General features: G+C 66.0%; 58 protein-coding genes and 3 pseudogenes (1 of these 61 cut by a window edge). 13 read left to right on the forward strand and 48 right to left on the reverse strand.

The window, feature by feature from the left end:
* Positions 1 to 136, forward strand: a pseudogene (gene glpX / locus GOHSU_RS16795) (fructose-bisphosphatase class II); the annotation flags it as partial.
* A 13-nt stretch (positions 137 to 149) separates the two neighbouring features.
* Here glpX and GOHSU_RS11285 read toward each other — a convergent pair.
* Positions 150 to 839 (reverse strand): ABC transporter ATP-binding protein, encoded by a 690-nt coding sequence (locus tag GOHSU_RS11285; RefSeq protein WP_005941494.1) that lies wholly within the window; start codon positions 837 to 839, stop codon positions 150 to 152.
* An 8-nt stretch (positions 840 to 847) separates the two neighbouring features.
* The gene (locus GOHSU_RS11290) at positions 848 to 1,810 is read right to left on the reverse strand and encodes an FtsX-like permease family protein (RefSeq protein ID WP_245551722.1); all 963 of its coding nucleotides are present in this window, start codon (positions 1,808 to 1,810) and stop codon (positions 848 to 850) included.
* A 236-nt stretch (positions 1,811 to 2,046) separates the two neighbouring features.
* Between GOHSU_RS11290 and GOHSU_RS11295 the strand changes: the two genes are divergently transcribed.
* Positions 2,047 to 2,676 carry a sensor histidine kinase gene (locus GOHSU_RS11295; RefSeq protein ID WP_281169729.1) on the forward strand — a complete coding sequence of 210 codons (630 nt, stop codon included), beginning with the start codon at positions 2,047 to 2,049 and terminating at the stop codon, positions 2,674 to 2,676.
* Positions 2,673 to 3,305: a response regulator gene (locus GOHSU_RS11300; protein WP_005941502.1), complete on the forward strand. Its 633-nt coding sequence runs from the start codon at positions 2,673 to 2,675 to the stop codon at positions 3,303 to 3,305. The genes GOHSU_RS11295 and GOHSU_RS11300 overlap by 4 nt, the downstream gene beginning before the upstream one ends.
* Before the next feature lie 38 nt (positions 3,306 to 3,343).
* On the opposite strand, the pseudogene GOHSU_RS11305 reads toward GOHSU_RS11300, so the two are convergent.
* The 4 genes and pseudogenes from GOHSU_RS11305 to GOHSU_RS17435 form a co-directional block, all read right to left on the reverse strand.
* Positions 3,344 to 4,425: pseudogene (locus GOHSU_RS11305) on the reverse strand (DUF2252 family protein).
* Positions 4,340 to 4,819, reverse strand: coding sequence for a DUF2252 family protein (locus tag GOHSU_RS17400; RefSeq protein WP_369403322.1), 480 nt, complete (start codon positions 4,817 to 4,819; stop codon positions 4,340 to 4,342). Before GOHSU_RS17400 ends, GOHSU_RS11305 begins: the two are co-directional and overlap by 86 nt.
* Positions 4,743 to 5,753 carry an SDR family NAD(P)-dependent oxidoreductase gene (locus tag GOHSU_RS11310; protein ID WP_005941512.1) on the reverse strand — a complete coding sequence of 337 codons (1,011 nt, stop codon included), beginning with the start codon at positions 5,751 to 5,753 and terminating at the stop codon, positions 4,743 to 4,745. Before GOHSU_RS11310 ends, GOHSU_RS17400 begins: the two co-directional genes overlap by 77 nt.
* Positions 5,750 to 6,124 carry a DoxX-related protein gene (locus GOHSU_RS17435; RefSeq protein ID WP_005941515.1) on the reverse strand — a complete coding sequence of 125 codons (375 nt, stop codon included), beginning with the start codon at positions 6,122 to 6,124 and terminating at the stop codon, positions 5,750 to 5,752. Before GOHSU_RS17435 ends, GOHSU_RS11310 begins: the two co-directional genes overlap by 4 nt.
* A gap of 127 nt (positions 6,125 to 6,251) precedes the next feature.
* Here GOHSU_RS17435 and GOHSU_RS11320 point away from each other — a divergent pair, with 127 nt between their 5' ends.
* The gene (locus tag GOHSU_RS11320) at positions 6,252 to 6,815 is read left to right on the forward strand and encodes an SRPBCC family protein (protein WP_005941518.1); all 564 of its coding nucleotides are present in this window, start codon (positions 6,252 to 6,254) and stop codon (positions 6,813 to 6,815) included.
* A gap of 13 nt (positions 6,816 to 6,828) precedes the next feature.
* The gene (locus GOHSU_RS11325) at positions 6,829 to 7,560 is read left to right on the forward strand and encodes a TetR/AcrR family transcriptional regulator (RefSeq protein ID WP_005941522.1); all 732 of its coding nucleotides are present in this window, start codon (positions 6,829 to 6,831) and stop codon (positions 7,558 to 7,560) included.
* Between the two features lie 55 nt (positions 7,561 to 7,615).
* Here GOHSU_RS11325 and GOHSU_RS11330 read toward each other — a convergent pair whose 3' ends face one another.
* From GOHSU_RS11330 to GOHSU_RS11415, 18 genes are all read right to left on the reverse strand, one after another.
* Positions 7,616 to 8,110 carry an SRPBCC family protein gene (locus GOHSU_RS11330; protein WP_245551723.1) on the reverse strand — a complete coding sequence of 165 codons (495 nt, stop codon included), beginning with the start codon at positions 8,108 to 8,110 and terminating at the stop codon, positions 7,616 to 7,618.
* A gap of 31 nt (positions 8,111 to 8,141) precedes the next feature.
* Positions 8,142 to 8,825 (reverse strand): hypothetical protein, encoded by a 684-nt coding sequence (locus tag GOHSU_RS16335; protein ID WP_005941528.1) that lies wholly within the window; start codon positions 8,823 to 8,825, stop codon positions 8,142 to 8,144.
* Positions 8,826 to 8,845: 20 nt separating this feature from the next.
* Complete coding sequence (locus tag GOHSU_RS11340; RefSeq protein WP_245551724.1) at positions 8,846 to 9,676, reverse strand: MlaD family protein; 831 nt, start codon at positions 9,674 to 9,676, stop codon at positions 8,846 to 8,848.
* Between the two features lie 113 nt (positions 9,677 to 9,789).
* Complete coding sequence (locus GOHSU_RS11345; protein WP_245551725.1) at positions 9,790 to 10,782, reverse strand: MlaD family protein; 993 nt, start codon at positions 10,780 to 10,782, stop codon at positions 9,790 to 9,792.
* A gap of 23 nt (positions 10,783 to 10,805) precedes the next feature.
* The gene (locus tag GOHSU_RS11350; protein ID WP_245551726.1) at positions 10,806 to 11,831 is read right to left on the reverse strand and encodes an MlaD family protein; all 1,026 of its coding nucleotides are present in this window, start codon (positions 11,829 to 11,831) and stop codon (positions 10,806 to 10,808) included.
* Between the two features lie 45 nt (positions 11,832 to 11,876).
* On the reverse strand, positions 11,877 to 12,872 hold the full coding sequence (locus GOHSU_RS11355) for an MlaD family protein (protein ID WP_005941538.1): 996 nt from the start codon (positions 12,870 to 12,872) through the stop codon (positions 11,877 to 11,879).
* Complete coding sequence (locus tag GOHSU_RS11360; protein ID WP_005941540.1) at positions 12,869 to 13,882, reverse strand: MlaD family protein; 1,014 nt, start codon at positions 13,880 to 13,882, stop codon at positions 12,869 to 12,871. Before GOHSU_RS11360 ends, GOHSU_RS11355 begins: the two co-directional genes overlap by 4 nt.
* Positions 13,879 to 14,856, reverse strand: coding sequence for an MlaD family protein (locus tag GOHSU_RS11365; protein ID WP_245551727.1), 978 nt, complete (start codon positions 14,854 to 14,856; stop codon positions 13,879 to 13,881). Before GOHSU_RS11365 ends, GOHSU_RS11360 begins: the two co-directional genes overlap by 4 nt.
* Before the next feature lie 55 nt (positions 14,857 to 14,911).
* Entirely contained in the window at positions 14,912 to 15,781 is an 870-nt protein-coding gene (locus GOHSU_RS11370) for an MlaE family ABC transporter permease (protein ID WP_005941545.1), read from the reverse strand.
* 4 nt (positions 15,782 to 15,785) lie between these two features.
* Entirely contained in the window at positions 15,786 to 16,592 is an 807-nt protein-coding gene (locus GOHSU_RS11375; RefSeq protein WP_005941547.1) for an ABC transporter permease, read from the reverse strand.
* 80 nt (positions 16,593 to 16,672) lie between these two features.
* Entirely contained in the window at positions 16,673 to 17,632 is a 960-nt protein-coding gene (locus tag GOHSU_RS11380) for an alpha/beta fold hydrolase (RefSeq protein WP_345917314.1), read from the reverse strand.
* An 82-nt stretch (positions 17,633 to 17,714) separates the two neighbouring features.
* Positions 17,715 to 18,779 carry a ferredoxin--NADP reductase gene (locus GOHSU_RS11385; protein WP_005941553.1) on the reverse strand — a complete coding sequence of 355 codons (1,065 nt, stop codon included), beginning with the start codon at positions 18,777 to 18,779 and terminating at the stop codon, positions 17,715 to 17,717.
* Positions 18,776 to 19,624, reverse strand: coding sequence for an SDR family NAD(P)-dependent oxidoreductase (locus GOHSU_RS11390; protein WP_005941556.1), 849 nt, complete (start codon positions 19,622 to 19,624; stop codon positions 18,776 to 18,778). Before GOHSU_RS11390 ends, GOHSU_RS11385 begins: the two co-directional genes overlap by 4 nt.
* A gap of 35 nt (positions 19,625 to 19,659) precedes the next feature.
* A complete protein-coding gene (locus GOHSU_RS11395) occupies positions 19,660 to 21,207 on the reverse strand; it encodes a flavin-containing monooxygenase (RefSeq protein WP_005941559.1) in 1,548 nt (515 codons plus the stop codon).
* Positions 21,208 to 21,264: 57 nt separating this feature from the next.
* Positions 21,265 to 22,086, reverse strand: coding sequence for an alpha/beta fold hydrolase (locus tag GOHSU_RS11400; protein ID WP_005941563.1), 822 nt, complete (start codon positions 22,084 to 22,086; stop codon positions 21,265 to 21,267).
* 71 nt (positions 22,087 to 22,157) lie between these two features.
* Positions 22,158 to 23,174, reverse strand: a complete 1,017-nt coding sequence (locus GOHSU_RS11405) for an AurF N-oxygenase family protein (RefSeq protein ID WP_005941566.1) — start codon at positions 23,172 to 23,174, stop codon at positions 22,158 to 22,160.
* An 82-nt stretch (positions 23,175 to 23,256) separates the two neighbouring features.
* Positions 23,257 to 24,288: a diiron oxygenase gene (locus GOHSU_RS11410; protein ID WP_245551728.1), complete on the reverse strand. Its 1,032-nt coding sequence runs from the start codon at positions 24,286 to 24,288 to the stop codon at positions 23,257 to 23,259.
* Positions 24,285 to 25,523 carry a saccharopine dehydrogenase family protein gene (locus tag GOHSU_RS11415; RefSeq protein WP_005941572.1) on the reverse strand — a complete coding sequence of 413 codons (1,239 nt, stop codon included), beginning with the start codon at positions 25,521 to 25,523 and terminating at the stop codon, positions 24,285 to 24,287. The genes GOHSU_RS11410 and GOHSU_RS11415 overlap by 4 nt, the downstream gene beginning before the upstream one ends.
* Positions 25,524 to 25,644: 121 nt before the next feature.
* Here GOHSU_RS11415 and GOHSU_RS11420 point away from each other — a divergent pair, with 121 nt between their 5' ends.
* Complete coding sequence (locus GOHSU_RS11420; protein ID WP_005941575.1) at positions 25,645 to 26,022, forward strand: DUF4873 domain-containing protein; 378 nt, start codon at positions 25,645 to 25,647, stop codon at positions 26,020 to 26,022.
* 104 nt (positions 26,023 to 26,126) lie between these two features.
* Here GOHSU_RS11420 and GOHSU_RS11425 read toward each other — a convergent pair whose 3' ends face one another.
* The 3 genes from GOHSU_RS11425 to GOHSU_RS11435 form a co-directional block, all read right to left on the reverse strand.
* On the reverse strand, positions 26,127 to 27,041 hold the full coding sequence (locus GOHSU_RS11425) for an oxidoreductase (RefSeq protein ID WP_005941578.1): 915 nt from the start codon (positions 27,039 to 27,041) through the stop codon (positions 26,127 to 26,129).
* Positions 27,042 to 27,078: 37 nt separating this feature from the next.
* Complete coding sequence (locus tag GOHSU_RS11430; RefSeq protein WP_005941580.1) at positions 27,079 to 28,923, reverse strand: SDR family oxidoreductase; 1,845 nt, start codon at positions 28,921 to 28,923, stop codon at positions 27,079 to 27,081.
* Positions 28,924 to 29,004: 81 nt separating this feature from the next.
* Positions 29,005 to 30,204: an ABC1 kinase family protein gene (locus tag GOHSU_RS11435; protein WP_245551729.1), complete on the reverse strand. Its 1,200-nt coding sequence runs from the start codon at positions 30,202 to 30,204 to the stop codon at positions 29,005 to 29,007.
* A gap of 468 nt (positions 30,205 to 30,672) precedes the next feature.
* On the opposite strand from GOHSU_RS11435, the gene GOHSU_RS11440 reads away from it, so the two are divergent.
* Genes GOHSU_RS11440 through GOHSU_RS11450 form a run of 3 tightly spaced genes read left to right on the forward strand, consistent with a single transcriptional unit; the run spans position 30,673 to position 33,680 of the window.
* A complete protein-coding gene (locus tag GOHSU_RS11440) occupies positions 30,673 to 30,948 on the forward strand; it encodes a hypothetical protein (protein WP_005941586.1) in 276 nt (91 codons plus the stop codon).
* A complete protein-coding gene (locus tag GOHSU_RS11445) occupies positions 30,941 to 32,071 on the forward strand; it encodes a PDR/VanB family oxidoreductase (RefSeq protein ID WP_005941589.1) in 1,131 nt (376 codons plus the stop codon). The genes GOHSU_RS11440 and GOHSU_RS11445 overlap by 8 nt, the downstream gene beginning before the upstream one ends.
* Before the next feature lie 37 nt (positions 32,072 to 32,108).
* Positions 32,109 to 33,680, forward strand: a complete 1,572-nt coding sequence (locus GOHSU_RS11450) for a flavin-containing monooxygenase (protein ID WP_005941594.1) — start codon at positions 32,109 to 32,111, stop codon at positions 33,678 to 33,680.
* A 23-nt stretch (positions 33,681 to 33,703) separates the two neighbouring features.
* On the opposite strand, the gene GOHSU_RS11455 is transcribed toward GOHSU_RS11450, so the two are convergent.
* From GOHSU_RS11455 to GOHSU_RS11475, 5 genes are all read right to left on the reverse strand, one after another.
* Positions 33,704 to 34,030 carry a nuclear transport factor 2 family protein gene (locus GOHSU_RS11455; RefSeq protein ID WP_024332941.1) on the reverse strand — a complete coding sequence of 109 codons (327 nt, stop codon included), beginning with the start codon at positions 34,028 to 34,030 and terminating at the stop codon, positions 33,704 to 33,706.
* Positions 34,031 to 34,190: 160 nt separating this feature from the next.
* A complete protein-coding gene (locus GOHSU_RS11460) occupies positions 34,191 to 34,436 on the reverse strand; it encodes a hypothetical protein (protein WP_245551730.1) in 246 nt (81 codons plus the stop codon).
* 60 nt (positions 34,437 to 34,496) lie between these two features.
* A complete protein-coding gene (locus GOHSU_RS11465; protein ID WP_005941602.1) occupies positions 34,497 to 34,925 on the reverse strand; it encodes an SRPBCC family protein in 429 nt (142 codons plus the stop codon).
* A 110-nt stretch (positions 34,926 to 35,035) separates the two neighbouring features.
* Complete coding sequence (locus GOHSU_RS11470; RefSeq protein ID WP_005941605.1) at positions 35,036 to 38,029, reverse strand: MMPL family transporter; 2,994 nt, start codon at positions 38,027 to 38,029, stop codon at positions 35,036 to 35,038.
* A gap of 3 nt (positions 38,030 to 38,032) precedes the next feature.
* Positions 38,033 to 38,419, reverse strand: coding sequence for a hypothetical protein (locus tag GOHSU_RS11475; RefSeq protein ID WP_155821173.1), 387 nt, complete (start codon positions 38,417 to 38,419; stop codon positions 38,033 to 38,035).
* Positions 38,420 to 38,687: 268 nt separating this feature from the next.
* Here GOHSU_RS11475 and GOHSU_RS11480 point away from each other — a divergent pair, with 268 nt between their 5' ends.
* The 4 genes and pseudogenes from GOHSU_RS11480 to GOHSU_RS11495 all read left to right on the forward strand — a co-directional run bounded on the left by GOHSU_RS11480 (position 38,688) and on the right by GOHSU_RS11495 (position 42,225).
* On the forward strand, positions 38,688 to 40,262 hold the full coding sequence (locus GOHSU_RS11480) for a flavin-containing monooxygenase (RefSeq protein ID WP_005941611.1): 1,575 nt from the start codon (positions 38,688 to 38,690) through the stop codon (positions 40,260 to 40,262).
* A gap of 17 nt (positions 40,263 to 40,279) precedes the next feature.
* Positions 40,280 to 40,852 carry an SRPBCC family protein gene (locus GOHSU_RS11485; protein ID WP_024332942.1) on the forward strand — a complete coding sequence of 191 codons (573 nt, stop codon included), beginning with the start codon at positions 40,280 to 40,282 and terminating at the stop codon, positions 40,850 to 40,852.
* 10 nt (positions 40,853 to 40,862) lie between these two features.
* Positions 40,863 to 41,192 (forward strand): nuclear transport factor 2-like protein, encoded by a 330-nt coding sequence (locus tag GOHSU_RS11490; protein WP_005941617.1) that lies wholly within the window; start codon positions 40,863 to 40,865, stop codon positions 41,190 to 41,192.
* Positions 41,193 to 41,307: 115 nt separating this feature from the next.
* A pseudogene (locus GOHSU_RS11495) lies at positions 41,308 to 42,225 on the forward strand (IS982 family transposase).
* Between the two features lie 17 nt (positions 42,226 to 42,242).
* On the opposite strand, the gene GOHSU_RS11500 reads toward GOHSU_RS11495, so the two are convergent.
* The 16 genes from GOHSU_RS11500 to GOHSU_RS11575 all read right to left on the reverse strand — a co-directional run.
* The gene (locus tag GOHSU_RS11500) at positions 42,243 to 42,881 is read right to left on the reverse strand and encodes a TetR/AcrR family transcriptional regulator (protein WP_005941622.1); all 639 of its coding nucleotides are present in this window, start codon (positions 42,879 to 42,881) and stop codon (positions 42,243 to 42,245) included.
* Positions 42,871 to 43,596: a TetR/AcrR family transcriptional regulator gene (locus GOHSU_RS11505; protein WP_005941625.1), complete on the reverse strand. Its 726-nt coding sequence runs from the start codon at positions 43,594 to 43,596 to the stop codon at positions 42,871 to 42,873. Before GOHSU_RS11505 ends, GOHSU_RS11500 begins: the two co-directional genes overlap by 11 nt.
* Before the next feature lie 73 nt (positions 43,597 to 43,669).
* A complete protein-coding gene (locus GOHSU_RS11510; protein WP_005941627.1) occupies positions 43,670 to 45,256 on the reverse strand; it encodes a flavin-containing monooxygenase in 1,587 nt (528 codons plus the stop codon).
* 16 nt (positions 45,257 to 45,272) lie between these two features.
* A complete protein-coding gene (locus GOHSU_RS11515; protein WP_005941630.1) occupies positions 45,273 to 46,148 on the reverse strand; it encodes an SDR family NAD(P)-dependent oxidoreductase in 876 nt (291 codons plus the stop codon).
* Positions 46,145 to 47,686, reverse strand: coding sequence for a flavin-containing monooxygenase (locus GOHSU_RS11520; RefSeq protein WP_005941632.1), 1,542 nt, complete (start codon positions 47,684 to 47,686; stop codon positions 46,145 to 46,147). The genes GOHSU_RS11515 and GOHSU_RS11520 overlap by 4 nt, the downstream gene beginning before the upstream one ends.
* Positions 47,687 to 47,747: 61 nt before the next feature.
* Positions 47,748 to 48,224 (reverse strand): DoxX-related protein, encoded by a 477-nt coding sequence (locus tag GOHSU_RS17270; protein WP_005941635.1) that lies wholly within the window; start codon positions 48,222 to 48,224, stop codon positions 47,748 to 47,750.
* Between the two features lie 42 nt (positions 48,225 to 48,266).
* Positions 48,267 to 48,980 carry a hypothetical protein gene (locus GOHSU_RS11530; protein WP_155821179.1) on the reverse strand — a complete coding sequence of 238 codons (714 nt, stop codon included), beginning with the start codon at positions 48,978 to 48,980 and terminating at the stop codon, positions 48,267 to 48,269.
* Between the two features lie 124 nt (positions 48,981 to 49,104).
* A complete protein-coding gene (locus tag GOHSU_RS11535; RefSeq protein ID WP_005941641.1) occupies positions 49,105 to 50,058 on the reverse strand; it encodes an MlaD family protein in 954 nt (317 codons plus the stop codon).
* 1 nt (position 50,059) lies between these two features.
* The gene (locus GOHSU_RS11540; RefSeq protein WP_024332946.1) at positions 50,060 to 51,070 is read right to left on the reverse strand and encodes an MlaD family protein; all 1,011 of its coding nucleotides are present in this window, start codon (positions 51,068 to 51,070) and stop codon (positions 50,060 to 50,062) included.
* Positions 51,067 to 52,191: an MlaD family protein gene (locus GOHSU_RS11545; protein ID WP_005941647.1), complete on the reverse strand. Its 1,125-nt coding sequence runs from the start codon at positions 52,189 to 52,191 to the stop codon at positions 51,067 to 51,069. Before GOHSU_RS11545 ends, GOHSU_RS11540 begins: the two co-directional genes overlap by 4 nt.
* A gap of 3 nt (positions 52,192 to 52,194) precedes the next feature.
* The gene (locus tag GOHSU_RS11550) at positions 52,195 to 53,232 is read right to left on the reverse strand and encodes an MlaD family protein (protein ID WP_005941650.1); all 1,038 of its coding nucleotides are present in this window, start codon (positions 53,230 to 53,232) and stop codon (positions 52,195 to 52,197) included.
* Entirely contained in the window at positions 53,229 to 54,233 is a 1,005-nt protein-coding gene (locus GOHSU_RS11555) for an MlaD family protein (RefSeq protein ID WP_005941653.1), read from the reverse strand. Before GOHSU_RS11555 ends, GOHSU_RS11550 begins: the two co-directional genes overlap by 4 nt.
* Entirely contained in the window at positions 54,230 to 55,282 is a 1,053-nt protein-coding gene (locus GOHSU_RS11560; protein ID WP_005941656.1) for an MlaD family protein, read from the reverse strand. The genes GOHSU_RS11555 and GOHSU_RS11560 overlap by 4 nt, the downstream gene beginning before the upstream one ends.
* Positions 55,283 to 55,286: 4 nt before the next feature.
* A complete protein-coding gene (locus GOHSU_RS11565; RefSeq protein WP_005941658.1) occupies positions 55,287 to 56,153 on the reverse strand; it encodes an ABC transporter permease in 867 nt (288 codons plus the stop codon).
* Entirely contained in the window at positions 56,153 to 56,980 is an 828-nt protein-coding gene (locus GOHSU_RS11570) for an MlaE family ABC transporter permease (protein ID WP_005941661.1), read from the reverse strand. The genes GOHSU_RS11565 and GOHSU_RS11570 overlap by 1 nt, the downstream gene beginning before the upstream one ends.
* Positions 56,977 to 57,412 carry the final stretch of an alpha/beta hydrolase fold domain-containing protein gene (locus GOHSU_RS11575; protein ID WP_005941665.1) on the reverse strand. Its footprint extends 542 nt past the window's final position, so the window shows 436 of its 978 coding nt (coding positions 543–978); its start codon lies beyond the right edge, outside the window; its stop codon occupies positions 56,977 to 56,979. The genes GOHSU_RS11570 and GOHSU_RS11575 overlap by 4 nt, the downstream gene beginning before the upstream one ends.

The raw sequence follows: 57,412 nt of genomic DNA on the forward strand, positions 1-57,412 counted from the left end.
CCGCGGCGTCACCTACCGTCCGAACGGCGCGACCACCCGCTCGCTGGTGATGCGCAGCAAGTCCGGCACCGTGCGCAACGTGGAGGCCCGTCACCAGACCGCCAAGCTGCGCGAGTTCGCCCGCATCGACCTCTGAGACGGCCGAACACTCAGACGGCGACGGCGACGTCCGTCAGCCGTCCGTCGAGCATGTGAAGCAGACCGTCCGCGTTGCCCTCGAGCGTCGCGAGATCGTGGGTCACCAGCAGCGCGGCGAGTCCGCGCTCGCGGGCCAGCTGGCAGATCAGCTCGACGATCGCGGTACCGCGTGCGTGGTCGAGCGCCGACGTCGGTTCGTCGATCAGGAGCACGCGGCGCGGTCCCATCAGCGCGCGGGCGATGTTGACCCGCTGACGCATGCCGCCGGACAGCTGCCGCGGCAGTTTGTCGTGGTGGCCGGCCAGACCGACGTCGGCCAGCAGATCGAGCGCCTCACCCCGATGCCGTGCGGGCCGCTCGCCCCGCAGGTGCGCGGTCAGCAGCAACTGCTCGAGAGCGGTGAGGTCGGGCAGGAGGTTGTCGCGCTGAAAGACGAAGCCGATCTGCTCGCGGCGGATCCTGGCACGGTCCTGCTCCGACAGTCCGCCCACCTCGGTGCCGTCGATGGCCACCGTCCCCGAATCGGGCCGGATCAGCGTGCCCGCCACGGCCAGGGCGCTGGACTTGCCGCATCCGGACGGTCCGGTCAGCGCGATCACCTCCCCCGGTGCGACAGTCAGGGACACCTCGGCGAGCGCCTGGACACGGCGATCGTCGCCGTCCGGGTACGTGAGGTCGACGGCGGACATCTGCAGGCTCATCGGGATTCCTATCGGTTGAGAGCGGTCAGCGGATCGACGGTCGTCAGCGGACGCAGGGCCAGCGCTCCGCCGAGCATGCCGAGCAGGGCCATCGCCGCGGCGGGAAGTAACACCCCGACGACGCTGAGCTGGATCGGCACGGTCCCCGACACCGCCCACGCGATGATCACCCCGGTGATCGTTCCCGCGGTCAGTCCGGCGCCGAGCACCACCGCCGCCTGGCCGAGGCCGTCGCGCAGCAGGTATCCCCGGCCGGCGCCCATGGCCCGCACCACGGCGAGCTCCGGGAGGCGGCGTCCGGTCCACACGGCGAAGAAGGCACTCACGACCACGGCGGAGATCAATAGCAGCAGACCCTGGATCAGCAGGAGCGAGCTGTGTTCCGAGGAGTACCCCGGGATCAGGTCCAGCCGAGCGGAGCCGACTGCCGTCGTGACCCCGGCGACCCCCTCGACGTCGCGAGTGAGGACCATCGCGGTCACCTCGTCGCGGTGCGCCACTTGACGCCACAACTCCAGGGGCACCTCCGCGACGGGCGAGTGCGCGAACTCCAGCGTCGGGGAGACTTCGGCGACCCGGGTCGCGACGCCGCCGACCGTCACCTCGTCGCCGACACCCAGACCGAGCGCGCTCGCGGCCTCCGGCCCGATCCGCACGCCGGAGGCGGCCGCCGGATCAGCGCCGTCGCGGCCGAACACCGCGACCGCCGAACTCGTCCCGCCGCGCGCCACGCCGGACATCACGATGCCCAGGGGGCGTGCGCCGGGGTCGACGGCGCGGATCGCCGCGACGGCGTCGGCATCGAGTCTGCTGTCGACCAGGTTCGCTGCGGCCCCGCCCGCGTCGGTCTGCACCGCCAGACCGGTACCGGGCAACGCCTGAATCGCCGAGGTGGACTCCTGCTGCAAGCCGCCGGTGAGCGCGGAGAGCACCACCACCATGAACGACATCAGCGCGATCACGCCCGTCATCAACCCGAATCTTCCCGCCGCGCGGCGGATCTCTCGCCATCCGATGAACACCTCTCCAGCGTGGCCGCTCGCCTCGCTCCGCGGCGACACCGTCGGCGTCGGGGCCGTGATCGGGCCGGTGATCGGCATCGCGACCGCGATCGCGGTGACCGAGGCCGTCCACCGGATCGTCGACGCCGCCGCCGAATCGCGCGGCGCTCTCCCGGGAGCTTGCTCTGCTCGCCGAGCGCGAACGGCTGGGCACGCAGATCCACGACGGGGCGGGCCAGGCCCTCGCCGGGATCGTCATGCTGCTGCAGTCGGCCGCCGATCCGTCGACCGCCCCGGCGCAACGACACGCCCAGACGGCCACCGCTCTGGAGATGGCGTCGGCCGCGCTGACCCAGACTCGCATGTTCCTGCGCGGCCTGGACGGCGGCGAAGTGCCCGACGGGCCGTTGACCGTCGGACTGCAGTCCGCGGTCGCGAAGGCTGCACGCCTGGGCCTGCCGACCGAATTGCACGTCCACGGTGCCCTGGACGGGCTGGACGACGAGGCCGGAGCGCTGCTGCTGCGAGCGGCACAAGAAGCGCTCGCCAACGCCGTCCGGCACGCCGGCGCCACCCGCGCGGTGGTGACCCTCACCGCACTCGGTGACGAGGCCCACCTCGACGTCGTCGACGACGGCGTCGGGTTCTCCCCGGCCCGGGCCGACGGCGGCACCGGATTCGGGCTCCGCGCCCTGGCCACCCGGGCAGAGCGGTGCCGCGGAGCGCTGACCGTGGACTCCGAGCCCGGCGACGGCACCACGATCCACGTGTGCGTACCCTTGAGCGATCCCGCGCTGCCCACCGAAGCGCCGCCGCCACAAGGAGGTTCGGCGTGATCCGAATCATGCTGGTGGACGATCATCCGATCGTCCGCGCCGGACTCCGCGCCGTCCTGGAGCCGGTGGACGACTTCGAGGTCGTCGCCGAAGCATCCGACGCCGGGGAAGCGACCGCGTTCGCGACCGGGCAGCACATCGACGTGGTGCTGATGGATCTGCGCCTGCACGGCGCCGAGCCGGGCGGTCGGGACGGAGTAGCCGCCACCGCCGACCTCCGCGCTCTGGACCCGGCGCCTCAGGTGCTGATCCTCACCACGTACGCCTCCGACGCCGACGTCGTCCGGGCGACCGAGGCCGGCGCCATCGGCTACCTGCTCAAGGACACCGCGCCGGACGTCCTGATCTCCGGAATTCGCAGCGCAGCCGCCGGCCAGACCGTCCTCAGCCCGCCCATCGCCGCCCGGCTGCTGGACCGCATGACCTCACCGGCCCAGGCGCTGACCGCCCGCGAGCTGGACGTGGTGGAGCAGCTCGCGGTCGGCGGATCCAACCGCGAGATCGCCAAGCGCCTCTTCATCTCCGAAGCCACGGTGAAGTCACATCTGGTGCACATCTTCGACAAGCTCGGCGTCACCAGTCGCACCAGAGTGGTGGCGGTCGCGCGCGAACGCGGACTCATCTCATAGCGGCGGCGTGGACGTCATCGACGGGTGGCCGAGACAAGTCACCACCCGGACTCGGCCGCTTCGACCTCTCCGTCGCCGATCGCGGCCACGAGATCCGAATGATCGAGCGAGGTCTGGCGAGCATACGCCTTGGCGAAGTTCACGATTCCTTCACCGAACGCGTCACCTGAGCCGATGTAGGCGGCGATCGCCGACGGCTCACCGCTTCGCGCGTGCGACTTGGCCAATGCGCTACCGCAAGTTGCTGCGAACTCGGCAAGGTAGGGCGCGACCTGTGAACCCTCGGGAATGATCTTCATGTCGCGGAACTGCCGCACGTAGTAGTCATGTTCATCGACACGGACGAATCCGAGAAACACATCGCTGGCCGACTGCATCAATCGTTGGCCGACGACCACACGCTCACCGTGATTCGCGAACTCGCTGGTACCGAGGACCTCTTCGTACACCGAAGCAGTCGCCTGCTTGAGCTGGAAGAACACCGGTACATCGCTGTCCCCGACCATGAGGTGAAGGTAGACCCGCATCCCCACGCTTCCGACTCCCACAACCTGCTGGACGGTGTCGTGACGTGTGAACCGGCCCGCGAGACGGCGCAGGTGCGGTGGGGCGGACGCCAGATAGGTCTCGAATATCTGATCGTATACGCTCGCCGCCTCGATTTCGGACAACGCCAGCGGGCGACGCTTGACGTCGTCGAGTAAGATTCGGCGATTCCCGGCGTCGTCGGTGACGATCAGTTTGCGCGCGGCACCGACCTGTGACCGCTTCTTCGATTGGGCCGCGATCGTCCGCCGGGTCTCGGTGGCGAACGCGGAACTGAGACTGCGGGTCAGTGAATCCGCGTCAATCCGGTCGTACCAGATGTCGAGCTCGCTCATCCCCGCATACCTGTGCATCGCCTCGGCGTAGGCGCCGACCGCAGCGGCAGCCGCCTTCTCGGCGGTCTTCTTCCGAATGCCTTCCGTCTGAGCGAGGACGAAGACCGACGTCGCCAACCGCTTCACATCCCACTCGAACGGCCCGGGCTCGTCTCATCGAAGTCCCGGGCGTCGAAGAGCAACTGCCGCTCGGGCGACGCCCACAGACCGAAGTTGAGGATGTGCGCATCGCCGCACATCTGAACGGTCAGACCGGAATGCGGTGAGGACGCCAAGTCCGGCCATCACCGCTGCCGCGCCACGCAGGTACGCCCACGGGGAGGAGGCCATCCGCGCATACCGCAACGGCAACAAGCCCGCATCGCGGACGGATTCCTGGGCGCGCAGGCGATCCAGAGCCGTCACCGACCGGACCGATGCATCCCAGTCGCCCGCTGCTCTGCGCGGTGCCCGGCGCCTGGCCTGACGGCCGAACTCGGCGTCGACACCGGTCGCCTCATACGCGCGTGTGCGCACCCGAACCTCCGGGGGAACACTGGCTCCCGTAGTCAACGAATCAGACATGCGAATCCTCCTGGACGAGTTCGTGCACCCCGTCATTCTGTACCTCTTCGGCGGCATCCTCCACCTCATCGGCGACAACGCTCTTGGTGATCCCGAGGGCGGCCGACGACTCGGGCACCGCCAGGTAGTCGACGTGGCGCCAGAACGCCGCAGAACCCGGTGTGAGGGCGACTGCGGCCGCCGCTGCTTCGCCGGGCAGAGTAGACACGCGCGGGCGTCCATACCGGATTCCACGCATCACGAGGGAGGCCGCTTGCCCCGGGCTGATCGTTGACATCGAACGGTAGGCACCGGTCGGTTCGATCATCGGAGTGCGAGTCAGCGGCATCTTCACCGAAGTCACCGTGATACCCCGACCGGCCACCTCGCCGGCCAAGACGTCACCGAATGCGTCGAGTGCGGCTTTGCTCGCCGCGTAGGCACCGAACCGCGGCCCCAGCGCCTGTGTCGCGATGCTCGAGACGTTGACGATCCGGCCGCGGCCACGCTCGATCATCTTCGGCAGCACGGCCAACGTGCAGGCAACGGCCCCGTAGTAGTTCACGTCCATCGTGCGATGGTAGTCGTGCATCCGCTCGACCGAATTGACCGTGGAGCGACGGATGGACCGGCCCGCGTTGTTGACGAGAACGTCGATCGGTCCGATCGTCGCCTCCACCTCGTCGATCATCGCCCGGACGGCAGCCTCATCGGTCACGTCACAGGTTCGAACGTGGACGTCGCCCGACCGCGACAGCGTTTCGCGGGCTTCGGCAAGGTCTTCCGCGCTGCGGGCGACGATGACCACCCGGGCCCCCGCCCCGAGACAACGACGCGCGGTCGCGTAGCCGATCCCCGAACTGCCGCCGGTGATGACGACGATCCGCCCGACGAGGTCGAGCTTTCGGAGCCGGAGGGTCGAGGCCGCGTTATGTCGGGCGAAACGCCGAAGATCCCGGCGAGCCTCCCACACCCGGTCCATCGCGCCCCGCACGCCGCTACTCACTCGCCGCTCGCTGCTCATCGGACGCCTCCCTTGCCTGCCGCTGACTCTCCGTGGGTCACCGACTCACCTCGGTCCGGTGACCTGACCCATCGCAGGACGGCTGCCACCACATGGTCGGCGAGGTGAGCCAAGTAGACGAGCCCCCCGATCAACCCGGCCAGTCGAGTCCGCCGGCCTGCGAGAGCCGCGCCAATGGCGGCCTCCGACAGTCCGTTCACGCGAACCCAGGCCTTCGTGTTCTCAGGGAAAACCGGAGCCGAGATTCGGGCGAACAGCCCGGTGAACGCCAGGTGTGCCAGCCCCGTCGCCGCGAGACCAAGCCCGATCACCCGGAAGAACACGTCAACGACGCTCACGCGCCGGACCGCCCGGAGAATTCCTCTTCGCATCGCTGCCCCTTGTGTCGAGAGATGTTCTTAAGAACAGTACCGCATACCAATTCTATCTATTACTCTCCGTACCACAGTTCGACCATGCCACCGTGCCCCCACCGCGGCACAGCCAAGGAAGGCCCCCATGAACCCGGTGATCATCGTCTCCGTCGTCGCCGCACTCGTCGTACTCGGAGTGATCGCACTCGTCACGCTCGCTGTCCTCGCCGGAGGCAGGACGGGGCCGCGACGCTTCGCGCTCGCACCACCCGCCGATCCGACAGAGTTCCTCACATCCGCCCCGTGGGGTGCGACGGTGTCGATAGACCTCCCCGATACGCCGTCCCAGGTGTGGCAACAGGTTCTCGACGGACCGACCATCGGCGCGAGCCCCGTCCTCTCGGGTCCGGTGACGGAGGGCAACGACCGTGTGTACCGCGGACTGGTCGCGTTCACATCGCAGGTCGTCGAACAGAACGCGCAGCACGGCCTGATCGCCACCGGCTCGGGTATCTCGATACCGCTGGCGATCGAGTCCTTCGCCGAGCGGTGGTCGGTGGCCCAGAGCGGAACCGGCAGCACGCTGACCTACACGGTCGCTGTCGCCCCCGGTTCATCGGCTTCCTGCCACTCCGGTGGACTGCCGTGTTCGCGAAACCCTTCATCAAGTTCGGCGGGCGCCGCGCGTTCTGATCCTGTGAGTACCTAGTACCATTTCGAGAATGGCTACCGCGACGAGTCCCGCTGACCCGAAGGAGGCACCGAAGCGCCCGGACGCTCGAACAACGCGCTGGGCCGCGCACCGCCAGCAGGTGAGAGCCGACTTCGTCAGCGCCGCGATCCGTACCTTCGACACCATCGGGCCGAAGGCCACCCTCGACGACATCTGCGCGGAGGTCGGGGTGAAAAAGCCGAAGCTGTACCGCTTCTTCGACGACAAGAACGATCTGTACCGGGCGATTCTGGAGACGATGACGACCGATATCTGGGACCGGCTCTCGGCCCAGATCAATCTCGCAGAGGACTCCGCGCGCCAGCTGACCAGCCACATCGTCGGCGAATTCGCGGACATCGTCTCCGAGCACCCCAACGTCTTCCACTTCCTGGCCAGCGGCCAGTACGGGTCCGTGACCGGCGACACCGATCACCCCCTCCGAATGGCGCGCGGCTCGGCCGAGCGCGCCGCCGGCCTTGCCCAAGAAGTGCTGTCCGATGCGATTGGGGACGCCGCCCACGTCCAGATGACCGTCTACACCCTCTTCGGTATGGTCGGATCAGCCACCGACCTGTGGATACGGACCGATCAGCCGGCAAACGACGCGCTCTCGCGTGACGACTTCGTGGCGATACTCACACGGTCGATCATCGGCGTGATCCAGGCGAACCTAGACCCGGCGATCTCCTTCGATCCCGATCAACCGCTGCACCTCGCGTTCAGCGGCATCGACGACTGACCGCCTCGCACCTGGACCCTTCCGCGCTCGGCCTCGGTGCGCGGCCGGAGCCGCGTCACCGTTGATGGACTCCGGCACTCCGCCGCCTGCCCTCGGCGATGAATGCCCGAGTCACCGCACTGGTGAAGTCCTGCTGATATTTGTGGAAACTCAGTTCCACGAGCTTCGGGAGCCGGATCTTCAATTCCACCGTCGCCTCCAGGGTGAGCAACGTGCCGGCCGCGATCGGCAGGAGGTCGATCGCCGCATTCGATGCCCGCAGCACTTTGCTGGCACGCAACATCGTTCGGCATCCGGTATCAGTCCAGACGTATTCCGTGAGGCTCGTGTCGCCGATCCCGGCGGCCGAGGTCTTCAGTCTGACCAGCCGCGGAGCTCCGCTCGAAGTACGCTCCAGCACCGTTGTCGTCGCCGACACGCGTGGCCGCCGCGGGAGGTAGGGCCGTATCCACCCGTCCATGGACTCGACGTCCTGGAGGATTCTCAACGTGGTCTCCAGCGGCGCCGGAACCACCACCTTGTGCTTCTCGTGCAGCATCGACTTCTCCACTCCTGATCTGGTCAGCCGGAACGGCCGCACCTCACATCGACGAGTACTTGTCCACGAGCCAGGAGTCGCCATCGCGCACGACGACCACCTTCAGCACGTTCGGAACCTGAGCCTCCTCGGGCTGCTGCAGGTTCTTCGTCTTCTGGATCGCCGTCACCGCTAACTCGTACCGGTCGTCGGCCGACGACAGCACCGACGTCGCGATGATGTCACCGGACGCGACAACCTGTGCGGTCACCATCAGTGTCTGCAGATCACCGCGAGCCTTCTGGTACTCGTCCTGTAGCGACTTCGTCGCCCCCCGGTTGACTCCGTCGAAGAACGCGTCGACGTCGCGGTAGTCATACGTCAGCGACCGTTCCGTGTACTCGCGAGCCACCTCGGTGGCTGCCGCCAGGCTCGACTGATCCGCCTGGACGCGATCCAGTTCACCCTGCACCGACTGCCACTTGTAACCGAAGACGCCAGTGAGCGCGGCGAGCGCGATGAGTGCCCCGACAGCGGCGGCGACGACGGCGCGCCCGCGTCGCGAGGGGTGAGGCGCCTTGTTCTCGCCGGACCCCGAAATACGCTCGACGGACCCCGAAGTCCTCCCCGCCCGCTTCCGGACCGGAGTGGCATCGACCGGTTCGACATCGGCGATTCCGTCCAATTCGACGGTCTCCTCCACGATGTCCGGCCGCGACACGTCCGTATTCATATCCTTCTCGCTCACGATCTCCTGCTTCCTGCCGGCTACTTCGGAGGCAGTACGACTGCCACCCGCATCGAATTGCCCGGAAAGACGCCGAGCATGGCGTTCATCAGCTGGCCGATGTCGGCACGCAGCGGCCGCAGATTCCGGGTGTACGGCTTCAGCATGCTGGCGATGAGACTGAAATCCGGACAGAGCTGCAAACAGTACTCGTCGAGTTTGTCGATCAGCGGGCTGAAAGGGTCGTTCCACACCTTCTCCCCGACCCCTCCGTAGCGCTGGAACTGCTGCACGAGCGTCAGCACGTCCGGGATGGCGCCCGCGACGTCGTCTGCCGCCGACGCCACCGAAGGCCCGTAGCCGTCGAATCTGTCGCCGAGGTCCTGCAGATTCGAATACAGCTGACGAATCTGAACGCGCTTGTCGACCAGCATCGTCGCGAACCGGTTCGTCGCGTCGATCAGCTTGGAGAAGTCGCCACGGCGGCCGTCGAGGCTCTGTTGCATGGTCTGGACCAGCTTCGTGATCTGCGCGGGATCGAGCGCACTGGTCAGGGCATCCAGTCCGGCGAGACTGACTGCGACCGTGGAACTGACCCGCACGTTCTGCCGCGGTATCCGTGCGTCGTCAGTGAGGAACGGACCCACGATCCGATCCGCGGAGAAATCGATGAACTGCTCACCCGCCGCGGAGAGGTTCGCGATACGCATGTTCGCGTTCACCGGGATCTCGACACCCTCGTTCAGCGCCAGTCGCACGTTCAGGCCGCCGGGTACCTGCTGCACCGACGCGACTTTGCCGACCTGGATGCCGCGGAGGGTCACCTGCGACGTCGACATGAGGCCACCGGATTCGGGCACCTCGACGCTCACGATGATCTTCTCTTCGGTGGGATTGATCTTGAGTACGACGATGCTCATATACGCGGTTCCCACGGCCGTGATCAGCGCAAGCAGGAACAAGGTCACGGGTGCAGGCAGCTTGATCATCGGATCATCCCGATTCCGCGCAGCAGGCCGATCAACGCGTCCGCGCGCTGAGCCGGGGTGCCCTGGGCCGGGGTTCCGCCCCGGATCGACACATTCAGGGGGGAACCGAGGAACGGGATCAGCCTGTCCCGCATCAGGGCGTTGACGTCTTTGACGTTCGCGACTAGCGAGCGGTCCGCGTCGGCGATGGCCAGCCCGGCAGGAGTCAGGATCCCGATCAGCTTGTGCAGGTCCGGCGTCAGCGGGACCAGCATCGGCTCGATCGGCTTGGTGAAGTGCGCCAGGCTCATCATCAGGTCGATGACGCCGTACAGCACATCCTTGAGCCCGGCTACCCGCGGCGGTCCCTGCTGCAACATGAAGTCGACACGCCCGGCGTTGTCGCCGAACGTCTTCGAGATCGATCCCGCCGAGTCGAGAAGGCTGGAGATCTCGTCGGTGCTCGCGGCCAGCTCACTCAGATTGCGTTTTCCTGCCTCGCTCAGCGATGCGATCTCCTTCGGCCCGGGCATGACCTCGTTGACCTCGTTGATGAGGCTCGCGATGTCTTGCGCCGGTGCCCCCGCGACGAACATCGCCATCGCGCGCAGCATGTCCTCGATGTTGTCGGGCGGTTCGGTCTGGGAGATCGGAATGCGGCCGCCCGCCTGCAGCACGTCCGAGTTAGGGTCGTCCGGCAATGACAGCTCGACGAACAAGTCGCCCATCAACGACGACTGCTTCACCTTGGCCACTGTTCTCGTAGACAGCACGACATCGCTGCGAATGTCGACCTCGGCCACCGCGTACCGATCCTCGATGTCGACCGCGTCGACCTTGCCGACTTCGACGCCCTCCAAATAGACCTTCGCCTTGTCCGGCAGATTCAGCGCCGTCCGGAAGACGATCTCGATCCGGTACTGCTCGCCCGACATCGCGGTGCCCGGCAGCGGCAGGTCCGTCGCCCGGATCGAGCAACCCGAAAAGACGGCGACAATCGCCAGGAGCACCGCCGCGAGTCTGGCCACGCGCATCATCGCCCGCCTCCCTGAGCTGCGACCAGCAGATCGGCCATGTTCAAGTGCACCTTCCGCCCGCCGGACGAGACCTCGAACCGTGGTGACTTGTAGGTGAACAGCAGCGCATGGAGGATCGGATCCACGAGGCCCGGCACCTTGCCGATCGCGACCGGAAGGTACGCGAAGAACTCGCCGATGTCGTCGACCCGCTTGAGGAGCTCATGCGTGAAAGGAACCAGCGCGTCGGCCAGCCCGTACAGTTGCTGGTCGTACTTGCCGATGTTGCGCACGATCACCGGCAGGAAGTCGTTCGCGTACTCCACGGCTCTACCGAGGCCGTTGGTCGATCCCTGGATGAGCTTCGACACCGACGACAGCCGGCTGAGGGCTTTCTCGAAATCCGGCCAGTTGGTGATGAACATGTTGGTCAGTTCGGCCGTCGAGTCGATCATGCGCCGCGCGGTCGCATCCTTGGCCGCCGGATCGCCGATGATCTTCGAGACGGCCGCCAGCGTGAGGTTCGCTTGGTTGCCGCTACCGTCGATCAGTCGATTCATGTTCTCGACGAATGCCGCGAGCTGCCGCTTGCCCTCCTCTGCCTCGGCGCCGGAATCACCACCGAGAGCTTCAGCAGCCGTGCGGTTGATTCCGTCGAGAACGTCACTGATGCCTTTGGGGGTCCGCGTCTTGGTAATGCATGCATCGAGGTCGAACTTCGGCCCGCTGACAAACGGCCTGGTGAATTCGACCCGACGGTCCGTCACGATCGAACTGGCGACCGTCACGGCTCCCACGTCCGCCGGCAGGTCCAGTCCACTGTCCACCTTCATGGTCACGCGGACACCGCGTTCACGTTGCTCGATCTTGCTGATCGAACCGACCGGGATACCCAGCATCGCGACATTGTTGCCCTCGTACAGGCCGATCGCGTCGGGAAAATCGGCACACACCGTCTTGGTGCCGAACGGCAGACCGAGCGAACCCGGACTCGGCAGATTGATCGGGATCTGAGACGCGCTGCCGCTGACGGTCGCGGTCACCGCGAGCGCACACGCCGCGACTGCCATCTTGCGTGCTGTTCTCATTCAGCAATCACTTCCCGGGAGCGGGATGCACAATCCCGTGTCTCGTACTACCGACTTCGACTGATCGATCTCGATTCCGCTGTCGCCCAGCATCATTCCCAGCGAGCCGATCACCTCGCGGAGTCCCGCGATGGCGTCGTCGATCTTGGAGATATCAGCGACGAGAGCCCGGAAGATCTCCTCCGACGCGGATATCGAAGGCTCGATTCCGCCGTCCCACGCCATCAGTGGGCGGTGCACGACCGCGGCCAGCCGCTTCAGCGACTGGAAGGTGGTAATGATGTCGGTCCGGCGGTCGGCAAGTTTGACGGCGATGCCCCCGAGGTGCCGCACGAAGCCCGCCAGTAGTTGCTTATCCTGGGCGATCGCTCCGAGGTACTCGTCACCGACCCCCATTCCGCGCTCCAACTGGTCGGTGTGATTCGCGATGACACTGAGCAGATCTGTTCCCTGCGTCATCAACTCGCGGATCGCATCGGGCCGCCCGTCGATCGCCCTATTGACCTCGCGGATCGTCTCACGCACCGTGTTTCCGTTCAGGCCACCGGCGATCGGCTCGATGGATTCGAGAACGTCGGACAGTTCGAACGGGGTCTTGGTCCGCTCCTTGGGAATCGGCACCCCAGCCAGATCACCGTCGCCTTTCGGCGTGACCGCGAGATAGTGTCCACCTACGGGAGTCAGCAACTTGACCTCCACCTCAGTGAGCTCGCCCAGACGCTGGCCGTCGTCGACGGTGAAGGTCACGACGACTTTGTCGCCATCCAGGGCGACCGTCCCGACGCTCCCGACGTTCACTCCGGCGATCCGCACTTCGTCACCACCGCTGATCGAACCCGAATACTGCAAGTGTGCGGTGTACGTAGTTCTCCCGAACGGTACGACGTAGATGACGCCGGCCATCAGCAGGCCGATCCCCGCGAACACCATGCCGACGATTCCCCAGCTCAGGTCCGGACCACGGGTCAAGTTGACGTTCGCGAACGGATCTCTCACTTGCACACCACCAGTCGTTGATTCGCCAGGACAACGGAGCCGATGCCCGGAAGGCCGCTCCGTCCCTTGCTGCACGTGTAGTTCACCGGCGTCGTCGTCCCCTTGATCCCGTTGTTCATACCCGTGATCAAGGACGGCAACAGCCGGAGTGCCGTCTGGATCTCCTTCGCAAGCGGAGTCAGCCGGAACAGGAAGTCGTGCAACGGCCCATAGGTGTCGTCGTAGGCAGCCTGCAACTGATCGAGGAGGTCCGCGCCGCGCTTGACCACCTTGTTCGCGGTGACCGCACTGGAGTGGATTTGGTCGGCGCGCGTGTCGAGATCGCCGGCTATGAAGTCGAGCTCGCGCACGAAGTCACCGATCTGCTGCGACTTGCCGACGATGGACTTCGACACGTTGTCGAGGTTGCGGAGGATCACCAACACGAGCTTCTGCCGGTCATTCGCCATCGAGGCGAGCTTTCGCACGTCGTCGAGGAGCCCGCCGAATCCGGATCCGTCGCCCTGGATCACATTGAGCATGTTCTGCCCGAACCTGTTGAGAGCATCGGGCTCGATGGTGTCGAAGAGCGGTGCGAACCCGTTGAACAACTGCGAGACGTCGAAGCTCGGGATGGTGTTCTGCTCACTGATCGTGGTGCCCGCCGGGAGTACCGGTCCGTCCCGCTCGGCCCGGATCAGCTCCAGGTAGCGCTGTCCGACCAGATTCTGGTAGCGCACCGCGATCTTGGTGTTGTCGTAGATCGAATGATCTTCCTGCACGGAGAACCGCACTCGGGCCACGGCGCCGGCCAGCTCGATGGATTCGACCTTGCCGACCTGCACACCGGACATGCGCACGTCGTTGCCCTCGTACAGGCCCGACACGTCCGAGACCATCGCGGTGAACTCGTTCTTCACTCCCGGCACCGGCGTGCGAATCGAGTTGACGATCAGCACCATGCACGCGACGACGATGCCGCTGAAGACGAGCACTTTCAGTGCCGCGGCCCGTGTTCCCGCCGTCTTCATCGGCTTCCTCTCGTCGCGAGTGGTCCGACCACCTGCGGGAAGCTCGCCGCCACGAGTTCGAGCTGGAGCTGCGGACTCCCGGCCACCTGTGGGAAGGCCCGCCTGACGTTGGCGATCAGCTCGGGCAGCCGGTTGTAGGTCGGCGCAATCGTTCCGATCGACAGGCCGATCGGAATCACCAGGTCCATGAAGGTGTCGAGTATCTTCACCAGGTCCGGTGAATGATCGGCCAGCGCGTCTCCGCCCTTGCGAAGGAGAACGTCGTTGAGTCCGTCGACCGCGGTGTTGACGCGATCCCGATTCTTCTGTTCACCGAAGTACTCGGCCTGGTGCAGGAGGTCCACCACCCCGCCGACGACGAGCGGTGCAAGCTTGGACACTCCGGCACCCATCTCGTCGGCGACCTTCAAATACTTCTTGATCGAGCCCTTCTGCCCGTCGCGCAACAGCTTCGCGGTCTCCAGGAAGGCGCCCAGCGTGTTCCCTACACCCCGGCCCTCCCTCGCGAGAAACTGCAGAAGGTCGAGCAAGTCCTCATCGCTCAGGGCGCCGGCGATACGACTCACCCTCGAAAAGGCATCCGTCACGGTGATCTGCGTCGTGTCCGCACCGATGGTGAGCGTTGCTCCCTCCTTCAGCGCAGCACCGCCGCCGATGTTGATGAGCTCGATGCCCGTCGCCCCGAACATGTTCGACGACGCGAAACACGCACGAACCCGGTCGGTCAGCTGGCCCACCTGATGACGCTCGAGATCGGCGGTGATCCGTTGCCGGCCGTACCCGACGGTGTCTATCCGCGAGACACGGCCGATCGCGTAGCCGTTGAGCTTCACATCGGCGCCCACGACGAGACCGCTGCCGATTCGTTCGGCGTTGATCGTGACCCTGAACCGGTCCTCGAACGCGCCGCGCGCGAGCATCGTGAGCCCGGCGCCGACGAGCACCATGACGATGATCGTGAGGACAGCGCGCACGCGGAGCGTCGCGGTGCTCGCCTCGCGGGGAGAGCCTTGTCGTGTAGTCATCGCCTCACCCCGAAATCCTCACGCCGACGTCGAGGCCCCAGAAAATCAGGGTCATCAGCATGTCGGCGAGCACGACGAGGACGAGGCTGGCACGAATGGCCTGTCCGGAGGCGCGACCGACGCCCTCCGGCCCGCCGCTCGCATAGAAGCCCTGATAGCTGTGTGCGTAGGTCACGATAACCACGAACACCGAGACCTTGATAATTGAATAGATCACGTCACTCGGCTGCAGAAACGACTCGAAGTAGTGGTAGTACGTGCCCGACGACTGGCCGTGGATCACGTTGACCACCACCGCGCACGACAGGTAGCTGAGGATCAGCGTCGTCAGGTACAGCGGAATCGTCGTGATCAACGCTGCGAGGACGCGCGTGGTGACGACGAACGGGATCGGCTTGACCGCCATCGCCTCGAGCGCGTCGATCTCCTCCGATATCCGCATGGCGCCCACCTCCGCCGTGATGCGGCACCCGGCCTGGATCGCGAATCCGATCGCGGCCACCATCGGCGCCATCTCACGGGTGTTGGCATACGCCGACACGAATCCGGTGAGGGGCCCCATCCCGACCATGTTGAGTGCGCTGTAGCCCTCGATGCCGATGGAGCCGCCGACGGCGATGCCGAGCAGTACGAGCACCGACATCGTCCCGCCGCCCACCACGATCCGGCCGCTGCCGAACGTGATGTCGGTGAGGACGTTCGTCATCTCGCGGCGGTAGTGCCGCAGGGTGTACGGAATGGACCCGAGCATCTGGAACAGGAAGGTGACCTGACGGCCCACGGCGTCGATCACCTCCGCGGTACCGTCCGTCAGGCGTGTGACCAGGCGCACGGGGGCGCGCTGGGCGAAGGTGGTCTCCCTGAACGTCGTCATCGCGTCACCCGATCTTCGCCGGCAGGAACATGGCGACGATCTGCGTGATGATCACGTTCAGCACGAACGCCGCAATCACTCCGATCACGACCGCGGCGTTGACCGCCGAGGCGACGCCGCGCGGACCGCTGGTCGCCTCGATGCCGCGCTGGCACGCCACGATCACGATGACCACACCGAAGATGACCGACTTTCCGATCGCGATCATCAGGTCGGACACCGTGGCGAACGCAGCGAACGACGCCATGTAGCTTCCCGGAACGCCGTCCTGGAACGAGACCGTGATCACGTATCCGACACCGATACCCATGAAGATGATCAGGATGCACAGCATCGGTGCCAGCAGGAGCATCGCCAGCAGGCGTGGAGCGACGATGTTGCGAGCCGGATCGATGCCCATCGTGCGCATCGCGTCGAACTCCTCGCGAATGGTGCGAGCGCCGAGATCCGCGGCGATCGCCGATCCCGCGGCACCGCCCAGCAGCAGGGCGGACACCATCGGCGAGCCCTGCCTGATCACACCCAGTCCACCTGCGGCTCCAGCCATCGAGCTGGCGCCGACCTGCTGGCTGAGGCTGCCGACTTGGACCGAGACGATCACACCGAACGGGATCGAGACGAGGATCGCGGGCAAGGCCGTGACGCGGATGATGAAGAGCATCTGGCGCAGGCACTCACTGAGAGGAAAGCGCCCTGTCAGCAGGTCGCCGACCATGTACGTCGCCGACTCGACGAACAGCTTCAGGGCTCGACCCGTCGTGCGCGTCGAGGACGTGACCGTGTCGCGCCCGTAGAGCCACAGCCGGTGCAACCGGCCCGGCGACGCTACCGGCGGCTTCGCCGGGAACTTCGATGACGGTTCGACGGCCGTCTCGTCCGTGGTCGGCCCGCTCACCGGTCCCCCGCCATCTCGTCACCGGCCCGGCCGCTCGCCGCGCCCACGGTTCGGGAACCCGCCATACCGACGACCTCCAGTGCGACACCGCCGATGACCATCGCGAGATCCACCGGACATTCCGTGGGCAGCATGTGTCCCGCTCCGGGTATCAGCACATGGCGTGAGCCGAGTAGTTCGGCGGCGGTGCGCCGGATCTGCTGATTGCTGACCACCCGGTCGGAGCCGCCGACGACGACCGCAGCGGGCTTGCCCGCGTACGCTTCGAGCGCCGGCGAGAGATCGACATCGAGAAGATCTCTGAGCAGTGACGACAAGGCCGGCGGATGCGAGTGCGCGGCCTGCATGATCGTCGTGTCGACCGGGCGGCGGTCCACGTCGCGTCCGTACAGGCCCCGCACCGCGCGGCGAATTACCGGTGCCGGTTTCGACGGGATTCCGCCTCTCCGAAGCAGTTCGGTGTTCATTCGGCTCAGCGTCCTGAAACCGCGCCACTGCCGTTCTTCAGGAACCAGCGGCTCCGCGGAGGTCGAGACCAGCACCACCCCGCCCACGCGGTCATCGACGAGGTCCCGGTGCGCGAGCCCCAGCGACAGCACCGCCGATCCGCCCATGCCGTGCCCGACCAGAACGAGCGGACCGTCGGGCACGAGGCGCTCGATCACCGCGGCGAGGTCGTCACCGAGTGAGGTCAGAGTGCCGTCGACCGGATCCGACGCACCGTGGCCGCGGCAGTCGTACGCGATCACCCGCAGCCGCGGACTCACCCTTTCGAGCTGGATGGTCACCTCGTCCCACACCGACGAACTCATCGCCCACGAGTGCAGGAGGATCACCGTGGCGACCGGCGCCGAGGGACCTGAGTCCACTACGGACACCCGGACGACTCCTGACACATTCACCTCGTAGTGACGTTCGACTGCCACGCAACCCTCTTCCCAACCGCAAGTAACCACTACTATAAGTACCGACTACTAGTAATTCGTCAGTTTCTGCGAATTGTTCCGGGGGCCCACCGGCGAGCGCGGTTCCGTCAGGTCACTGATCGAAGACCACGCGGATCTCATCACTGACCGGCACGGCCTGACAGGCCAGGGTCAGGCCGGCAGCCAGATCGGCATCGACGAGAGTGTCGTTGGCCAGCATGCGGACATCGCCGGACACGACGGTGCACGCGCAGGCACTGCAGGCACCCTCTCGACACGAGTACGGGGCGTCGATGCCCTTGCTGAGCAGCACGTCGAGCAGACGGGCCTCGCGCGGCCATGCCAACTCGTGGGCCGCGCCGCCGACCTCGACCTGCACCGAGGCCGAATCTGCACCCTCGTCGAACTCGGGAATAACGATGTCGGCGAACGGATCTCCGGACAATGACTGGTAGATCTCGGTGTGCAGGTGCGTCGAGTCCATGCCGGCCGAGGTCATGCCGCCACGCGCGACCTCCATGAAGCCCTGAGGACCACAGAGATAGGCGTCGAACTTCCGGTACGGGACCAGACGCTCGGCGAGATCGTCGACGGTCGGGACACCGTCGGTGTCGTCGTAGCGGTACTCCACGGTAAACCGGTCGGGGAACTCGATCATCATGTCTTCGAGTTCGGCGGCGAAGATCGTGTCCGACACAGTGCGGTTCGCATAGTAGAAGTACACGGCCCCACTTCCACCGATCAGCGCAGACTTGGCGATCGACAGCAGCGGGGTGGCGCCGCTACCGGCGCCGAGCAGCAGGATGTCCTGGTGAAGCGAACGCGGGATGAACTTGCCTGATGGGGACAGCACCGTCAACCGGTCCCCCCGCTTGACGTTGTCGCACAACCAATTCGAAGCGTATCCGCCATCGATCCGCTTCACTGTGATGATCAGCTGCTCGTCTAGATGCGGCGACGACGACAGCGAGTAGCAGCGAGCGACGTGCCCGTCTCCACGAGGAATCTGGACAGTCAGAAATTGACCCGGCTGATACCTGAAGCGACTTACCAGACGATCCGGCACAGCGAGGACGATCGAGACGGCCGAAGAAGTCTCCACGATCACCTCGAGAACCTCCAGGACCTGGACGTGAGTGTTCGCGGCCCGCGTGACCACACCCACCTCCGAACTCACAGCGAGATCCCCAGCTTCTCTCCGACCTTCAGACCCATCCGCTGAAGCGGTGCACCGATGTCCTGGTAGCGGGGCCCGACGATACGCGGAATCAGGTCGAATCCACGGGCATCCGGCCCGATCAGGACGCGCGGTTTGTTCCGCCGAACCCCGTGGAGAATGATGCGCGCGGCCGAATCCGGTCGGGTCATCGCGACCAGCTGGAATCCCTTGCTCATGAGCTCCGGATCACCCGCTCGGTCCATTCCGCGCGCATTCGCCACGATGTTCGTCTTGATACCGCCCGGATGCACACAAGTCACACCGACCGGGTGCTTGGCGATACGCATCTCCTGGCGCAGCGACTCAGTGAACCCACGGACCGCGAACTTGGCAGAGTTGTACGCGCTCTGCATCGGAATACCCATCAGGCCGAATACCGAGGAGACGTTCACCACGTGGGCGTCACCGGACTCGATCAAGTGGGGAAGGAATGCCTTCGTCCCGTACGCGACACCCCAGAAATCGATGTTCATCAGCCATTCGAAATCTTCCCACGACATATCGAGCACGTCGGCGCCGAGCGCGACGCCCGCGTTGTTGAACACGAGATTGACGCGGCCGTACACGTCGAGCACGTCCTGCGCGTGGGCGTAGATCTGGTCGCGGTCGGCCACGTCGAGACGGACGGCGGTAGCCCTGGCACCGATCCGCTGACACAGTTCTGCAGTCTCGGCCACCGCCGGTTCGTCGATGTCCGACAGCGCGAGGTGCGAGCCGGCGGCGGCCAGCCGAAGCGCCAGACTACGGCCGATACCGGAGCCGGCGCCGGTGATCACGGCGACCTTGTCGTTAAAGTCCTTCATGGGTTTCATGCTTCCTTTGATCGAGGGATCGCAGCTCAGGCTGCGGCGGGCGCCGGCCGGCCGACGAGGTTGAGGAACTCGAATTCGGACTCCCGGACCCGGCGGGTGCTGAGCCAGTAGCGCCAGGTGTATCCCGGCCAGAGAGTTCGATTGTTGCCGTGCTCGTCGAGATACCAGCTCTGGCAGCCCCCGGTGTTCCACACCGACCCGGAGAGTTTGCGCTGCACGTCCCGGTTGTACTCGTCCTGGACCTCCGCGCGCGGGACGATCGCATCCACGCCCTTCTTGCGGACAATCCGCATCGCCTCCGCGACGTATCGGATCTGCGACTCGATCATGAAGACGATCGACGTGTGCCCCAGTCCGGTGTTCGGACCGAGCAGGAAGAAGACGTTCGGCACGTCGGCGACGGTGATTCCGCGATGGGCGATGGGGCCCTCCTCACGGAACCGGGCGACCATGTCGATACCGTGGCGCCCCTTGATGGACAGCGATTCGAACGAGTCGGTGACGTGGAATCCGGTGCCGTAGATGATGACATCGGCGGGCCGCTCGACCCCATCGCCGGCAACGATGCCGTTCTTGGTCACCTTCACCACACCCTCGGTGATGACATCCGAGGTCGGCAGATTGAGAGCGGCGTAGTAGGTGTTCGATCCGAGGAGCCGCTTGCAGCCGGGCCGATAGTCGGGAGTCAGCTTGCGGGCGAGAACGGGGTCGTCGATCTGGCGCTTGATGAAGGCCTTCCCGAGGACCTCGACGCCCTTGAGCAGGGCCGGTCGATTGTTGAGTGCGTAAGCGCCTGCCTCGGCACCCCAGTAGAGTCCGTTGCGGAAGCCGCGACGTAGGCCGGGCACCTTGGTGAACGCGCGCTTGACCCCCTCGGGGATCTGGACGTTCTGCCGCGGGAACACCCAGGCCGGGGTCCGCTGGTAGAGATCGAGCGAGGCCACTTTACCGGCGATCTCCGGGACGAACTGGATCGCGCTGGCGCCGGTGCCGATGACGGCGACCCGCTTGCCGGTCAGGTCGACCGAGTGATCCCACTGCGCAGAGTGGAACGCCTTGCCCTTGAACTTCTCGATGCCGTCCAGTTCCGGAATGCTCGGAATGTGGAGGGCGCCGATGGCCGAGACGACGAACTGAGCGATGTACTCCTGCCCGTCGGTAGTCCACAGATGCCAGCGCATCTCGTCCTCATCCCAGTACCCGCGGTTGGCGGTCTTGCCGAAGCGCAGGTACTTGCGCAGTCCGTACTTGCCGGCAACGTCGCGCAAGTAGTCGAAGATCTCGGGCTGCATCGACCAGAGTTGCTTCCAGTCGGACCGCGGCTCGAACGAGTACGAGTACAGGTGGGTCGGGACGTCGCAGGCCGCACCCGGGTAGGTGTTGTCCCGCCACGTTCCGCCGACCTCGTCGGCCTTCTCCAGGATCAGGAAGTCGTCGCTCCCGTCCTTCAGCAGGGCGATGCCCATTCCGAGACCCGAGAACCCCGATCCGATGATGATCGTCCCTGTACGGATCGGCGCTTCCGACACGAGGGTGTCGGACGGACCGGCTGATTCGTTGACGTCGATGGTCATGTAGCTAGTGCTCCTAGTGGTGTAGGTATTGCCTGTCGGCGCGGATCTCGATCGCGGTCAGGCCGTCTGCTCGACGATCACGTCGACGGAAGTGCTCAGAACCGCGCGGGTGAGAGCATCCAGTTCGCGAGCGACCGACACCGATCGCTCACAGGGCACCATGTGGCCGGCACCCGGTTCGATCAGCAGCAATGCTCCGTCGACCCCCGCGGCGAGTCGTCTGCCGTGCCGCGCGGGCGTCAGTCGATCCCGAGTGCCCACGAAGACCACCGTCGGGATGGCGGCAAAGTGACCGAGAATGCCGTCGCGCTCGTGCCGCATCATCGAGATGCCGAGCTCGGCGTAGATCTTGGGGTCCACAGCACGCATCTGCCGGATCGACTCGTTCAGATGACGGGTCTGCGCGGTTCCACCGTAGAGACCGTGCTTCAGTCCCAGCCGGGTGATCCACGAGTTGCGGAGCAGTCGTGGATTGTTGACGCCCAGGACCGTCGGGGCCGTCAGATAGAAGCCGGGAAGCCGCTTCAGTGGGTTCCACATCCGGCCGGGACTGGTACAGACGAAGACGGCACCGGCGACGCGGTCATCGAGCAGATCGCGGTGCCGCTCGGCGAATGCCAACAGAGCCATGCCGCCCATGGAGTGGCCGGCCAGGATCACCTTCCCTCCGGGCGCACAGACGTCGATCACGGTACGGAGGTCGTCGGCGAGTTGCTCGAGGGTGCCGCTGCCACGCGGTCCGGCATCCGATCTGCCGTGGCCCCGATGGTCGTACGAGACGATGTTCACGTCCTCACCGAACCGGTCGACGAGCCGGGCGATCACGTCGTCCCACAGCTCACTGCCGAGCGTCCAGCCGTGCGCGAACACGATGCTCACCGAAGCGGACTCGTTCCCATGCTGCCGGACGGCGAGATTTGCACCGTCGCCTGCACGGACGCCCCGGCGCTTCACGCTACGGCCTTCGGTGAGCGGCCGTCGAGTTCATCGAGGATGTCCTGCGGCAAGGCACGGGCAAGCCGAAGGATCCTGGTCGTGATCGCACCCTTCACGAAACCCGCTTCGTAGCTGAACCTCAGCAGCGGCTCACTGGAGAACTCCGCGCGTTGCCGGTACAGCGGGCTGCGCTGAGCGATGATCGCACCGCGCAGTGGGCTCAGCCCCACCGACCGGTACACCTTGGGGTTCACCAGCACCGGAAGAACACCGAGTACGGCAAGACTGAACAGACCGCGATGCAGTGCCACGCGCGCCTTGCTGGTGGCGTTCATGCTGCGGACGAGTTCCTCACGGGCATAGGTGATATGCCGGGCTTCCTCCAGCACGTGGATCTTCATCAACTGACGGAAATGCGGCTGAATCCGCTCGTCCGCCATCCCTTCCCGCTGGAGCCGGTCGAGGACCTCCTCGATGAGGAGGGTGCCGGCGTAACCGACAGGCCCCGACGGCACGAGGCCGACCAGCCGGATGAGCTTCCGCAGTCCACGCGGAATGGTGTACGGTTCGACACCCGACTTGTTCACCAGCCGGCTGAACATCGTGGAATGCCGGGATTCCTCACCGATCTCGGCCAGTGCGTACCGGCAATGGTCATCGGCGACCACCGGATTCTCGATGACCGAGCGCATCAGCATCATCGACAACCCGACTTCGGCGTAGAGGCCAAACGACAGCACCGCGACGGCTTCGTGCTTGCCCAGCTCGCGCCGCTGTTCCTGCGTCAGCTTGTCCCACACCTTGGTCCCGTACAGCGTCTGCCGATGCTCGGGCACCCAATCCATATCAGGTTCGAGCGGGGCGTCCCAATCGATGTCCAGCTCCCCGTTGTACGCGCGATCAGCGGTCGATCGGAGCAACCGCTGCGCCGTCTTCTGCCGATCGCCGACGAGGCGTCCGCGCGTATTCGACGAGCCGGCCGCGCTGACCGCGACGGGCTTCGGATCTTCTCTAGTGGCTTCGAGCGTCATGACTTCCTACTTTCAGTACCTGGTACTCTAAGTACATTGTGGCTGCGATCACTGACTGAGTCAATAGATCGGGCGGATTACGTCAGAGTTGATTCGGATGATCCGGAACCGGGCGCGCGTAGACACCGGCACGACGGAGAATCAGCTTCTCCGTCGGCGTCCGGAACAGACCTCGCGAGCCGGCGAACCTGACGAACGCGTGCGTCATCGCCCGCGCCGTCCGCACTCCCGCGTCGCCACTCTTCGCGGCGCGCATCGCCGCTTCTTCTGGCAACCCGACCTCGGTGTACACCCGAGAGTCGAGCAGCATCGGATACATCCGCGCGGCCGCGAACGCGAGGAAGTGGCCGATGAGCACCCGCCGGATCGGACCCACTCGCTTGAGCGCCTCGGCAAGCTCCAGCCGAGCGAATTCGAGGTGCCTCGCATCGGCGATCTCGTGAATCCGCATCACCTGGCGTACATGAGTCTGAACGGTCGGGTCAGCCGCGATCGCACGCGCGAAACTGTGCACCGCCTCCTGCGCCAGCAGTACCACTCCGGCGGTAGTGGCTCCCGCGGGAATCAACGGCGTCAGCGACGACAAAGCACGCGCCCGTAATGGGCTCAGGGTGTACACATCCAACTCGGCCTTGTTGATGAGCCTGGTGAACATGAAGCTGTTGCGACTCTCTTCGTGAATCGCCTTCAAGGTGTAGCGGGTGAAGTCGTCCATCAGGTCGGTGTTCTCGGCGACGTCACGGAACATCAGCATCGTCAACGCCGACTCCGCGTAAATGCTGAAGCTCAGTACGTTCACCAGTTCGCGACGCCCCAGATCGCTACGCTGCTCGTCCGAGAGCGATTCCCAGACGTCGGTGCCGTACACGGTCGACAGCCGCTCTGGGAGCCACGGCCGGCCCTCCTCGAGCGGCGCATCCCAGTTCACGTCGAGATCACCGTCGTACGTCTCTTCGGCGGCGGCCAGCAGTAGTCGCTGGGCGGTCTTCTGCCGCTCGGTGATGCGCCGGCGAAAGCGGACCCGGCTCCCCTCGGCACTGAGCGGCCGCTGAGTCTCGGGCGGGCGGTTGGCTTCCATTCTGTCTCCTTCGGATCTGACGAGGTTCGGGGTCATCGGAGTCGATCGACATCGATACGGGCGTTTGCGCGGCGCAGGCGCTCGGAGAGGACGTCACCCATCGCCACCGCGGGGGTGATCACGCCGGCCTGGCCGAGTTGCTCTCGATCGACGGCCAGCGCAAGAGCCGATTCACCGAGGATGACGGCGGTGGCGGCATAGCCCGGATCACCGTCCATCGCGAAGGTGGCGCGATACTCGGCCCCGGAGGCCGTGGTCGTGTACGTGGCGAAGCTGAAGTACCCCTTGGCGCGTGACCGCGCACTCGGGCCTGTCCCCCGGCCCGGCAGCACCGCCCCGCTGACCGACTCGGGAACGAATGCCAGGAGCCGCGAGGCTCCGTAGACGCCGGACATTCCGATCGCCGCCGCACCCGCCGGCAGCAAAGACAACGGACCGCCGGGGAAGGCCATCACCTCGGAGTACTTGAAGCGGCGCCCGTACGACCAGTCGGTGAGCGTGTTGCTCCGCCGGACCACGCGCGTGTTGTGGAACGCCATGAAGAAGCCGCCGGCCCAGCCAGACAACTCCGGCGAGACCGCGGCGAGCGAGACGAAACGCCCGTCGGACTGCGGGCCGAGCTCCGGTTCGTCCCACCGGCGATGGCTGTGCGAGTACGGATCGCGGGCCACGCTTCGCGCTGCCGCCGACACCGACATCGTGCGACCGTGCGCCAGTCCGGACGCGGCCGTTCCGCCGCTCAGCCCGCCCCGGATCGCGCGCACCACCATGGTCGTCTCGCACAGGTCGCCCTCACCGTCGGCATGGGCGCGGTCGGCGAGCAGCTTCACCGCGAGGTCCGACGGAACCGAGTCGAACCCGCTGCTGTGCACGATGCGCGCACCAGTCGCCCGGGCCGTCTCGTGGTGCGCCAGGATCGATGCGCGCACGAACAGCGGCTCACCGGCGAGATCGGCATAGTCGGTCCCGTTCTCAGCGCACGCCCGGACGAGGTCCGCCCCCAGTTCGGTGTACGGCCCGACCGTGCTCACCAGGACTGCGGTTCGCTTGGCCATCGCATCGAGCGCCGCGGGGTCGCGGACGTCCGCGACGAGCACGTCGACGTCGCGGCCGGCGGAGCGGGCGACAGATTCGAGCGCGTCCCGGCGCCGGCCCGCGATCGCGAGCCGCAGGCCCGTGGGCAGTTGTCGCACGAGGTACTCGACTGTGAGGCCCCCGACGAAACCGGTAGCCCCGAAGAAGACCAGGTCGTACTCCCGGCTGGTCGGCATCACACTCTCCTCGCACGAAATCTCGCCCACTCGATTACATGTACTCTCAGTAGTATATACTGTGAGTCACATATATGACAGGTTGTTTCCAGACTCAATCCACGCCGAACGGAGCACGGCCATGACCACGCGATTCAACGACGATCCTCATGAGGAGTCCGACTACATCGGACCGGCGACGATCATCATCAGAGGCACGGAGATCGAGACCGACGTCGAGCTCCGCGGCTACCGGGAGCCGATCGACGGCATATTCCGCTGGATCGGGCGCACCAGCAAGAACAAGAAGCTCGCCGAACTCGTCGGCGACTTGCAGCGCCAGAAAGCTGTCATTCGTACTTCGCACAGCGCTCGGGAGGCGTACGTCGGCGATCCGGACTTCTGGGGCCGATACCGGATCGTCGGCAAGTCGACACCCCCGTACCACGTCGAAACCGACCTGGCGAAGGTGGAGGCCGAGGCCGAAGCGCATGCGCAAGAGCGGACCCCGCCCGCCTGACACCGTCCACCCGCCCCGGCGATCTGGACCTCGGAAAGCAGACGGCCCGCAGACCTTCGGGTCTGCGGGCCGCGCTGGACCGGAACCGTTTCCGCCCGTCCCGTTCAGGCTCCTTCCGCGGCGGAACCAGCCGCAGATGCGTCTGGGATGACGAACCGGACGCCTGTCATGATCTCGGATTCGTCCCACAGACGACTGGCGAGCGTCCGATTGCGCGAGAGCCTGGTCGACCGCGAAGGCCGCACCGGTCCGCGCGAGGAGATAAGCATGCCCGTCGGCCCCCAATACACCGACGGATCTGCCGATTCGGTCGCAGCGAACAGCGTCGACTCGGCGGCCCGTTCCGGGGCGTGCCCGACGACACTGGCGCCCACTTTGCCGATCCGGTCGAAGATCGTCTCGGTGCGGGAGAACAGATCGGTGCCCGACACCCCCGGATGGACGCCGTACGAGCGAACCTGACTGCCCGCCGCCGTGAGTCGGCGTTCCAGCTCGCGCGCGAACATCAGATTGGCCAACTTCGACTGCGCGTAGCCGAGGTTCCGCTGGTACCTGCGCCGCTCGTAGTTGAGGTCGTCGATCCAGAGCTTCGGTGTGTGCGCGTGTGCGATGCTCGACAATGTGACCACCCGGTCGGTGATGCGATCGATGAGGTGCGCGGTGAGTGCGAAATGCCCGAGGTGATTCACGCCGAACTGCGTCTCGAAGCCGTCGACGGTCCGCCGAAAGGGGACGTTCATGAGGCCGGCGTTATTGATCAGCACGTCGAACTCGCCCTGCTGATCGGCGAACTCACGCACCGACGCGAGATCAGCTAGATCGAGCCGCCCGACGGAGACGTCCCCGCCGATCCGCTCGGCGACCGCATTCGCCTTGCCTGTGTCACGGCAGGCCAGCACCACCGTGCCGCCCTTGTCGGCGAGGACTTTCGCCGTTATCGAGCCGAGCCCGCCGTTGCCGCCCGTGATGATGAACCGCCGCCCCGACTGGTCGCCGATGCGTTCTGGTGACCATGCCATGGTCGCCTCCTTCGTTCGTAGGTAACCGGATCCCGCCTCAGCGCATGAATCGCGCGGGCAGCTTGTCCATCAGGTCGGTCATCCCGCCGGATCGGGCGGCCCGTCGGACCACCCAGGGCGCGGCGCGGTTGAACAGGTACTGCGCCTTCGACTCCGGTGTCACAGGCACCACTTCCCGACGACGACGGACCGCGGTGACGATCTGCTTGGCGACCTTCTCGGGTCCGTAGCGGCGCATCGCGTACGCGCGATCGCCGACCTCCTGCATTCGCGCCTCCTCGTCGGCGCTGACTCCGGAGATCTTGGTGTTGGTGATGATGTTGGTGTGGACGATGCCCGGACAGATCGTCGTGACACCGATGTCGTGCTTGGCCAGTTCGGCACGCAGGCAGTCGGAGAACATGAAGACGGCCGCCTTACTGGTCGCATACGCGCCCATGTCGGGCTGTGGCGAGTAGGCGGCCATACTCGACAGGTTCACGATGTGCCCACCGAGCTTGCGATCGGCCATCGCCGCCGCAAAGACTCGCGCCACATTCACGACACCGAACAGATTGATCCCGAGAACACGGTCGAACTCCTCGCGGGGCGTCGCCAGGAAGTCTCCCGCCGCGCCGACACCCGCGTTGTTCACCAGTACGTCTGGGACGCCGTGCTCGGCGAGGACCACCGAGGCGTGCCTCTCGACATCGGAGGGGTCCGAGACGTCGAGGCGGTATCCGTGCGCGATCCCTCCGGCCCGCTCGACGAGCGCCACGGTCTCCTTCGCGGTGTCCAGATTGATGTCGGAGACGACGATCTCGGCGCCCTGCCGGGCGAACTCGAGGGCGGTCTCGCGACCGATGCCGCTACCGCCGCCGGTGACAACGACGAGCTGGTGTTCGAAAGGTCTCATGTCTTGTCCCATCTCGGCGCGCCGCAGAGTACGCGACGCCGGCTTTCCTTCGACGTGGTCCGCCAGTTCGATCGTCGCTCCGGCAAGCAGCTGCGGGTGTGAGAACGGCAGCCAGTGGCCGCCGTCGACCACGCGCCGCCAGGTCCGCTTGTTCCAGCGGGGCTCGTCGTCGTAACTCGACTGGCGCACCGCAGGGTCGCGCGTCCCGACGATCACCTGGACCGGCACGTCGGTGTACCGTTCCTTCGGCGAGACGACGGCTTGCAGCGCGTTCGCGCGGTAGATGCGCAGAGTGCGCGTGAGATCGTTCCTGAACGTCGGCCCGAGATGAATCTGGCGGGCTGGCGCACCCTCGGCGAGCGACAATCCCATCCGCCACCGCTGTTCGGTCATCGTCAGCTTCAGCAGGATGTTCGGAAGACCCGGAGTCATCGAGCCCAGCATGTAGAACAGCGAACCGATCTGCGCCGCGGCCAGACCGAGATTGCGTGGACTCGGACGCGCCAGACGCGAGCGCACCGCATACGTCATGTGACTGGCGCACGGCCCGGACACCGAGGTGAACGAGGCGAACCGTCCGGACGTCCCCGGGTCGCAGACAGCCTCCCACGCAGCGACGCTGCCCCAGTCATGACCGAGGAGATGCACGGGGGCGTCCGGGCTCACCCTATCGGCGACCGCGACGAGATCCCTGGCAAGCTCGGCGAGGGCAAAGTCCTTGTACGACTTCGGATTGGTGGTCCCGCCCGCGCCCCGGCTGTCGATCGCGACACAGCGGAACCGGTCACGCAGGTGAGGGATCACGCCGTCCCACAAGTGATGCGAATCGGGCCATCCGTGCACCAGCAGCAAGACGGGCGCATTCGGGTCGCCCTGCACGAAGTACGCGATGTCGATTCCGTCGTTGTGGACGGTGTGCTGCTCGACCTCGTCGAACCTGCCGCCGACCGGTGCCGTCCGGGCGTCGTCGAGTCTGGATACTGTCATGTGCTCCCCACGAGGTCGTTCCAGGCGTGGCGAACACTCGCCACCGGAACTAACAGTAAGGGGTACTAGCAGTAGGTGCAATCATCTTCCGCGACGGGAGTCCGCCCACTCTTTCTCCCCGTGGCCCAGCTCCGTCGCAGGATCGGCGTCCGCCATCCATTCGGCACTGATCGCATACCAGTTCGCCGACGCATCCAGCCCGCGGAGCATCGTGGTCGTGAACAGGTCGACCCGGCGAGACGCCAGATGCGCGGGCGGGAACAGGTAGCGCCGGAAATCCCCGAACTCCTCAGCGCGCGGATCGAACATCTGAAAGATCGCCTCTTCGACCCCCCGCACGTTCGTGACCTCGTCCCGCGTCTGCCACCCGTAGGCGTGCGCGGCGTACTCGACGAGCAGGGCCGGGTCGGGCGACCAGTCCGGAGTGATGAGACCGTGTTCGCTGAGGCTGTTCGACAGTCGCTGCGCGTCGTTGTCGACAGCAGCGCGCCAGACGTCCTTCTCGACCGCGATCTCGGCCGGACTCATGAACTTGTAGGCCCCGAAGTCGATGAAGCCGACCGTGCCGTCGCCGCGGAGCAGCACGTTCCCCAGATGCGGGTCGGCGCAGAACTCCCGGTTTCGGTAGATTCCGCCGACGTAGAACCGGAACAGGATCTCGCCCAGGCGATCACGTTCGGCCTGATCCCGCTCCCCCGCGGGGTCGAACCGCACCCCGTCGCACCACTCGGTCACGAGAACGTTCGACGAACTGTATTCGGCGAGGCTGTCCGGGACGTAGGCGAACGGGTGATCGCGGTACATTCGCGCAACCCGGTGCTGATTGACCGCCTCGGTCTCGTACGCCAGCTCGTTCTCCAGGGCATCCCGTACCTCGCGGATGAACGCCTTCGTCGACACCGTCGGCAGCACGCGACGCCAGAACCAGAGAAACGCGGTGAGATTCTTGATGTCGGCCCGCACCGCCTGGTCGATGCCCGGATACTTGACCTTCACCGCGACGTCCCGTCCATCACGCAACGTCGCTCGATACACCTGGCCGATCGAGGCGGACCCGACCGGATCGGGGTCGAAATCGGAGAACACCACGGAAAGCCGGGCCCCGAGGCTGGTCTCCATCTCACGACGCATCTGCCGGAACTCCACCTCGGGAACCGCGTCGCACAGCGAGCTCAACCGCTCCTGAAACGGTTCTCGGTAAGCCCTCGGCAGCGACGACATGTCGACCATCGACAGCATCTGCCCGATCTTGGCGGCACCGCCCTTCATCGACCCGAGCACGTTGACAAGCTGTTCGGCCGCGGCGATGGCGCTCTGCTCGCTGCGCGAGCGCCGAACGTCCCGAGGTTGCCCGAGACTCGACACCTGCGTGCCGACACTCCGTGAGATCTGCCCTACCGCGACACGCGCGACCGCGCCACCACGCGACACCCGTGACGTGGAGAGCTTTCCCGACTCCCTGCCCACCGGAATCACCTCCACCTTCGTCTACCACTCGAGCCTGTTCGGCACATCCTTCTGTGACCAGCGACACTATCACCAGCGTCGCCTCACCCGGCGACGGCGAACCCGACCACCCCCGACCCCTTGGCACACGCCACTCTCGCCGGTACCTTAAGTACCAGTTACTAGAGATTAGAGGCGTATGCTCACCCCCCAGGAGACAGTCCGGAACGACCTGGACTCGGGCCCAGTCGTGCTTCAGGCGCGAAACGTCAGTTTCGACTTCTCTTCGTCCCCTTTCACTACTTGGTAGGGACCGGAGCCATCATCGCCGGCCTGCTGCTCGGCGGTGTGCTGATGACCCGCGCCGACCCGAGCGTTCCCAACGTCCGCGTGTTCCGGTCGGTCCGGATGGCCAACAGCGCCATGCGCAGCGGTTCCCTATTCAGCTGGAGCCTGATCGGGAAGGCGTTCCGCGCGTACCTACGTCACGGTTTCACCCCGGAGTCCATTGGCAGCACCGCGCAAGCGGTGGCCTATCTCGCCAAGTCGCCTGCTGCGAAGGCCGCGGCGCATGGCTGACGAAGCAACGACCACTCGCACTCTCCGGCCGCCTGTCGAGAACGAGGTCTTCACCGAGCGGCTGAACCGCGCCGACCTCATCATTGCACCGCTGATGCGCCGCATGGTCGGCCGCGGGATTCGCGCCGCGGCCAAGCACAGCCCGCGATTCGGGGTCGGCAGCCACACCCCGCGAGCACTGCAGGCGACGACGGCCGTCCGGGTGGCTTCGCGCGAAGCGGCATCGCCGGACGGCAGCGTCGTCACGCTCACCTTCGAGCGCTTCGATCGCGGCAAACTACCCGAGTGGTTCCCTGGCGCCCACCTCGACGTCATGCTTCCGTCCGGGCGCCGGCGGCAGTACTCGCTCTGCGGCGAGCCGGCCGACCGGAGCCGGTACCGGATAGCGGTGCGCCGGATCGACGACGGCGCAGGCGGATCCCCCGAGGTGCACGCGCTGAACATCGGCGACACCGTCACCGTGTCCCACCCGAGGAACGCCTTCCCGTTCGCACCGATCGGGCACCTCGACTCCGGCGACCGCCGGATCCGTCTGGTCGCGGCCGGTATCGGCATCACGCCGATCATCACCATGGCCGAGGCCGCGCACCGCCTCGGCCTGGACTGGTCGCTGGCGTACCTCGGCCGTTCCCTCGAATCGCTGGCCTTCGTCGAGCGCGTGCACCGTCTCGGTGCCCGCGCCGTCGTTCACACCGACGGCCCCCTCGCGGTTGCCGACATCGTCGGCGACACCCGACCGGGGACAGCACTGTACATCTGCGGCCCGGGACCTCTGATCGAGGAGGCGGCGGATCTGACGCTCGACGCAGACGGTGTCGAGATGCATTTCGAACGGTTCACCCTGCCGCCGATCAGGGATGGCAGGCCGTTCCGGGTGATCCTGGCCCGATCCGGCGAGACGATCGACGTCCCCGCCGACCGAACGATGCTCGACGCGATTCTCGACTCCCATCCCGGCACTGTGCACTCATGCCGGCAGGGCTTCTGCGGGACCTGCCGACTGCGGGTACTCAGTGGTCGACCCGAGCACCGCGACAGCATGCTGGCCCCGAATGATCGAGCAGACGGGGCCATCCTTCCCTGTATCTCCCGAGCAGCCGACGACCTCGTCATCGACCTGTAGCCCGCCGCACACCAACGAATCACCCAGTAGGACGACGATGACCCACTTACCAGAACTCTCGCCACGCGCCGCCCGATACGCCTACCGCGATCTGCCGCAGCCCGACGTGACCGCTGTGATCATCGGCGCCGGATTCGCCGGAATGGGCGCGGGCCATCGCCTGCTCAAGCGCGGGGTCGGCGATTTCCTCATCTTCGAGAAGGCCTCCGGTGTCGGCGGCACCTGGCGACACAACACGTATCCGGGGATCGAGGTCGACATCCCTTCGGTCGCCTACTCGTACGCGGAGGCACCGAACCCGGACTGGTCGCACAGCTTCGCTTCCGGCGCCGAACTCCTCCAGTATGCCGAGGACTGTGCCGACAGGTTCAAGCTCGGCAGCAAGTTCCGTTTCGACACCGAAGTACTCTCCCTGGCGTTCGACGACGAGACCGACCTCTGGCATGTCCAGGCACGAGACACCGTCGGGGAGTTCACCCTCACCACGCGGTTCGTCATCTCCTGTCATGGGGCACTCAGCACCCCCGCCGAGCCGGTCATCCCAGGGATCGGTCGATTCAGCGGCAAGGTGATCCTCTCCCAGCGATGGGACCACGGCTATTCGTTGGCGGGCAAGCGTGTCGCGGTGATAGGTACCGGAGCGACCGGAATCCAGGTGATTCCGGCGATCGCCGACGAGGTCGCACACCTCACGGTCTTCCAGCGGACCCCGTCCTACGTAGGACCGAAGTTCAATCCGAAGATCCCGAGTCTGCTCAAGTTCATGCTTCGTTACGTACCCTTCCTGCACCGTATCGTGCGCGCGGCGGGCGTCGCCGGAATCGATGCCGCGCAGACTTACGGCGTGATCCGTCACCGCCAGTTCCCGTTTCTCACCAAGGCGGCTGGAGCGTTGATACGCGCCTCGATGAAAGCGCGGATCCGCGACAGAGAACTGCAAGACAAGCTGATTCCCGACTACGGATTCGCCTGTAAACGTCCGCTGTCGTCACCCGACTACCTCGAGACCTTCAAGCGGAGCGACGTCACCCTGATCACCGAACCCATCGACGAAGTCGTCGCCGAGGGAATCCGGACAGTCGACGGCACCCTTCATTCCGTCGATGTGATCGTTCTTGCGACCGGCTTCAAGGTGTTCGACATACCGCACGAGATCATCGGCACCGAGGGTATCGAGTTGGGTGAGCGGTGGAGGACCGAGCGGATGCAGGCCTACCAGGGCGCGTCGGTACCCGGATACCCGAATCTGTTCTTGGCGCCGGGTCCGTACGGGGTGATCGGATTCAACTGGTTCGACACGATCCGGCTCACCACCGGCCTCGCGGTCGACGTGGTGTGCGAGACGATCCTGCGGACGGCCACCCGGGTCGAAGTGCGTCGCGACGAGTTCGCCTCGTTCACCGATCGCGCGACCCGCGCGACCGAGTCGACGGTTTTCAAGAGCCCGAGCTGTGCCGGGTCGAACACCTACTACCTCGACGCTCACGGCGATACGCCGTTCCTGAGGCCGTTCTCGATCGCCTCATCGACCCGGATGGTCCGCTCGGCTCACTCGGCGTACGAGTACACCCGCCGCCACCCCGACCACGCGGACCGCATCACGGTCTGACCGCTACCGATTGAGGCAACGGCCTACTGCGGGCTCGGAATACGAAACTCACTCACCTTGTCGCCGGCGACCGTCAGGAAAGCGTGGCTCTGACCGTTGAACCGATTGCTGCGCCAGTCGAATTGAATCTCGGTGACGTGGCCGCTGGTGACCGCCGACGTCACTGTGATCGTGGCATCCTGCCCAATTGCATCGGTCGCCGCCCAACTCGCTATTCCCTCCGCGCCGCGCAGCACGCGACCCCAGTCGTCGATGACACCATCCGGCGTGAACGCCGCGACAAACGCCTCAGTATCCCCGTTGTTGATGGCATCGACGACCGCCCGGACAGGCGCTGGAAGAACGCTCACAGATTCACCCGCTGACGTCGCCTGAGTGGCCTCGGAGGGCCGGTCTTTGCTCCCGACGCCGCTATCGACGCTCGCGCAGCCGGTTGCTATGACAACGACCGAGTCCAAGGCACCGATGCGCAACCGGATGGCAGAAAAGTCTCCCAAGCTCCGCGGACGATCACTCATCTCGTGCCCCCGGCGCGCGGCGCCCGATCAGGTGGACGCCGACTGAGGCAACCACGACGGCTGGCAAGACGTTGATCAGCAGAATGGGCAGTTCCTCCGCCAGGCTGTAGCCATGACTGACTCCCAGACCCAGGTTGGCGATCATCGCGATCGTCCAGAGGAGACTGAACCACACCGCGGCGCGGCGCGTGCCGAGCCGACTCCGATGCCCCACCACCAGTGAAACCAGCGCCAGCACGAGCCCAATGGAGACGATGATTATTGTCCGCACGACGTCATCCCTTTTCTGTCGCTTCGGTCAGGCTCGCCGGAGCTTCCGGTTGGCGAACCACAGCATGGCGAAGGTGAAGACTCTCAGCGCGCCGTCGACCAACAGCCCGGGAACAGGGAGCTTCAGGTCCGTTGCCATCGAATAGTCGACCTGCGTGCTCGCGCCATGTGGCACGAAGGAGATCTCACCGGAATGCTCGCGCACGGGCAATCGGCCGGTGACGAGTTCGTAGCGAATCGACTGCTCCGGACGCACCTCGACGATCTTCTCTCTGACGCCCACCGGTCCCAGGCCGAGCCGGTGGATCGCCCCCACGCCCTGACGGCTGTCCACACCGGGCCGCACGAGCCGCGCGGTCAGCGGCAGATACGTCGAGTAGTTCTCACGATCAGCAAGTAGATCGAAAACCGTCTCCACTGGTGCGTCGATCAATCTCCTCGTCGTGACCTTTCGCATCGTCTGCCCTTCTCGTGCGCCAGGACGCCGATCGCCCCGGACCTTGATCGATTCTCACTCAACAATAGTCGTACTGATGTATCAGTCTATAATTGGCTGTCGTCCCGGCGTCAGCTCGCCGAAGGCCACCAGCTTCGCCGGCCGACCAGAGCGGCGATCGCCGGCACGGTGATCGTACGCACGATGAAGGTATCGATGAGGATTCCGGCGCCGATGATGAAGCCCATCTGCACCACCGTCGCGATGGACGCCCCCATCATGCCGAACATGGCCGCCGAGAAGATCAGGCCCGCCGAGGTGATCACCGACCCGGTCGCGGCGACGGTCGGCTCGATCGCATCACGCGGACTTCCGGTACCTGACTCCTCCCGGAGTCGGGACACGAAGAACATGTTGTAATCGGCGCCCACGGCGATCACCATTGTGAACGCCATCGCCGGAACCGCCCAGTAGATCTCCTGCCCGAAAATCCCCTGGAAGACGAGAACTCCGAGCCCGATCGCCGAACCGTACGTGAGGATGACCGTTCCCAGCAGGTAGATCGATGCGACCACGGCGCGAAGCAACAGGCACATCACCACCAGAATCACCAGGAGCGTCACGATCACGATCTCGGCGAAGTCCCGAAGGAACATCTCCTGCAGGTCGCTATTCACCGAGGGAAAGCCCCCGACCGATACCGTCGAGGCAGCGAGACTCGTATTCGGCAGAGCGTCCCGACCGACCTCCCCGATCGACGACGACAGCGCCATCGCCTCGGAACTGTACGGATTCACCGACGACTGAACCAGGAACCGGACGGCTTTTCCATCCGGAGAGATGAACGCCGATGTCAGCCGTCCGAAGTCCGAACTGTCGAGCAGGGCCGTGGGCAGATAGAAGCCGGAAGCCGACTCAGACGAGGACTCGGTACCGACCGTCTGCAGGTAGGCCGCCAGAGCGGTCATCGCCGACATCGCCTCACGCGCCTGATCGGCCATAGTCCGCGCACGCCCAGCCATCGTCTTCGGATCGGACAGATCGATACCTGCCGCGCGCATCTGGTCCATGGCGTTCTGCAACTGCCCGAGCCGGGCCTCCCATTCGGGCACCTGGGCGAGCGCCCCACGAATCTGCTCGTACTGTTCACCGATCGAACCGATCGACTCCTTGGTCGCCGACCTCCCCTGCGCGGTCGACAGCGACCGTGCCAGGTCGGCGAGTTGATCGAGCTGTCCGCCACGAGCGAGGTTGAGCACCGGTGCCAGTTCCGTCCGGACCCTCCGGCACTCTCGATTCCCCTTGCACGCCGGCGAGTCGAGCGCCGGTACCAGGGTGCTGCTCGCGCCACCGAGAGCATCGGACGCCGCGACGAGCACCGGCGAGACCGCCGCCAGCTCATCGATGACCCCGGTCGACTTGCTGATCTCGGTGATCAGTCCGGCGTACTGCTCCATCTGCGCGGCCGCGCCTTTGGCCATCTGCAACATTTCGGCCGCGTCGTTCCCGATGGTCGCCAGGTCGAGACCGCCTCCGTCGGAAGTCAGATCCCGGAGGGTGTCGGCAAGCGCCTGAATCTGATCGAGACGCTCGCGCACCTGTGGTGACTTCTCGTCCGCTTTCGCCAGTTGCTTGCCCATCATGGCGATCTGCCAGGACAACGTCGCCTGGGTCAGCTTCTTCCCATCGGGCCGGGTGATACCGACGACCCGATCGACTCCGGGCAGCTGCGATATACGCTGAGCCATCTGCTCGAGATCGGCGAGCGCCTGCGGATGCCGCAGCCCTTCCTCGGACTCGACCAGCACATACTGCGGGATCATGGCGTCCCGAGGGAAGTGAGCGTTCATCAGCGCATACCCCTCCGCGCTCTCGGTGTCCTGGGGCTGCACCTCACGATCGTCGTACCCGACTTGCAGGAACAGCGCAGCACCGGCGAGGAGCGACAGCACGGCGACGCTCGCCGCGAGTGCGATCGTCGGGCGGGCCGCCACCTGACGTCCGGTCCGCCGCCAGTACTCTCCGGTGCGATCCTTACGGGCCAGGCCGAGTCCCACCCGCGCGGCCAGCGACAGAACTGCGGGAAGAAGGGTCACCGAGGCGAGGAAACCGATGGTAATGGCCACGGCCACAGCGGGTCCCGCCGCGGACAGGAACTCCAGCTTTGCGGTGAGCTGCGCGAGATTGGCCACCGCGATCGTGGCGGCGGTCGCGACAATCACTCGCGACATGCTGCCGCTAGCCCGCGGCAGCGCTTCCTGTGGTTCAAGCCCCGACCTCAGGTTCTCGTGATATCTGCTGATCATGAACACCGTGTAGTTCACGGAAGCACCAGCCAGAATCGCCACCATGAGCGTCGAAGACATCGTCGAGATCGGCAATCCGATCTCGGAGAGTCCCGCAACGACACCGCGCGCCACTGCGATGCTCACTCCGAGCACGACCAGCGGCAGCACCGCGGTGAAGACCGACCGATAGACCGCGAGCAGGATCAAGGCGATCAGCCCCATGGTGATCGTACCTACGAGCCTGATGTCGGCCACGCTGGTGACCGCCAGGTCCCCGAGAGTCGCCGTCGGACCGGTCACCTTCGCCAGGGTGTCGGCGCCGGCGTAGGTCTGTTCAACCACGTCACGCACCACCGTCAGCGAGCCGAGGGTGTCCGGTGACCCGAGCTCGCCCACCAGTCCTACCAGCAGGATCCAGGCCTTTCCATCTTCACTCATGACCTGGCCGCGCACCATCGGGTTGCTGCTGGCCACCGGATCTCCGAGGACGTCGGAGACGAAGGTGACCGCGTCGCGACGCTCCCGAAGCCGCTCGACGGTGGCGTTGTACCGGGAGCGCGCGTCCGCCGTCATCCCGTCCGGATTCGACATCACGATGATCGCCGAGTTCAGATTGCCGTCTTCGTCGAACTTCTCGGCCATCGCGGTCATCGCGGAGATGGACGACGATTCTTTGGGCAGCGGGCTGCTCGCCTTGCGAGAGGCGACATCCTCCAGCGTCGGCCAAGCCGTGCTGACCACCACTGCGACGGCGATCCAGGTGAAGAGAACGGCGACCGCGTGACGGGTGATGAACCGGCCGACTCGCTCGAACCCTTTGCTGTATTGATGCCCCACGACTCAGCCTTGCCCGACGTCGCCGAAGAGGGAGTCCAGATCGATCTCCGGAATGGCCGGGAATCCGCTCAGGGCACTGGTCGGGGTGACCAGATACAACAACACCGGAGCGAACCCGTTGTCGCTCTCGGACACCGTGACCAGATGCCGCGGCCCGAAGAAGGTCTTCTGACCGAGGAAGTCCTGCTCCTCGTATCCTGCCGCGACGAGTCTGTGCACCGCTTCGGACAGCGGCGCCGATCCCAGCTCCGATACCTCGATCACCTGGGCCGGCGGCCGGACCGCGTCGGACTCGATCGTCCGGTATCGACCGTCGACCACCGGCACCTCGCGCGGGAACTCTGGCGGTAACTGGCGGGATCCCGCGTCCGGCGAGGTGGGAGCCGGCACCGGTGGATACGAACTGGTCGCCACTTCACCACCGGTCAGCGCACTCTGACAGCCACCAAGAACGACGACGCAGGTCAGGGCGAGGATCGCGCAGGTGCAGCAGCGACGCCCCAGCCTGACTGGTTCTTTAAGTATCACATACTAATGGTAGGCCAGATCAGATTGGGACGACAGCCCTTCGCGGAACCGACGCCCGTTCGGTCGAGATACTGACATATCAGTTCGATAAATGTAGGATAGCTGAGGAACCGCCTAGAAGGGACACTCAATGGCTGACGTCGATGTCGAGGTCGCGATCATCGGCGCAGGTGCCGGAGGCATCTGCGCCGGAATCAAGCTGCAGGAGATGGGAATCGACGATCTCGTCCTCCTGGAACGAAGCGAAGGCATGGGCGGCACCTGGCGCGCCAACACCTACCCCAACGTGGGAGCGGACATCCCATTCCTCGCCTACCAGTTCTCGTTCGCCCCGAAGACGGACTGGTCGCACTTCTTCGCGCGGGGGGCGGAGATTCAGGAGTATCACCTCGGCCTGGCCGTCGACGCCGGACTGCACCACAAGACCAGGTTCAACACCAACGTGGTCAAGGAGGAATGGGACGAGCAGCACCACCGCTGGATACTCCACCTCGAATCCGGGCCTCCGGTCATGGCACGCCACGTGATCAGCGCGGTCGGCGCCTACATCAACCCCAAGAAGAACCCCGACATCGCCGGCCTCGACGACTTCGGCGGCAAGGTGATGATCCCCGCCGACTGGGACCACGACTATCCGCTGGACGGCAAGCGGGCCGCCATCATCGGAGTCGGGTCGAGCGCCGTGCAGATCGCGCCGGAGCTGGCAGAGAAGGCCGTCCATCTCGACGTCTATCAGCGCACCCCGCAGTGGTACTTCCCCAAACCCGACTTCCGGACCCCCGCATGGATGCGGCGGCTGCTGCGGCTCCCAAAACTATCGGGGGCTTTGCACGAGGTGATCCTCGCCGTGATCGAGGCCGGACTGCGGGTGCTGATCTACACACCCCGGCAACTGTTCAATCCCGGGGCCAAGGCCTTCGACGTCGGCGGCCTCCGCCTGTACGACCTCTGGTTGCGCATCTGCGTGCGCGACAAGGAGACTCGCAATAAACTGCGACCCAAGTACGGCCCCGGATGCACCCGCGGAACCCTCGGTGGCGGCTACCTGTCGATCTTCAACCGCGACAACGTCGACCTGCACACCACGCCGATCGATCACATCGAATCCGACGCGATCGTGACCGCGGACGGTGTCCGGCACCCGATCGACGTACTCGTCCTCGCCACCGGCTACGAGATGTTCTCCGATCCCGAGTCCTACAAGGTCGACACCGTGATCGGGCACAACGGGTTCGACCTCGGCGAGTACTACAACACCGTCGGCCTGCGCGCCTACCACAGCACCTCCGTCCACGGACTACCGAACCGATGGACGCTCGTCGGGCCGTACTCGTGGACCGGAACGGGCTTCCACTACATCCTGGAGAACGCCACGCGGCACATCACCGCCGCACTGGCGGAGGCCCGCGGCCGGCGGGCGACTCGCGTCGAGGTCACCCGCGAGGCACAGGACGGCTTCCACCTGGACATGGTCGAGAAGGGCAGCAACCTCGCACACTACTTCGACGTGCACTGCCACGGCTCGAACACCTACTTCGTCAACTCCCACGGGGACGCGGTCTATGTCCGCCCGTGGACCATCTATCAGTCGCGCCGGCGCAGCGTCGGATTCGATCGCGCCGACTACTCGTATCAGACCGGGCATGACACACCGCTCCCCGCAGAGCCGGTGACCTCGGCCCCCGCCGAGGCAGGAGCCCTCTGATGCAACCGTTCGCCCGCCTGCGGTTCGCGGCGACACGTCCGGTCACTGAGGACCAGGCTCCCGCGTTTCTCGACCGCGCACCGTTCCGCACCCACGTCGACTACGACTACCCCGACATCGACGTGGACACCCTGTGGGAGGCCATCTCGTCCGACCGGATGTGGTCGTGGCTGCCCACCGTGTGGGGCTGCCGCTACCCCGCGGGCGACACCATCGGGCCCGGAACCGTGCGCGACTTCCAGATGTACCTCCATCACTGGATGATCTACGCCCAGCGCGAGGAGATCCTGATCTGGGAGCCGGGACGACGCCTGGTGTACACCGCCGTCGACGCCACACTGCCGTTCTTCGGAACGTGGTGCGAGCAATACGCCGTGCACCCCCGGCCCGGTGGCGGATCCCGGCTCAGCTGGACGATGGGTGTGCAGCCCCGCTTCATCGGCGCGCTGCCATTGCGATGGCTCAGTCCGATCATGCGCGCGGTCTTCCGCTTCGGCCTCCGGGGCGTTCGTCGAGAGATCGGCGAAGGACTGGGCGGCGCGCCGGAGACCCTCATCGGCCGCCCATACCAGACAGAACTCCACAAGTAGGGAAGATCCCATGTCCGAGAACACCATTCCCGAACCGATCGCCTCGTTCATCGCCGCCGTCAACCGTCACGACAACGAGGCATTCTTGAACTCGTTCATCACCGACGGCACCGTCGACGACTGGGGTCGCCTGTTCATCGGCCGCCGCCAGATCGAGGCCTGGAGCGACAAGGAATTCATCGGCGCCCGTGGCACCCTCGCCCCCGAGGAGGTCTTCTCCGACGGGAACGAGACCGTGGTGGTCGGCGACTGGCGCAGCAACCACGCGAACGGCCGCAGCCGCTTCGCTTTTCGCACCGGCGCCAGCTCGATCATCAGAATGACGATCCGCGAAGGCTGACCTGCGGCCTCAGATGAGTGATTCCCGGTGGTGTGACTGGTGTGTCGCGTGGGACTAAAGAACGAGGCCGACCAGGATCGATGTTGCTAACACCGACATCGACTCCGGAGCCGACATGGCCACCGACCTGGACGACCTCGCCACCGCACTCTACGTGACCTGTGACGACCTATTGAACGCACATCCTGAACGCCGCTCACCGCCCCCGCCCGGTGGATTCACCGCCCGCATCAGCGACGCCGAATTGCTGACGGTAGCGACGATGCAGGCGCTGCTGGGCTACACCAGTGAACGACGCTGGCTCCGCTTCGCCCACCGCAATCTGCGCCCACTGTTCCCGGCACTGCCCCAGCAACCGGGCTACAACAAACGGCTGCGGGCCCTGGCGCCGACCATGGCGTGGAAGACCCGGACACTGGCCACACTGACCAGCGTCGGTGACGACGATGTATGGGTCGCCGATTCCACTCCCGTCGAGTGGCCGGTCCCGCGAGACCGCACTGCGTTCGGAACTGGCCGGATGGGCCGAGTACGGCTACTGCGCCTCACACTCCCGCTTCTTCTGGGGCTTGCGTCTGCACCTGCTCACCACCGTCCACGGCGTCCCTGTGGGCTGGACCCTCACCGGAGCCAAAGCCGACGAACGTCACGCCCTACACGACATTCTCACCGCACAACAGGATTAGCTGATCTAGTCGAGGCCAATCGCCCGACGATCATCGCCGACAAGGGCTACTACGGCCACCAGTTCGAAACCGAGCTCGCCGACGCCGGGATCACCGTGCTGCGCCCGGCCCGCAAAGGTGAACCACCCCGCAGCGGAGAACAGTTCTTCAAGCCGCTGCGTCAGATCATCGAATCGGTCAACGAGACCCTCAAAGGTCAACTCGACCTCGAACGCCACGGCGGACGCACCACCGCCGGCGTTTTCGCCCGCATCGCTCAACGCATCCTGGCCATGGCAGCAGCCATCTGGCACAACGACACCCTCGGCAAACGAATCCGCCGATCACTCACCGCTTACGACCACTGACCCAGGAATCAATCATCTCAGTCGCGCAAGAGCTCGACTTGTTTCGGCGATCCGTGCAGCAGGAAGTCGACGATGATCTCCGCGGTCCGCGGAATATCGTCCACCTGCTGGTCGTCGACCAAGACCGGACCGGTGATCGACAACAGGTACGAGACCCAGGCCTGTCCGGCGAACTCCAGGTTCAGTTCCGGGTCCGCCAGGCCGTCGACGACGGCCTGGCGGAAGAACTCGCCCGCTCGCCGGCCGGCTTCCCGGAATATCTCGATCTGACCCTCGAGGCCTTCCTGGTCGACACCGGGGACATCGATGAGGATGAACGACAAGACTTCCGGCCGCTGCTGCACCAGTTCCAGCAACTCTCGCGTCGCGGTTTCCATCGACGTGCGGAGCCCCTCCTCGGTACACGGCTTATGGAGGTCGGCGAATGCGTCATCGAACACCGCCAGCAGATCAGCGAACTCGCGCTCCACCAGGACGGTCAGCAACTGCCGCCGGTTGTCGAAGTAGTTGTAGAAGGTCCCGTGGCTCACACCGGCACGGGCGGTGATCTCCTTGACGCCGACCGCGGCGTAACCGTTCTCCACGAACTCCGCCAGCGCCGCATCGAGCAGCTGGTCCTTGCGCCCCCTGTCCGTGTGTCCCCTGTCAGCGGTCACGATTGCCCCGCTCGACACTCGCCCCGCCGGTCGGCCGCCGGAGAATACCGTAGCGCTCGAGCTTCGACGCCGCGGAGACGAACGCCTCGCGGCGTTCCGGGGTGTCGTCATCACCGGTGAGCACCAATACGAGACCGGGAACGGCCAGCGCCGGGGCGACTCTGATCAGGACCTCCATCTGATCGGCGTCGAGTGCCAGCCAGCCGCGACCGTTGATCTCCCCCACCAGCTTGCCGACCATGGAATCGAGCGTGTTGTAGAGGCTGGTGATGCGGTAGCGCAGTTCGGGGTCCACGGCGGCGGCCTGGGCCGTCAGAATCCGCAGCAACCGCGGGTCCTCGTCCACCAGGCCGTACAGGCGGTCACCGACGTCGGTGAGCAACTGCTTCACCGCGTCGCTGTCCGGCGCCTTCGCCGCGTCCAGGAGATCGTCGAAGGCCACCGCTTCCATCAGCCGTTCGATGCACAGATCGACCACCAGATCGAGGAGCTCGCGTTTGCCGTCGACGTAGCGGTACAGCGTGCCCTGCCCGAGTCCGGCCCGTCGAGCGATCTCACTGACCGCGGCCTCGTCGTAGCCGACCTCGGCGAAGACATCGTAGGCGGCCAGTGTCAGCTCGGACCGACGACGCTCCTGTAAGCCCACCGACTTGGGACGGCCGCGGCGGGCCGGAGGCTTCTCCGCGGGCTCCACCGGCGGGTCTGATTCGAACATCAGACCAGATTCTATCTGGTGGTGGGCCCTGCTCAGCGTCTCGGCCCGATGGCGCGCCGCCGGGAGGCTCACTTCATCCCACCGTCTGTGCCTGCCGCACCCAGTCCGAGCCGGCTTCGCTGCCCTGCGCGTTCCGGAACTCGAAGTGCGAGATGTCCAGCCGCTTGCTGGCGCGCGTCGACTGATATGCCGTCGTCGGCCTCAAGAATCCGAAGTCACCGTGCTTGTCGATGTAGTACGAGTTGGCGCCGATGCACGCCTTGCCGTGCATCAGGGTGTCCTTGCCGCGCTCGGAGATGAACTCGAAGAACTCGTCGGTGGCTTCCGGGGTGACGGCCACCGACGCGGCCCCGCGCGCCATGCATTCCTTGATCAACCGCGTGGTGATACGCATGGAGTTCTCCACCATCACGTGCCAGCTGCTGCCGCTCCAGGCGAACGGGCCGAACACCATGAAGTGATTCGGCAGCCCGGGCATGCAGACGCCCTCGTACGACTTCGCACGGCTGTTCTCGTAGAACTCGGCGAGGTCGAAGCCATCCCTGCCCCGCACCGGCCGGCGCCGATAGGGATCCGGACTCTGGGACATCTCGAATCCGGTCGCCAGCACCAGGACGTCGATCTCGCGCTCCTGGCCGGACCGGGTGCGTATCCCGGTCGGCGTGATCCGCTCGATCGGGTCGGTCACCAGTTCCACGTCGTCGCGGGCGAAGGTCCGATAGTAGATGTTCGACACACTCGGCCGTTTGCAGCCGAATCCGTAGTCGGGGGTGAGCTTCTTGCGGAGCTTTCGGTCCCGAACCTGGGTGAACAAGAACGCGCGGCACGCCCAGTTCGGGATCAGGGTGAGCGGAGCGATCTGTTTGCCGTACACCGTGATCCCGACCAGACCGACTTCGACGGCCAGCGCCACCACGCCTCTGATGAGGCTCTGCAGCAGGGGCAGTCGGCGGAACGCGGCACGGACTGCGGCCGGTATCGGAAAGTCCGGTTTCGCGAAAACCCAGATCGCCCGCCGCTGGTAGACGTCGAGATGCGCGGCCCGGCGCGCCAGCTGCGGCACGAGTTGCACCGAGGTCGCTCCGGTGCCGATCACGGCGGCGCGTTTCCCGGCGAAGTCGTAGTCGTCGTCCCACTGTTGGGTCTGGATCACCGTGCCCTCGAAATCATCGAGTCCGGCGATGTCGGGCACGCGTGGCTCCACGAACGCGCCGATCGCACTGATCACGAAGCGCGCGGTCAGCACCCGGCCGTCCGCGAGGCCTACGCGCCACCATTGGTTCTCCTCGTCCCACTCGCGGAGCACCACATCGTGTCCCAGCCGCAGGTGGCCGTCGAGACCGTACCGGTCGACCAGCCCCTCGATGTAGGCGAGCACCTCGCGCCCCTTGGGAAAGGTCCGTGACCAGTCCGGGTTCTTCGCGAAGGAGAACTGGTACACGATTCCCGGAACATCGACCGCGACGTCCGGGTACCTGTTGGCGTACCAGGTGCCGCCCACGCCTTCGGCGCGCTCGAGGACGACGAAGTCGTCGATCCCGGCTTGTTTCAACGCAATCGCCTGCCCCAGGCCGCCGAAGCCGGCCCCCAGGATGACGACATCGTGGTCGGGTCGGGCCATGGTCTGCGCGCCGCGCGCGGCCTTGTTCTTCTTCGCCATCGAGGGCTCCTTTCGGTCAGAGGTGATCGGTACCGGCGCCGGCGGAGATCGCCTGGCGCTCGATCCGGCCGTCGTAGGCTGCCCGCGCCGTCCGGTCGATCGGCTCGAGTGTGCGGTCTGCGCCGGTCCAGCGGCGACCGAGAAGCCAGAGCGACTCGGGCACCACGTGGTAGACCCGGAGGCCCAGGACGGTGCCCCGGGGAGCCCCGACCACCGCCGGCCGGCGGCGCAGGGTCCCCACGGCACGACGGGCCACCAGCGCCGGGGAGACCAGGCCGATCCGTTCCCACCATTTGAAGGGGATGCCGTCGACCAACTGCGTCTTCACCGCCGAGGGCATCACCACGCTGAGGGTCACGCCGGTCCCGACCAGTTCTTCGCGGGCGCTGCGACCGAATCCGGTCGCGGCGTGCTTGCTGGCGACGTAGGTCGACAATCCGGGCGAATGGATGCCGCCGGCTGCCGAGGTGATGTTGATGAAGTGCCCCCGGCCCCGCCCGATCATGCGCGGTGCCAGAATCCGGTAGGCGTAGTAGTGCGCCCAGAAGTTCACCCGCATGGCCGCCTCGGCCACCGGGATGGTTTCCTCGGACAACGGCCCCACCGGCATGATTCCGGCGTTGTTCACGACGATGTCGACGGGTCCCACGGTGGCTTCGACGGTGTCGACGAGGTTCTCGTACGCGCGCAGGTCGCCCACGTCGAGACCGAATCCGGTCGCTCCCCCGCCGAGCTTTGCGGCGCTGGCCTCCGCGGCCGCGCCGTCGAGGTCGGCGATCACGACGCGAGCCCCGGCCGCCGACAGGCGCTTGGCGACGGCGAACCCGATTCCGCGCGCGCCGCCGGTCACCAGTGCAACGGCTCCCGTGACCGGGAAGGCGGTGAACTTCATGCCGACACCGCCTCGACGCTCGCGTTCACGGTCCGCAGCGAGTAGGCCGACATGTCGACGTCTCGGCTCTGCCTCTGCGCCTCGAACAGGCTGGTCGGCCGGATGTACGGCATGTCGCCGGCGGAGTTCACGTAGTACGTCCGCAGCCCGGCATTGAGGGTATTGAAGTAGTAGTCGATGTTCTGGTCGTTGCGCCGGATCATCTCGTGGTACTCGCGATGCGCCTCTTCGGTCACCTCGGCCACCTCAGCGCCGCCGGCGAGCGCCGCCGCGATGACGTTCACCGCGTGGGTCGACGAGATCTCCACCAGCGCATGCCATCCGGTCCCGATCCAGGAGTACGGTCCGACGAGCATCCACCGATTCGGCAGGTTCGGCACCGCAACCGACTGATACGCCTGCAGGCGCTCGGTGTTGTAGAAGACGCCGAGATCGAAGCCGTCCCGGCCGACCACCGCGCCCTCGGAGTAGCTCTCCGGATCGGAGAAGAGGTGGTATCCGGTCGCCATGACGATCGCGTCGAGCGGGTGCAGCCGGCCGTTCGCGTCGACGATGCCCTCCGGCACGATCCGGTCGATGGGAGTGTCGACCAGCTCGACGTTCGGCCGGTTGAAGGCCTGCAGGAAGCTGTTGGACAGAGTCGGCCGCTTCCCGAGTACGCCGTACCCGGGCATCAGGGCGCGACGAGCGGCCGGATCCTTGACGACTCCGCGAAGGTAGCCGCGGTAGAGCGCGCGAGCAGCCTTGTCGAAGAGCGGGGCCACGGCACGAAACAGCGGCCGCGGAGTCTGATAGACCAGCCGCAAGGCCAACTCCACGAGGATGTGGGCGAGGCCGGACAGCAGGGAGCCGACGCCGGGCAACGCCATCCCGACCTGGAGCGGGCGGGTCATCGGGAAGTCGGGTTTCGGCAGTGCCCAGACGGGAGTGCGCTGAAAGACCTGCAGCGACGCCACCTCCGGCGCGATCGACGGCGTGATCTGCACCGAGCTGGCACCGGTGCCGATCACCGCCACCCGCTTGCCGGACAGGTCGTAGTCGTGATCCCAGGCGTTCGGACGCAGCACGTGCCCGGCGAAATCCTGATGACCGGGAATCCCCGGGTCTTCCTTGGCCTTCAGGTAGGCACCGACCGCGGAGATCACGAAACGGGCGGTCACCTCCGAGCCGTCGTCCAGACTCAGGCGCCAGAAACCGTTCGCGTCGTCCCACTCCTCTTTCACGACGGTTGAGTTCCACCTGGCGTGGGAATACAGACCGTGCTCACGAGCGACGCGGCGGTGGTACTCGTGCACCTCGCGGCCGCGGGGGAACATCCGGCTCCACCGCGGATTGCGGGCGAACGAGTACTGGTAGGTGAAGCCGGGGACGTCTACCCCCAGCCCCGGATAGTGATTGTCCCGCCAACTTCCACCGAAGTCGGCCTCCCGCTCCAGGATCACGAAGTCGGTGATCTGACGCTTCTTCAACAGGACCGATGCGCAGATCCCGCCCGGCCCGGCACCGATGACGGCGACGAGGTGATTCGGTTCAGTCATGAGTTCCTCCAAGATTCACACGTCTAGAATGACATGTCAGTTCCATAAATTCAAGCACGCGCTATTCGGCGGCCGGCTCCGGCATAGAATCCTCGATGACCAGCACTTCTTCCGTCGCCGACGTCTCGGATTCCGGCGGGTTGAGCTGTGCCCCGATGGCCGTCACCGCCCGGCTACCGAGGTGCGCCACGTAGACCAGAGCACCGATCACTCCGGCGGTCCGGGTACGCCGGTCGAGCAGCGCCAACCCGATCCCCGTCTCCGCGGCCCCGTTGACCTTGACCCACTGTCCGGTGTCCTCGGGGAACACCGGCCGCGTGATCCATGCGAACAGCTTCGGCGCGACGAAATGCGCGAGCCCGGCACTCGTGAGGCTCACCCCCGCCACGCGGAACGCCATGTCCACGAGGTTGAGTGCGGCGATCCTCCTGGTGACTCGCATCACGAGTGCCCGCGGATCGAACCCGCGGATCTGAGTGCGCACCGGCGCGTGCGTCTCCCGGTGGACCACCTCGGTAGCCGACGTGTTCTCAGTCATGGTGTTTCCTCTCGTTGTTCGTCATTTCTGGTCGAGTGATCATCAGTTCGCTCCGGGGACCGGCGAGTCCTCGCCGGTCTGAACCTTGGGGTCGGGGGCGAAACTGGAGATCAGCCACTGCCCGTCGAGGTGAACCACGACCACGCGCAGGATCACCGCCGATGTAGACGGCTCGGGTTGCTGCACCGTGGTTGCCGTCTGTGTCGCGACCACCACGAAGTTCCATGGCTCGCCGTCGGCGGGGAGTGATTCGGGATCGCCTTCGAACATCGTGTACGCCACTTCGCCCTCGGACTTCATCCTCAGCTGCCGGATCAGTTCCAGTGTCAGACCGCCGGCCTCCCCCTCGGACAGGTCGAAGGTCTTGCCGAAGGCGGGGGTGGTTCCTTCCGCGAGGCTCTTCACGTACGCCTCGGCGTTCTCGAAATCGATGGTCAACGACTTGGTGACATACTCCTCGGCCGCCGCGGTCGCCGCTGCCCGGCGCTCGCTGTCGGCGCTGGCCGTCGCCCGGATGTCGTCGATTTCGCTGCCGATCGCGACCCGGCTCCAGGTCAGACCGGCCACCGCCACCAGCAGGAGTCCGGCGACCACGAGTCCGGCCAGGGCCCGCAACCGCCAGGTGCGGGCCCGCTGTCGTTCCCGATCGAGTTCGGCCCGCAGCCGTCTCTTCTTCGACCTCTTCTTCGCGGGTTCGGGTTCCGGGTCCACCTGCTGCCCGGTGTTCCCGTCCTGCTCGACCGTCAAGTCTTTCAAGTCTGTCTCGTCCACGTCTTCCTCGTCACCGTCTGTTCTCGTCACCGTCTGTTCTCGTCACCGTCTGTTCTCGCCACCGTCTGTTCTCGCCACGGCCTGCCTCCCGCCCTGCCCTTCGACTCGCTCACCGCACGGTCACCTGCACCCGCATCGGCCCGCCCTTCGGGAACGCCCGTCCCCAGAAGTCGGTGAAGGCGTTCATGTTCACCCGGATGCCGCGGAGTTGCCCGGTGACCGGCAGCAGCGCGCCCGCGATGCCGCCGAACTCCGGCAGCAGAACCCCCAGGCGCTGGAGAAGTCCATCCATGAACGGCCCGATCACACCGTTCCAGACGTTCGTCGACTTCGACATGATGGCGAAGTTGTTGACCTCGGTCAGCACCTCCCCCATCGCCGGCGCCAGCCGATCCAGCGTCGCCGCGACAGGACGCAGCAGGGCGGGCCCGCCCATCGTCATGAAGCGCTTGTCGAGCTCTTGGACGAGTCGGAACATCCGGCGAATGAGGTGTCCTTTGTCGCGCACCGTCCCTCGTACCAGCTCCAGAGTCGCCGCGGCGTCGGACAGTACGGCCTCGTCGTCGGTCATCGTGGTGAGCAACTCACCCATTTCGGCGACCACCCCCGGATCGAGCAACTGGCCGACGCGGTCGACCTTCGCCAGGACGGTACCGACGGTCGGCGAATCGCTGACCTGCTGCGACCCGATACTGGCCCCGTCCCGTAGATACGGTCCACCGCTGTGCTGCGGCCGGAAATCCAGGTACTGCTCGCCGGCCGCCGAAAGATTCTGCACGATCACCGTGCTGTCGGCTGGGATCTGCCGGGACGAGTCGATGGCGACCCGGACCTGAACCGAGTCCCGCTGTGTATTGATCTGCTGCACATTGCCGATCTTCATTCCGTGCAGCGCCACGAGGGAGGTGTCCATCAGGCCCGACGTCTGGTCCATGCTGATGGTGACCTCGTACGTCTGCTTCCGCGGATCGAGATCGAGAACGCCCAGAGCGATGTAGGCCACGGCGATCACCAGGACCAGGACCAGAACCGCGCAGCCGAGCAGGCCTTTGCCGATCTTCATCTCACACCACCCCGATCGCTCGCAGGACGTCGGCTACCTGGGTGGCCTGCCCGTTCCGGTCATCGATCCGGCGCACATCGAGTTCGCCGCCGTCCCGCAGGAACGGCGTGATCTTCCGGGCGAGTAGATCCCGGACCGCGCCGGCGTTGTCCAGCACCGACCTGTCCGCGTCGGCGATCTCCATCAGCCAGGGGTCCGCGGTCGCCAGAATCTTCTTCAGATCCGAATGGGTCGGCTCGACGAGTAGGTCACCACCGGGCTTGGTGAGTACGCGCAGATCGGAGATGAGGCCGACCAGGGTCAGAAACAGCCCCTGCATCTTCGCGAAACGATCGGGGCCGATCGTCAGCACCCGCTCGACGGTCTCCCGTTTCTCGCTGACGGTCTCCGCCAACGCGGCCCCCTTCTGCAGCGCGGCATCGATGGCATCGGTCGCACCACCGACCTCGATCAGTTGTGCCGCAGCCTGCCGGCTGAGGCGGGACAGCTCCTCCGGGTCGTCCGGCAGCGCGTCGTTGAGTTGGGCGATCGACGCTTGTGACCGCACGAGGATCCCGCCGTTGAGGAATTGGGAGAGGCTGACCATCACCGTCTCGACGTTGTCCGGGGGCGAGGTCTGCTTCACCGGGATGCGTCCGCCATCGGACAGATACGGTCCGCCGTCGTCGTCCGGCGTCGACAACGCGATGTACAGGTCGCCCAGCAGGGTCTCCTGGCGGAGCTCCGCCCCGGTGTCGACCGGCAGCCGGACGCCCTGATCGATGTCGACGGAGGTCACCGCGACGTCGTGCTCCAGCCGGACCTGCCCGAGCGTTCCCACCCGAACCCCGTTGTGCAGCACGCGGGTGCCCGCCGGAATGTTCAGCGCACTCTCGAACTCGATGTCCACCCGGTACGTGCTCTCGCGATCGGCGATCCCGAACAGCTGTGCGCACCCGGAGAGGATCAGTGCCAACGCCGTCGCCAGGAGGACGGCGAGCCCGGCCCGGCAGGTTCTTCCGATGCATCTCATCGGCCACTCCCCATGATCAGCTGAATCAGACCCGAGCGTGCGGCTCGCGAGGAGGCACAATCGTCCGGTCGGCCGAGAACAGTGCACACCGCAGTCGCCTCGGTCGCCGAGACCGGGACCGTCGGTGGAGTCCACCCGATCCGGAACGCTCCGGAGTCCGGATCGAAGAGGTGATCGGTCACCGTGGCCAGGCCCGGCAACTGAGCCACGGCTTGTGCGAGCCGGGTCGCGAACGGTGCGAGGACACGCACCCAGGGGGTGATCAGGTCGACCACGCCCAGGATCCGGTCACCGAACCGTTCCACGTTCCGGCTGAGCACCGGAACGAACCGGACCGCCGAAGTGAGCGTTCCGGTGAACTCCTCGGAGAACGCGGTGAAGGCCAGACCTGCCCCGTTGACGGTCCTGATCACGCGCTCGACGTCCGGCCACTGCGCCTCCACCTCGGTCAGCAGCGTGTCGCTGTTCTCCAGGATCCGCCGGATGGCCGCATCGACCGTCGCCGGATTCCCCTGCGCGGTGACCATCTGGCGCATGAGCGCGACGATCTTGTCGCTCTTGCCGGAGAAGTTCTTGTCCAGAACGTCCATCACCTCGGCCAGATCGTCGGTGCCGCCGAGTTCGGCGAGGACGCCGTCGCTGCCCATCGCGTCGTCGAGCAGCCCGTCGACGGCGGCGAAACTCTCACTCACTCCCCGCGGCGTCTTGGTGCGCTCGTCGGGAATACACGTGTCGCCGGATAACGTCGGTCCGCCCGAGTACGGCCTGTCGAACTCGACGCGCCGGTCGGCCACGATCGAACCGTCGATGATCACGGCGCCGACATCGGCGGGCAGGGCGAGTTCACGGTCGATCTCCAGCCGGACTCGGACCCCTGACTCGCGGGGCTCGATCGCGGCGACCTGCCCGACGCCGAGGCCCATGAGGGCCACCGAATTGCCCTTGTACAGCCCGGCGGAGTCGGTGAAGTCCGCACACACCGACCGGGTGAGGATCTGACTGCTCACTCTCGGCCACGCCAGCCACGCGGCGCCGGCGGCGGTAACCGCGAGCACCAGAAGCACCGCCAGGGCCGCGGTCAGACGACGCCGGCGTTGTGCGGATGTCCGCTCGTTGCTCATGTGTCAGCACTCCCTTCCGGGCGCGGGTACGCAGAGCGATACGCCGGTGACCGTGTGCGAGCCCTGGTCGATCTGCATCCCCTGCCGGCCGAGCACCGATGTCGCAGCCGCGAGTGCCTTCTCGACATCGGCGAGTGCCTTGTCGATGTTCGCGGCCTTCGGCTCCAGCCGCTCGAGCATGTCGGCGATGTCGTGAACCGGGCCTTCGATCCGCTCCCCGTACGCGAGCACCGGGCGCTCCAGGAAACGGAAGAACCTGGTGAGCAGATTGAACACCCTGCGCACCTGCACGTGCCGGGTGCCCAGATCCCGTCCGATCTCACCGAGGCTGGCGACCAGCTCGAAGAGCACCTTGCGGTCCGTGGCGGTCGCCGCCACGTACTCGTCGCTCACCCCGAGAGCCTGATGCAACTGGTCCGAACGCGTGGAGAGCTCGTCGGTCAGGTCGGCGATAGCGTCCAGGACGTCCCTGCCCAGCCACGGCTGCGCCTTCATCCCTTCGTGGGTGCGCTCGATGACGGTGCGCAGGGTGGATCCGTCCAGGGCCTCGACCTTCGGGGTGGCCTCCTCGAGGATCGAGGTCAGGTCGTAGGTGCCGGTCACCCGCTCGGCCGGGATCGCGGTGTCGCCGAGCGGCCGCTCCCCCTTGGGCGATAGTTGCAGGAACCTGCCGCCGACCGGGGTCAGCAGCTTGACCGCGATCGACGTGTCGGCGCCGATCGACACGCCGTTGCGCACCGTGAAGCCGACGCGGATGCGATCACCGTCGACGCGCAGCGATTCCACCTTCCCCACCTCGATTCCCGCCACCCGGACCTGATCACCGGTGCGCACACCGGAGGCGTTGGCGAACTCGGCGGAGAACCGCTGATAGCCGGGAGGGCGCACGTACATCAGGCCCAGCACCAACGTGGTCACCACGACGATCACGACGGCGACCACACCGATACCGATCTGCTGACGGCGGGCCGTCTCGGCATCCCCGGGCCGTCCGATTCCGAGGATGTCGCGGGCAAGATCTGCTCCACGCGTCTGTCTCATCGGCAGACCACCACCTCTCGCCCGCCGATCAGCAGGTTCGTGATCACGGGCAGATCAAGTCGCCCTCCGGCGCAGTGATAAGTCGCGGCGGCATTGCGCGTCATGCCGTCGTTCATTCCGGAGAGCAGGCCCGGGATGGCCTCGAGCCCTTGCAGGAGCTGGGGCGAGAACGGCACGACGCGGTGAAAGAAGGCATCCAGGGGTCCGTAGTTGGAGTCATAGCTCCCCTGCAGCGTCTCCACCAGGTCCACCAGCGGGACCAGGACGCGATCGCCGTAGTCGAGCGACTCGATCACGGTCGCGATCCGCGTGGTGAACTGCATGATCGAGCTGTTGAGCTGGGTCACCAGCTCCGCGACGCGCCCGGAGCGACCCTCGATCTGCTCGGCGAGCGTGCTGATGTTGTCGACCAGCCCCAGCAGAACCACGTCCCGCCGCTTCACCAGCGACACGATCTCGTCGACCGCATCGGCCGCGGGACCGAGGCCGCGCCCGTCACCCTGCAGGAGGAGCCCGACGTTGCCGGCGAACTTGTTCAGGATCGCCGGATCGATCTCACCGATGAGCGGGGCTATGCCGTTGAAGAGTTCGGTGACGTCGAACGACGGCACCGTGCGGGTCGTGGGAATCGGTTCGGACGGGTCCTGCCGCGCGGTGGCATCCGGCGTCCTGATGACCTCCAGGTAACGCTGTCCCACCAAGTTCTGGTAGCGCACGGCGATTCGCGTCGTCGCGTCGAGGGGCCGGTCGGCCTGTGCGCTGAAGCGCACCTGCGCCGTTCCGCCGTCGAGTTCGACGGATTCGATCTTGCCTACGGCGACGCCGGCCACCCGGACCGAATCACCGGCGTACAGACCCGAGACATCGGTGAACAACGCGGTGTAGACCACCTTGTCCCCGGGCACGGGGGCCATCATGATGCGCGCGACGACCAGGCTCGCCGACCCGACCAGCACGACGAAGGCCACGACCAGCGTCAGGGCGGTGCGCCACGGTTTCATCGGTCCCCCCGTCCGGTGTCTTTCGACAGCAACGGTGCCGCGATCTGCGGAGTCTTGGTCAGCAGGACGTCCACCAAGAGCCGGACCTTTCCGTCGTCGGTTTCGACAAATGCGTCACCGGTGTTCCGAACGAGTCGGGTGAGCTTCGAATAGGCCTGCGGAACGGTACCGACCGATACGACGATCGGGACCGCGAAGTCCAGCGCCACCTGGATCAGCGCATCTATCGGCTCCAGGTTCTCGCCCAGGATGCGGCCGAGCGGGACCACGAGGCGTTTACTGAGGCCGTCGATACCGGCCCGCACGTCCGGCAGCCCGTCGGGCTCATCGAGATAGGCCGTCGCATCGAGCGATTCGTCGACCAGGGCGAGTGCGGGCGGCACGACCGGTGTCACCACACCGAGAAGGGTGTTCAGATCGGAGAGCATGTCGCCGACCGTCATCTCCTGATCGTCGGCGAGGCCGGCGAAGAGCGGCATCGCTTCCTTGACCAGTCCGATGGCCGGTTCACTGTGGTCCAGGAGGCTATCGAGCGCGGTGTACACCGAGGGGTCGCCCAGGGTGGCGGTGAGTTTGCCGACCCGCCCGAGCACACTGGTCAACGTCCCCAGCGAGGTGCCGCCGGAGGGAACGTTCAGGGTCTGCCCGTTCCGTAGGGGTGCATCGTCGCGCCCCGTGGACACCAGTTCCACGCCCGTGCCGGCGAACATGTTCGGCGCCATGTACGCGGGTATCACGTCGGCGGTCAATCCGGCCGATTGCGCCGGCAGCACACTGAGCAGGACCCGCTGCTGACCGTCCGGGTCCACCGAGATGGACTCGACCTCGCCGATACGGTGGCCGCGGAACTTCACATCGGCGCCGACCGCGAGCCCGTCGCCGATGCGATCGGTCACCAGCGTGAGCCGGAACCGGTCCGCGTAGTCGCCGTTGGACCATTTGGCGAGGAACAGCCCCGAGATCACCAGCACGACGGTGACCGCCGCCCCGATGAGCCGCAAGGCGACGGTCTTCGGCTCGCGCCCGGATGGATCTACCCACAGTGGCACGCGATCACCCCGATACCTTGACGCCGGAGTCGAAGCCCCAGAGCAGAAGGGTGAGCAGCATGTCCAGGGTCACCACGACCACCAGGCTCGCGCGGATCGCACGGCCGGCCGCGGTGCCGACTCCTTCGGGGCCCCCCATCGCGTAATAGCCCTGGTAGCTGTGAATCAGCACGATGGCGATCACGAACACGACCACTTTGATGATCGAGTACAGCACGTCGGTGGGCGACACGAACGTGCTGAAGTAGTGCTCGTAGGTACCCGCCGATTGCTGATGGACCACTGAAATGAGGAACTCGCAGGCGAGGTACGCGGCCATCAGCGTCATCAGGTAGAGGGGAATGATGGTGAGGACGCCGGCCACCGCCCGGGTGGTCACCACGAAGGGCAGCGGACGGATCGCCGAGGCCTCCAGCGCATCGATCTCCTCGGAGATGCGCATGGCGCCCACTTCGGCGGTGATCCGGCAGCCCACCTGTGCGGCGAACCCGACCGCGGCGATGAGTGGCCCCAGCTCCCTCGTCGTCGCATAGCCGGAGACGAACCCCGTCAGCGGCCCCATGTTGACCATGTCGAGCAGGGCGAAGCCCTGGATACCCACGGTGCCGCCGACCGCGATGCCGAGGAAGGCCAGCACCCCGAGCATGCCGCCGCCGACGACGATGGAGCCGTTGCCGAACGTGATCGAACCGATCTGCAGCAGGACCTGCCGCCGATACTTGGTGACGGTCACCGGCACCGAACGGATCACCTGGAGGACGAAGTACGCCTGGTGACCGATCAGTGCCGCGCCGTCCAGCGGAGGCCGCGACACGGCGCGGGCACCGCGGAGGGCGGTACCGATCGGCGGCGGGTAGTAACGCGAGGCCATCACAACACCCTCGGTGGGAAGAACATGGTGGTCACCTGAGTGATGGCGAGATTGAGCGCGAAGGCCGCGACCACGCCGATCACCACCCCCGCGTTCACCGAATCGGCGACCGCTTTCGCGCCGTGTTTGGTCTCCATCCCGCGCTGACAGGCGACGATGGCGACCACGAAGGCGAACACCAGGGACTTCCCCACGGCAATCGCGAGGTCGGTGAACGACGCGAACGACGCGAACGACGACAGGAACGATCCGGGGGCGACGCCCTGCATCGTCACGGCGACGAGGTATCCGGCCAGCAGGCCCATCACGATGGTGAGGAAGCAGATCAGCGGCGCCACGACCAGCATCGCGCCCACTCGCGGCGCGACCAGGCGGCGGACCGGGTCGATCCCCATCGCCCGCAGCGCGTCGATTTCTTCACGCATCACTCGCGCTCCCAGATCGGAGGCCACCGCGGCACCGGCCGCACCGCCGAGCAGGAGCGCCACGACCATGGGGGCGCCCTGCTGGATCACGCCGAGCCCGCCTGCGGCACCCGACACGGACGTCGCACCGACCTGCTGGGTCAGGCTGCCCACCTGTACCGAGACGATCACGCCGAACGGGATCGACACCAGGACGGTCGGTGTCGCGGTCACCGTGATGATGAACCAGGTCTGCGAGATGAAGTCCCGCCAGGGAAACCGTCCGCGGATCACATCGGTCAGTCCGAGCACCGTCGCCGCTACCGCGAGTTGCACGGCGCGGCCGAAGGTGGCCAGAGATCCGACGACCGTCCGCTGTACGTAGTCGTCCGTCCGGTCGAACGCGCGGGTCGCCAGGGTCACGCCGCGACGCTTCGGGCCGGCGCGAGACAGTTCGTGATGTGCGCCGACATCCGGGAGAGCGCGATCCGGGCCTCCGGCAGGATGTCCGCGGCGACGTGGAACACGTGCACCTGCCCCGGGTAGAGCTCGAGCCGGACGTCACCGCCTGCGGCCGAGGAATAGGCGGCGAAGCAGTCCGAGTCGGGGCGCAGCACCTCTTCGGCGCCGACCTGGATCAGGACGGGCGGCAGGGCCGCCAGGACAGCGGACGGAACGGTGACGATCTCCCGGAGCCCGGCCAGATCGGTGGGATCGGTCTCCGCCGCGAGAAGCTGCTGCCACATCGTTCTCAGGGCCGAGGGCGGGAACAGCGGGTCCTTATCGGCGTTGGGCATCTCCAGCTTGAACGTCGGGTCGGGGTCGAAGAACGGTGAGAGGCACCCCAGCCCGGCC

Source organism: Gordonia hirsuta DSM 44140 = NBRC 16056 (assembly GCF_000333015.1).
Lineage (GTDB): Bacteria > Actinomycetota > Actinomycetes > Mycobacteriales > Mycobacteriaceae > Gordonia > Gordonia hirsuta.

Bases quoted from the DNA above. Each gene is read 5' to 3' on its own strand.
- GOHSU_RS11310 (WP_005941512.1), bottom strand. From the start codon at position 5,753: ATGAGCAGCGAGCGGCGAGTGAGTAGCGGCGTGCGGGGCGCGATGGAC.
- GOHSU_RS11360 (WP_005941540.1), bottom strand. From the start codon at position 13,882: ATGAAGACGGCGGGAACACGGGCCGCGGCACTGAAAGTGCTCGTCTTC.
- GOHSU_RS17400 (WP_369403322.1), bottom strand. From the start codon at position 4,819: ATGAGGTGGAGGATGCCGCCGAAGAGGTACAGAATGACGGGGTGCACG.
- GOHSU_RS11480 (WP_005941611.1), top strand. From the start codon at position 38,688: ATGGCTGACGTCGATGTCGAGGTCGCGATCATCGGCGCAGGTGCCGGA.
- GOHSU_RS11510 (WP_005941627.1), bottom strand. From the start codon at position 45,256: ATGGCGAAGAAGAACAAGGCCGCGCGCGGCGCGCAGACCATGGCCCGA.
- GOHSU_RS11545 (WP_005941647.1), bottom strand. From the start codon at position 52,191: ATGAGCAACGAGCGGACATCCGCACAACGCCGGCGTCGTCTGACCGCG.
- GOHSU_RS11425 (WP_005941578.1), bottom strand. From the start codon at position 27,041: ATGGCATGGTCACCAGAACGCATCGGCGACCAGTCGGGGCGGCGGTTC.
- GOHSU_RS11555 (WP_005941653.1), bottom strand. From the start codon at position 54,233: ATGAAACCGTGGCGCACCGCCCTGACGCTGGTCGTGGCCTTCGTCGTG.
- GOHSU_RS11565 (WP_005941658.1), bottom strand. From the start codon at position 56,153: ATGGCCTCGCGTTACTACCCGCCGCCGATCGGTACCGCCCTCCGCGGT.
- GOHSU_RS11395 (WP_005941559.1), bottom strand. From the start codon at position 21,207: ATGACCATCGACGTCAACGAATCAGCCGGTCCGTCCGACACCCTCGTG.
- GOHSU_RS11420 (WP_005941575.1), top strand. From the start codon at position 25,645: ATGACCACGCGATTCAACGACGATCCTCATGAGGAGTCCGACTACATC.
- GOHSU_RS11415 (WP_005941572.1), bottom strand. From the start codon at position 25,523: ATGCCGACCAGCCGGGAGTACGACCTGGTCTTCTTCGGGGCTACCGGT.
- GOHSU_RS11405 (WP_005941566.1), bottom strand. From the start codon at position 23,174: ATGACGCTCGAAGCCACTAGAGAAGATCCGAAGCCCGTCGCGGTCAGC.
- GOHSU_RS11410 (WP_245551728.1), bottom strand. From the start codon at position 24,288: ATGACCCCGAACCTCGTCAGATCCGAAGGAGACAGAATGGAAGCCAAC.
- GOHSU_RS17435 (WP_005941515.1), bottom strand. From the start codon at position 6,124: ATGCGAAGAGGAATTCTCCGGGCGGTCCGGCGCGTGAGCGTCGTTGAC.
- GOHSU_RS11515 (WP_005941630.1), bottom strand. From the start codon at position 46,148: ATGAAGTTCACCGCCTTCCCGGTCACGGGAGCCGTTGCACTGGTGACC.
- GOHSU_RS11520 (WP_005941632.1), bottom strand. From the start codon at position 47,686: ATGACTGAACCGAATCACCTCGTCGCCGTCATCGGTGCCGGGCCGGGC.
- GOHSU_RS11445 (WP_005941589.1), top strand. From the start codon at position 30,941: ATGGCTGACGAAGCAACGACCACTCGCACTCTCCGGCCGCCTGTCGAG.
- GOHSU_RS11450 (WP_005941594.1), top strand. From the start codon at position 32,109: ATGACCCACTTACCAGAACTCTCGCCACGCGCCGCCCGATACGCCTAC.
- GOHSU_RS11540 (WP_024332946.1), bottom strand. From the start codon at position 51,070: ATGAGATGCATCGGAAGAACCTGCCGGGCCGGGCTCGCCGTCCTCCTG.
- GOHSU_RS11290 (WP_245551722.1), bottom strand. From the start codon at position 1,810: ATGACGGGCGTGATCGCGCTGATGTCGTTCATGGTGGTGGTGCTCTCC.
- GOHSU_RS11535 (WP_005941641.1), bottom strand. From the start codon at position 50,058: ATGAAGATCGGCAAAGGCCTGCTCGGCTGCGCGGTTCTGGTCCTGGTC.
- GOHSU_RS11390 (WP_005941556.1), bottom strand. From the start codon at position 19,624: ATGAAGGACTTTAACGACAAGGTCGCCGTGATCACCGGCGCCGGCTCC.
- GOHSU_RS17270 (WP_005941635.1), bottom strand. From the start codon at position 48,224: ATGACTGAGAACACGTCGGCTACCGAGGTGGTCCACCGGGAGACGCAC.
- GOHSU_RS11430 (WP_005941580.1), bottom strand. From the start codon at position 28,923: ATGACAGTATCCAGACTCGACGACGCCCGGACGGCACCGGTCGGCGGC.
- GOHSU_RS11285 (WP_005941494.1), bottom strand. From the start codon at position 839: ATGAGCCTGCAGATGTCCGCCGTCGACCTCACGTACCCGGACGGCGAC.
- GOHSU_RS11465 (WP_005941602.1), bottom strand. From the start codon at position 34,925: ATGCGAAAGGTCACGACGAGGAGATTGATCGACGCACCAGTGGAGACG.
- GOHSU_RS11505 (WP_005941625.1), bottom strand. From the start codon at position 43,596: ATGTTCGAATCAGACCCGCCGGTGGAGCCCGCGGAGAAGCCTCCGGCC.
- GOHSU_RS11370 (WP_005941545.1), bottom strand. From the start codon at position 15,781: ATGACGACGTTCAGGGAGACCACCTTCGCCCAGCGCGCCCCCGTGCGC.
- GOHSU_RS11550 (WP_005941650.1), bottom strand. From the start codon at position 53,232: ATGAGACAGACGCGTGGAGCAGATCTTGCCCGCGACATCCTCGGAATC.
- GOHSU_RS11320 (WP_005941518.1), top strand. From the start codon at position 6,252: ATGAACCCGGTGATCATCGTCTCCGTCGTCGCCGCACTCGTCGTACTC.
- GOHSU_RS11490 (WP_005941617.1), top strand. From the start codon at position 40,863: ATGTCCGAGAACACCATTCCCGAACCGATCGCCTCGTTCATCGCCGCC.
- GOHSU_RS11325 (WP_005941522.1), top strand. From the start codon at position 6,829: ATGGCTACCGCGACGAGTCCCGCTGACCCGAAGGAGGCACCGAAGCGC.